Here is a 57,671-nt window from a genome sequence, read left to right as displayed (position 1 = left end):
TGGTGTTCCAATAACCCCTAGCTCAACTGCAAGCCTACCATTTGGATCACTGATCACCTCTGTGTATGGATTTCGTTTAGAGCTCAAATATTCACGAGCAGCTTGATCGTTGTCTCGATAATTCAGTCCAATAATAACGACACCAAGCTCAGCAAGTTGCAATAATTCTTCATGTTCACGCTTGCATATGCCGCACCAAGATGCCCAAACATTCAGTAATTTATACTGTTCCTTTTTAAAAACTTGCTGAGTGACGTCATTACCCGAAAGTAAAGACGTGGCGGTAAATTCAGGGATGGATAAATTGCGCTGCTGAGACAATTCGACATTCGGTCTATCTGATAACGCGATAGTCGCCACAACAGCAAATGCAATCACACTCGCGACTAACCCTGCTAGTTTAAGCGTATTTCTCGGTCGCATTGAATGCCTCTTTTCTTTTCGTCATTAATGTCGTGCACATACCTAGCACCGCTAGAATGCCGCCGATCCAGATCCACCAGATCCCAGCCCGATACTGCACTTTAATCGCATAAGCATGAATATCGACTTTATCACCTAACGTCACATAGTAATCCCCATACCACCGCGAGCGAATCGCTGGTTCGGTCATATTCATCACTCGCACAGGGTAATGGCGTTTCTCTGGCGTAAAGTTGAGACGGCTACCGTCTTCAAGGCGCAGATCGATCATTCCTTGCTCGGCGGTGTAGTTTGGACCTACTCGCCACTCTATCCCATGATAGTCGATGCTAATATCAGCTCTTTGAGACGTAGTACCCGGTTCTACACGCAGATTATATTCATATGAATAGTCACTATTAAACACAGCTCCGCAACATGCTACCGCAAAGCCAATATGCGCAAACACCATTGGTAACCGCAAACGTCTATTTTCTGTTTTAAATAGCATTAAGGCATGTGACACTCCGACCCACGTTGACAATACTAGCGTGATAAGGCTTGTCAGATGAATAACGTCGACAGTAAAGATAAAAGCACACCCGACAACAAACGAGATCGCGCCTGCAGTTCCGGTTTGGGAAGCCATCGTCTGATTGATGCCTTTACTCCATTTCAGTATGGGCATTAGCGCAAGAGCAACGAGCGCTAGCAGGCTTAAAGGGAACCCCCCCCCAAGAGTTGATAAAGCATAGGGTAAAAGGTGCCGAGAAAGACGATTGCTGTCGTCATAACGAGCAATCCAATTGCAAAATAAACGGTGTAGGCTCGGCTGGTTAATGTGCGAAGTTGAAAACGGGCGATATGTTCGCCTTTGGTGATAAGCAAGGCAAAAGTCACAATCACTAGCAGACACAGCACGCTAAGCAATACAAGACCTTTGGTTGGATCTACAGCAAATGCATGCACCGAAGTGAGCACACCAGAACGCACCACAAATGTGCCGAGAATACTTAAGCTGAATGTTGCAAAAGCTAACGCATAAGTGCTCCAAATTGCCCCCTTGTTTCTCGTCGCAATGACCCCACTATGAAGTAACGCACCACCAGTTAGCCAAGGAAGCAACGACGCATTTTCTACTGGGTCCCAGAACCACCAGCCACCCCATCCAAGTTCGTTATAAGCCCACCAAGACCCAACGATGATACCCAACGTGAGAGTGCCCCAAGCAAAAAGTACTGGACCACGTGCTGCGTTATACCATTCATGAATTGGTCGCGGACCTAACAGCGCCGCTAGAGCAAATGCCAAAATTGCCGCATAACCAACGTAGCCCAAATACAGCAAAGGTGGATGAATAATCAGCCCTACGTCTTGCAACATCGGATTCAAATCCCGCCCTTGTGTAGCCAACTCTTGCGCGTATTCAAATGGATTAGAAGTAAGGAGTGTAAACCACGCAAACACCGCAATCAGAATATTCATAATACCTAAACAATCAGCGGTGTATTGCCCACTAATAGGTAACTTGCGTGCTATGTAGGAAGCCCAAAGACTTAACGTGACCACCCAAAACAACATCGAGCCTTGGTGTCCTCCCCATGCGGCAGCAATTTTAAACGCCATGGGCAATTGGCTATTAGAATGAGTGACCACGTACTCTAAGGCGAAGTTGTCCTGAATAAAACTGATGATCAATAGGGTTAAACAAACTAAAGAGGCTAAGCTGATGATGTGTGACATCGCTATTTGATGGGGCAATACCACCTTCTTATTCATGGCGCGCCTCATCCAATGCAATAATGCCGTACAAGTCGATGCGACACCGACCAGTATCAATAAGAAAAATCCCAGCTCAGCCTCCATTTTTCCTCCTTTATACGATGGTCATTTGACCGGCATAGAGAATGAAGGTACGAAGCATCAATACCCCAACCAAACTCAAAGAAGTCACTACGAACACATAGCCACCTTTGTGACGAACTTCGGCAGGCGTCAACCAATTGAGCGTCAAAGGCATTAACATGCCGATGAGGATCACGCCTCCCCAGAACCATTGTGCCCAAAAACCCGTCGATATCGCATTCCAAGCCGCAACTTCGTTCTGACCACCGCTGAAGATCAGTCCGGTAAAGAAGGTAACTAGGACAAACAACTCAAACAATACGACTGGGCGTTCAAATCCGTGTACCCATGACACACTAGGACTGCTGGTTGGTTCTTTAAATACCAAGATACCAAACATCAAACTGGCCGCAGCACCGGAAGACAAACTTGAAAATAGGAACAAGATTGGTAGCACTGGATTGTTAAGCATTGGGTAAGTCTTGAGTGCAGACAATAAGAAGCCAGTGTATGCCGCGAGTACAATCGCCAAGAAACCTAAGAACAATTCTACGGCATTATTCGCTTTACCTGCTTTGATCAAGACAGTATCCGCCAAATCGAGCAATTTGCTCGGCAGTTTTCCTTCACAAAAACGGATGATTTGATGACGGAAAATAGTGCCAATCCACACGAACAAAACAATCATATAGACTTGGAACAGGATGACGCCCATCGACATAACTGACGTCGGGTTGTAGTAAATCATGATCTTCCAAAACTCGAGAGGTTTGGTTAAGTGGAAAATCAAAATCACTAATCCCGAGATAATGCCAAATGGTGCTAGCCAAGCCATTGCTTTCATGATGCCATTATTCGCCGGATCACCTTCAATGACTTTGCGCTTAAGATAGAGCGCGATCATCACAGCTCCAGCCGACATGCCCGCTAAGAATAAGTAAATCGCGATGATCCAATCCCAGACTAACGAGTCAAAATGGAAAGCACTTTCAAAGCCGTTCATGATGACACCTCCCCTTTACTATGCGGAATTTTGTACAGCTTAGGTTGCGTACCCAAATGTGATTTATCGCGGTACACCACATGGCTTTCTATCGCTTTACTCACGTCACTCGTTGGATCGTTCAGATCGCCAAATATCAGCGCTTTAGTTGGGCAAGATTCAACACAAGCTGGTTGTTTACCTTGCGCTAAATTGGTGTCTCTACAGAAGTTACATTTGTCCGCAGAATGGTCGACGGGATTAAAGAAACGCACTTGATAAGGACAAGCAGCAAGACAGTAACCACAACCGACACACTTTTCCTTGTGTACATCGACAATACCAGTCGCTTCATCTTTATAGGCAGCCCCTGTTGGGCATACATATACACAAGGAGGGTTATCACAATGCTGGCAGGACTCTCGAGTGAACTGATACTCCACGTCAGGAAATTCACCAATCGGTTCACCACGGTGAATTTTAAGGCGTGTCACGCCATCAGGCACCTTATTTACTTCTCTACAGGCATCAGTACAGGCGGTACACCCAATACAAGCGTTCTCATCATGCACCATACCTAAACGTTTACCTTGTTCACTGTCGCTGGCATAAAGAGAGGAGCTCACAACAGAGGTGCCTGCAACGCCCGTGGTCAATATCAATGCGCCGCTGCCGGCTAAAAAGTTTCTTCTCGAACATTTCATGCTATCTCTCCTCTTCTTTTGCGAGCTCAGGTTTGACGGCAAATTCAGAGTGACAATCCACACACTGTTTGATCAGTTGCTTTCTGTCGTACGACAGCGCTTTAGTTTTGGCGGCGTGTACATCATGACAATTTGAACAAGTGAGATTTTTAGCATGCACATCATGTGTCCAGTGGCTTTCTCTTAGCTTTGTTGGTGTATGACAATCCACACACTGGCTGTTCGCTTTGAGGATCAAGCTTGGGTCTAAGAACACTTTGTCGTACACCGCTTTCGATTGAGCCGCTGAAAACTTGATTACATCAGGCGCGCCTTCTCGATGGTCAGGACCGATATTACTATGGCAGTTGGTGCAATTAAGCTGTTTACCCTGACTGAGTAACGCTTGAGGATCATGCGAAAGGTTCAGAGTCTCTTTGGCATCCTTGTGACATTGCAGACATTTATAGTCTCTGTCACGGATCAACTCGACTTGATGACGCTCAGATTGAGCTCCATCAATTGGCTCTGAAGAAGTCGCATGGGCGGCGATGGTAAAACCATAGATGGCAAGGATGAAGAGAAATTTCAGCATTGTCTCTATGGTCAATTTTATATTGCCCATATTTTTCTTTCCTTAGCTCGATAATAATTGATAACTATTCTCAACTATTTATTTGAGCGACAATTAATTTCCTCTGAAGATATTTTCCAAATCTTCAAATGACATCAATTCTTATTTCGGAAAGCCACAACGCTAAACCTATATTTATAATACCTCTATTATTCATAAGGGGTAGAAACACCTGTTCAAAAAGCGAACTAAATCACCCTATTTTTAAAATGGTTAAAAAGCCAACCCCTTATCAAACAAGACATTAACCACTACCCCTTTAGAGGTATATAAATCTAAATATGATTGAGATCACTGGTGTAAATTGATCTAAAACAAGACAAGTTTCGCTCACTATTTCATCTCCTTAATTAACTAATAATATTAACTTTAGATCTCCGATTCTTATTTGGAATAGCTCCTCACAACGCTGCTAATAAAAACGAATATGGAGATAACACCGTGAGCATAAAACACTGGATGAGCGCACCAATCGCGGTTGCGACCTTATTCGCCAGCCAATTATTTTTGGCCGGCGCTCCGTTGGCAGCAGAAGAGAAAGGTCTCATGGACCCTCGCAATGATGCCTTTGAGCAACAACACCCTGACCAATACCACTCATGGAAAGCCACCTCTGAGAGCGAACATATTGAAGATGCCCTAGGCGAAGATCCGAACATGGTAATCTTATGGGCAGGCTATGGATTCGCGAAAGACTACAACAAGGCACGCGGTCACTTTTACGCACTCGATGATGTTCGCCAAACTCTACGTACCGGTGCACCTAGCGATGAGAAGTCCGGTCCCATGCCAATGGCGTGTTGGAGCTGTAAAAGCCCAGATGTGGCGCGTGTGATTGAAGAGCGAGGTGAAGACGGTTATTTCGAAGGGAAATGGGCACGTTTAGGCTCAGAAATCGTCAACCCGATCGGTTGTTCTGACTGTCATGACACACGCTCTGAAGAGTTTAAGAAAGGTGAGCCTGCTTTAGCATTGACCCGTCCATACGTAGAACGTGCATTCGATACAATAGGCAAAAACTTTGATCAGCAATCTCGCCTAGATAAACAAGCATCAGTATGTGCGCAATGTCACGTAGAGTACTACTTTACGGGTCCGACGAAAGCCGTCAAATTCCCATGGGACATGGGCACTACCGTTAATGACATGGAGAAATACTACGACGCGCTAAATTTCAAAGATTGGACGCATGCAGTCTCCAAGGCACCAATGTTGAAAGCACAGCACCCGGGTTACGAAACGTGGCGTGATGGTATCCATGGCAAAAACAAAGTGGTCTGCGTGGACTGTCACATGCCTAAAGTAACCAAAGAAGACGGCACAGTTTACACCGATCACAAAGTGGGTAACCCATTTGATCGTTTCGAAGACACGTGTGCGCAATGTCATACCCAAACCAAAGAACAGCTGCAAGGCATCGTTTCGACTCGCAAAGCGCAAGTACTGAACATGAAGCTCACTGCCGAGAAGCAAATCGTGGCAGCGCACTTTGAGGCAGGAGCTGCATGGAAAGCCGGGGCAACAGAAGAAGAGATGCAACCTATCCTTCAAGATATCCGCCATGCACAATGGCGTTGGGATTACGCAATTGCCTCTCATGGCGTTCATATGCACGCGCCTGAAGTGGCACTTGAAGTACTGGGTACTGCAGTCGACCGCGCAGCAGACGCCCGTACTAAGCTGGTTCGTTTACTAGCGACGAAAGGCATTACTGACCCAGTACAGATCCCTGATATTTCAACTAAGGCCAAAGCACAACAAGCTCTTGGGATGGATATGGAAAAAATGAACGCGGACAAGAAACACTTCTTAGAGACCGTGGTTCCAGATTGGGATAAAGCAGCAGCGGAGCGCGAAGCAACGTACTAATCAACTAAGATAACACCATGCAAAGTACAGGGCGCACAATGCGCCCTTTTTGTTTGATCGTAGGAAAAGACGAACTAAACCCAGCTCGCCTTATAATTAACGGCGAGGAAGTCTCGGTCTGGGCTGTATATTTGGACGTGTTTTAGGCATTTGAATGCTAGGTTTTGCCGCCGGGCGCTGAACTTTTGTCTCTGGTCGCGTTTCTCTTTGTTGCACTTTTTCTTTCAATGCTTTGTCTTGCATCAACGCTGGTTCGATGCGTTCCGGACGATTCTCCCATTTAGTTTGAATCTCCTGCTTTTGTTCTTCTGGTAGCGATTGCCAGTGATCGTCAAGCTGACGTTTCATGGTGTCGATGTTGGCGGACATATCATCGTCTTTCCAATCTTCAACTTTGTCTTTGATGGATTGTTGTTGTTCTTCATCCAAACCGTTCCACCACGTTTCCAACTTCTCTTTATACTCGTCATCGTTATCACAACAACCTGGGTAGTAGTAAATCCAATAATCATCATGATCGTACCACCATGGGTCGTAGTAACCAGAAGCGTAATAAGCCGAAGATGAGGAACCGGAATGATCGGAAGAGGTACAACCCGCCAACACGGAACCGCATAGCACCGCTAATATCCCTAACGCTTTATTGTTCATTCATCACCCACTTTCCTTTTACTGCTCCAGAGGCTGTTTATCTTTCGCGGTTAATTTTAGACGCCCCTTTGGGGTAGCGTTTATTGGTCACTTCTACTGCGTTTTTGGCTTCTCATAAAGACGAACTGCACATCAAAACCTCTGCTTTGTGTAAAGGCCCAACAATTCGCTGCAGAAATCAGCACGAAGGGTCAACAGCCCCCTAATTATATGCTTACAACAACTCTTTCGCTTTGTTGATTGAGTTTATGATTTGTACACGATCCAAATTAGGATCATTGGAATCTAATAATAGTACCCAGGTATCAATGGCTTCTTGAAAACGAAATGACAAAAAGTGGTCATTTGCAATCAAAGACAAAGCGGCTTCATTGTGCGGCTCGAGCTGTAAGGCTTGCTCAAGTAGCAGAGTGACTTCTTCCGTCATGGATTGTTGGTGGAGGTAATATAGTGTGGTGGCTTTCGCGGCAAGTTGGGTAGCACTAACAACGTCACTAAGCTGAATAGCATAATCAAAACAAATCAATGCTCCATCAAGCTCCCCTTCAACAAGATAGCCCTGCCCTAATTGAAACCACAATGCTGCATTATTTGGGTCTTCGCGCAACTGGTCTTGGATCTCTTGCATGATATCCCGTGCATTGGTCATACGTGACATCTCGGCTTGCATTGTTGGCGGTGGCGTTTGTCGCAAGAGTAAAAAGCTTGCACTAGTAACAACCAAAACTAAAGTACAAAGCCCAAACCATTGAGCCGGTTTGACCTTTGAAGCGCTGAGCGATAACACCACGACGAATAATCCCATCAGAGTGATGGCAACGAAGAACCAAGCAGACATAATGTACCCCACAAGCAAATATTGGTTTAGTTTACTGACTTCCTCTCAATATTGCGTTGATACAGATACAAAAAAGCCGAGCGTAATGCTCGGCTTTCAAACTTAGATGTAAAGGAAAAGATTACTCTTCTTCAGAACCTTCTGCTGCATCATCCGCTGCTGGTGCTTCAGGCGTTTGACCTTCTGCATTTGCTTCTGTTGCTTCCGCTTCTTCGCCTTCTGGCAGTTCTACTTCTTCAACTTCATCAATACGCTGCAAACCAACCACTGACTCATCTTCAGCTGTACGGATAAGTGTTACACCTTGAGTATTACGACCAACTTGGCTAACTTCCGCAACACGTGTACGAACTAGAGTACCAGCGTCGGTGATCATCATCATCTCGTCGCCTTCTTCTACTTGTACCGCGCCAACTACTGGACCGTTACGCTCAGAAACCTTGATAGACACAACGCCCTGAGTTGCACGACCTTTCGTTGGGTATTCCGCTAGTTCAGTACGTTTACCGTAACCGTTTTGAGTAACCGTTAGGATATCGCCTTCGTTTGATGGAACGATCAAAGAAACCACTTGATCATCATCTGCTAGCTTCATACCGCGAACACCTGCCGCTGTACGACCCATTGCACGTACTTTGTCTTCGCTAAAGCGAACCACTTTACCTGCTTTAGAGAACAGCATGATATCGCTTGAACCTGTAGTGATATCAACGCCGATCAAAGAGTCATCATCACGTAGGTTAACTGCGATCAGACCGTTTGAACGTACGTTAGCAAACTGGTTCAGAGGTGTCTTCTTAACCGTACCGTCACCCGTAGCCATGAAGATAAACTTCTCTGGAGAGAACTCATCTACCGGAAGGATTGCCGTGATACGTTCACCTTCCTCAAGTGGAAGGATGTTTACGATTGGCTTACCACGTGCAGTACGAGTTGCATGAGGTAATTGGTAAACTTTCAGACGGTAAGTCTTACCACGAGTTGAGAAACACAGAATGTTATCGTGAGTATTTGCAACAAGTAGACGCTCGATGAAGTCTTCATCTTTCATCTTCGTTGCACTCTTACCTTTACCACCACGACGCTGAGCTTCGTAGTCGCTTAGGATTTGGTACTTAACATAACCTTCGTGAGACAGAGTTACTACTACGTCTTCACGAGCGATCAGCTCTTCCATGTCAATGTCATGGCTAGCTGCTGTAATTTCTGTACGACGCTCATCGCCGTAACCATCGCGAACCGCTTCAAGTTCTTCACGGATCACTTCCATCAAACGCTCAGTGCTTGCAAGGATGTGCATTAGCTCTGCAATTTCGTCCAATAGCGCTTTGTATTCATCAAGAATCTTCTCATGCTCTAGACCAGTTAGACGGTGTAGGCGAAGTTCTAGAATCGCTTGAGCTTGAGTTTCTGTTAGGTAGTACAGACCATCACGGATACCGTATTGATCTTCTAGCCATTCAGGACGTGCAGCGTCAGTACCAGCACGCTCTAGCATTGATGCTACGTTACCAAGATCCCAACCACGCGATACCAAGCCAACTTTTGCTTCAGCTGGAGTTGGTGCGTTTTTGATGAGTTCGATAACTTCGTCAATGTTCGCAAGAGCAAGAGAAAGTGCTTCAAGGATATGCGCACGTTCACGCGCTTTACGCAATTCGAAAATAGTACGACGAGTCACAACTTCACGACGGTGATCAACGAAGCACTTCAACATGTCTTTTAGGTTGAATAGCTGAGGTTGGCCGTTGTTTAGCGCAACCATGTTGATACCGAAAGTGGTTTGAAGCTGAGTTTGTGCGTAAAGGTTGTTTAGAACAACTTCACCCACTGCATCGCGCTTACATTCAATTACGATACGCATACCATCTTTATCAGACTCGTCACGTAGCGCACTAATGCCTTCTACTTTCTTATCTTTTACTAGCTCAGCGATCTTCTCGATCAAACGAGCTTTGTTCACCTGGTAAGGGATTTCAGTGACGATGATGGTTTCTTTACCATTCTTCTCCACTTCGATTTCCGCTTTTGAACGCATGTAGATTTTGCCGCGACCTGTTTTGTACGCGTCTACAATACCTTTACGACCGCTGATAAGCGCCGCAGTTGGGAAATCAGGACCAGGAATGTAATCCATTAGCTCATCAATAGTGATTTCTTCATTATTGATGTATGCAAGACAGCCATCGATCACTTCGCCAAGGTTATGTGGCGGGATGTTGGTTGCCATACCTACCGCGATACCCGAAGAACCGTTTACCAGTAGGTTAGGAATTTTAGTAGGAAGAACTGCAGGAATTTGCTCCGTACCATCGTAGTTAGGTACGTAGTCCACAGTTTCTTTGTCTAGGTCAGCCAGAAGTTCGTGGGCCATTTTCGCCATACGTACTTCGGTATAACGCATTGCCGCAGCAGAGTCGCCATCGATCGAGCCAAAGTTACCTTGACCATCGACCAGCATGTAACGAAGTGAGAACGGCTGAGCCATACGTACGATTGTGTCGTACACAGCACTATCACCGTGTGGGTGATATTTACCGATTACGTCGCCGACAACACGGGCTGATTTTTTATATGGTTTGTTCCAATCGTTGCCTAGTACGTTCATCGCGAATAAAACGCGGCGGTGTACTGGTTTTAGGCCATCACGCACATCTGGAAGAGCACGACCCACGATGACAGACATCGCGTAGTCTAGATATGAACCTCTAAGCTCATCTTCAATGTTTACGGGCGTGATCTCTTTAGCTAAATCGCTCATAGAGCCATTATCCCTCTATTATCTGATCGTAATTACGATACGTGTAAGGTGCAAAAATATAACACACAATTCATCAACGGGGCATCACTTTCCCACTCGTTTTATCAGGTTGTGAGCTTGGTTATGGGTTAAATGAAGAGAATTTGCACATTCATCCCATATCTTTATGAAAACTGACTATATTTCCACCAACATCAGTCAAAAATCTCTCCTGTAGCGATTGTGAGAAAAGAACCAGTTTTAACGTATCGTACCATTGGAGTATAATCTCGCCTTCCAAAGGACTATTAGCGAAGCGATATAACAATCATGACTAAAGCACAAAACGTCGACCCAAGTGAAATTAAGAAATTCGAAGAGATGGCTTCTCGTTGGTGGGATTTAGAAGGCGAGTTCAAGCCACTTCATCAAATTAACCCGCTTCGCTTGAACTATGTCCTAGAGAAAGCAGACGGCTTATTTGGTAAAAAAGTGCTCGATGTTGGCTGTGGTGGTGGCATCCTAGCTGAGAGCATGGCTAAAGAAGGTGCAGTAGTTACTGGTTTGGATATGGGTAAAGAGCCTCTTGAGGTCGCTCGCCTGCATGCACTTGAGACTGGCACTAAGTTGACTTACATCCAAAGCACGATTGAAGACCACGCAGCAGAAAATGCAGGAATCTATGACGTTGTCACTTGCATGGAAATGCTTGAACACGTTCCAGATCCACTTTCAGTGATTCGTTCTTGTGCTGCATTGGTCAAACCTGGCGGTCACGTTTTCTTCTCTACCTTGAACCGTAATATCAAATCTTACCTATTTGCCATTGTGGGTGCAGAGAAGTTGCTTAAGATTGTGCCAGAAGGTACACACGATCATGAGAAGTTCATCAAACCTGGTGAAATGATGAAGATGATTGACCAGACAGACCTTACCGAGATGGGTATCACAGGCTTACATTACAACCCACTCAACGATAGCTACAAACTTGGTCGTAATGTGGATGTAAACTACATCGTTCATACTACAAAATATTGATGGTTCGATTGACGCTTAAGCAAAAAACGAGCATCAAGATTGAGAAAAAGCGGTAGCATAGATGCGCCGCTTTTTTTGTCAATTTCTGTCGAAAAAAAGTGCTCTAGATTCCATTTTGACCAAACTATTTTTAACAAACAAAAACTGTCAAAGATCAAGGAAAATATTTTTACATGCGGTTATTTATGAACCGATTTAAAAAACGTATTTTTCCCCATTCAAGTCAGCCCTTTTCTCATCGGTTAGTGTTCACTTACTGTTTTTTTTTATTTTGTTAGTTATCCACAAGTCATCCCAAACCTGTGCCTTGAAAAATTGGGGTAACAGCACTATCTTGTAACTCGCAAACAAATGAACCCCTATATCTTGTGTTTCGACTACAATATATAGATAGACTTTGATCACAAAGCCGCCGCAAATTTTACAAGTTTTGCACATAAACAAACAAAAATACGGCTTTTATCAGTTTTCTTAGGGAAATAAAGCAGAATGAACCAACAACTTACCGTCACTAAACGTGATGGCCGCAAAGAAACTATCGATCTGGAGAAAATCCATCGCGTTATTACTTGGGCTGCAGAAGGCCTGAACAACGTATCGGTATCACAAGTAGAACTACGTGCTCACATCCAGTTTTACGACGGCATTACGACGACAGATATCCACGAGACTATCATCAAGTCTGCTGCAGATTTGATTTCAGAAGAAACACCGGATTACCAATACCTAGCTGCTCGCCTAGCGGTATTCCACCTACGTAAGAAAGCATACGGTCAATATGAGCCGCCAACGCTTTACAACCACGTAGCTCGTCTTGTTGATATGGGTAAGTACGACCAACACATCCTAGAAGACTACACAAAAGCTGAATTGGACGAGCTTGATGCGTACATCGATCACAAGCGCGACCTTGATTTCTCTTACGCTGCTGTAAAACAACTAGAAGGTAAGTACTTCGTTCAAAACCGTGTATCGGGTGAAATCTACGAAAGTGCTCAGTTCCTTTACATTCTAGTGTCTGCTTGCTTGTTCGCTAACTACCCGAAAGAAACGCGTCTTGACTACATCAAACGTTTCTACGATGCGACATCGACATTTAAGATTTCTCTACCTACACCAATCATGTCTGGTGTACGTACCCCTACTCGTCAGTTCAGCTCATGTGTGCTGATCGAGTGTGGTGATAGCCTAGATTCTATCAACGCAACAGCAAGTTCAATCGTACGTTACGTTTCTCAACGTGCTGGTATCGGTATCAACGCTGGTCGTATCCGTGCACTAGGTTCTGAGATCCGTGGTGGTGAAGCATTCCATACAGGTTGTATCCCGTTCTACAAATACTTCCAAACAGCAGTTAAGTGCTGTTCTCAAGGTGGTGTTCGTGGTGGTGCAGCAACTGTGTTCTACCCACTATGGCACGGTGAAGCGCGCTCGCTAATGGTTCTTAAGAACAACCGTGGTGTTGAAGAGAACCGTGTTCGTCACATGGACTACGGTGTTCAGTTGAACAAACTGATGTATCAACGCCTAGTGGAAGGTGGCAACATCACGCTATTCTCGCCATCTGACGTACCAGGTCTGTACGACGCATTCTTTGAAAATCAAGAAGAATTCGAGCGTCTATACGTGAAATACGAAAACGATCCTTCAATCAAGAAAGAGACCGTTAAAGCGATTGAAATGTTCACTCTTCTAATGCAAGAGCGCGCATCAACTGGTCGTATTTACATTCAGAACGTAGACCACTGTAATACGCACAGCCCGTTCGATTCAGAAGTAGCACCAGTTCGTCAATCAAACCTATGTTTGGAAATCGCGCTGCCAACCAAGCCATTAACTAACGTTGAAGATGACTCGGGTGAAATCGCGCTATGTACACTGTCTGCGTTTAACCTTGGTGCAATCAAGTCTCTGGATGACTTCGAAGAACTGTCTGAGCTTGTTGTTCGTGCGCTAGATGCACTGCTTGATTACCAAGATTACCCACTACCAGCTGCATACAAATCGACAATGAACCGTCGTACGCTGGGTGTTGGTGTTATCAACTTCGCATACTACCTAGCGAAGAATGGCGTTAAGTACTCTGACGGCAGCGCAAACGGTCTAACTCACCGTACATTTGAAGCGATTCAATACTACCTATTGAAAGCCTCTGTTGCGCTTGCGAAAGAGCAAGGTAAGTGTCCTTCGTTTAACGAAACGAACTACGCGAAAGGTCTACTGCCTATCGACACTTACAAGAAAGACGTTGACCTAATTTGTGACGAAGAGCTGCACTACGATTGGGACAGCCTACGTCAAGAAATCATGGAACACGGTCTGCGTAACTCAACACTGACTGCGCTAATGCCTTCTGAGACATCTTCTCAGATCTCTAACGCAACAAACGGTATTGAGCCACCACGTGGTTTCGTGTCTGTTAAAGCGTCGAAAGACGGTATCCTGAAACAAGTTGTGCCAGATTTCGCTGAGCTTAAAGACAACTATGAACTGCTTTGGAACATCGGTTCTAACGACGGTTATCTACACCTTGTGGGCATTATGCAGAAGTTCGTTGACCAAGCGATCTCTGCAAACACAAACTACGATCCTTCTGGTTATGAGAGCGGTAAGGTGCCAATGAAGAAACTTCTTCAAGACCTTCTGACTGCGTACAAGTTTGGTGTGAAGACGCTTTACTACCATAACACTCGTGACGGTGCGAAAGACGACCAGAAAGACGCAGTTCAACCACAAGATGACGATTGTGCAGGCGGCGGTTGTAAGATTTAATCTCCCCCACTTAAACAATTCGTAGTAACAAACAATCGAACGCCTCCCCGCTTGGGGAGGTCTAAAAGGAATTGAGGCATTATGGCTTACAGTACTTTTAACCAGAACAAAAATGACCAACTGAAGGAACCAATGTTCCTTGGTCAATCAGTGAACGTAGCTCGTTACGACCAGCAAAAATTCGAGATCTTCGAAAAGCTTATCGAAAAGCAATTGTCTTTCTTCTGGCGCCCAGAAGAAGTTGACGTATCTAGCGACCGTATTGATTACAACAAGCTACCTGACCATGAGAAGCACATCTTCATCTCAAACCTGAAGTACCAAACGCTGCTTGACTCAATTCAAGGTCGTAGCCCGAACGTTGCGCTACTTCCTCTGGTTTCTCTACCTGAGCTAGAAACTTGGATCGAGACTTGGTCGTTCTCTGAGACGATCCACTCTCGTTCTTACACACACATCATCCGTAATATCGTGAATGATCCAAGTGTGGTATTCGATGACATCGTAGAAAACGAGCACATTCTTAAGCGTGCGAAAGACATCGCGCATTACTACGATGACCTGATCCAAGCGACAAACGACTATCACCGCTACGGTGAAGGCGAACACGTTCTTAACGGTGAAACGGTTAAAGTTAGCCTGTACGATCTGAAGAAGAAATTGTACGTCTGTTTGATGTCAGTGAACGCACTTGAAGCAATCCGCTTCTACGTAAGTTTCGCATGTTCATTTGCTTTCGCTGAACGTGAGCTTATGGAAGGTAACGCGAAAATCATCAAGCTTATCGCTCGTGATGAAGCGCTTCACTTGAACGGTACGCAGCATATGATCAACCTGCTACGTAACGGTCAAGATGACTTCTCTTTCATGCAAATCGCTGAAGAAGCAAAACAAGACTGTTTTGACCTATTCAAAGAAGCGGCAGAGCAAGAGAAAGAATGGGCTGAATACTTATTTAAAGATGGTTCAATGATTGGTCTAAATAAAGATATCCTTAGCCAATACGTTGAATACATTACGAACATTCGTATGCAAGCGGTAGGCCTACCAGCAGCATACCCTGAAGCAACTTCAAACCCTATCCCATGGATTAACGCTTGGTTGTCATCGGATAACGTTCAAGTTGCACCGCAGGAAGCAGAAATCTCTTCTTACCTTGTTGGTCAGATTGACAATGAAGTAAGTGCAGACGACTTCGAAGGATTTGAGCTGTAATGCCAAGCATCAAAATCAACGAACTCGTTAGCATTGAGTCTAATCCATCTAACACAATTTTGGAGACGATGGAGCAAGCGGGCTTACTGCCTGAATACAATTGCCGTGACGGACACTGTGGTGCATGTCGCTGTAAATTGGAATCAGGTGACGTGGAGTATGTTGGTTTTGCAATGGCGTATACTCAGCCAGACGAAATTCTGCCTTGTATTTGCAAAGCGAAATCCGAAATTTCGCTCAGTGGTGTGAATTACGCGATGAAAGAAAAACGCGCATAAACGCCACCAGCCAGTACAAAAAAGCCAAGGCAATCGCCTTGGCTTTTTACTATTTATTTTTACTGTCTACTTTTACTATCTAAACAGCTCGACATCCTTTTAAAGAGCACTGCTCGGAATGTGCATTTCTTTAATCTTTTCCAAGAATGCGTATTGAGCCGACATCGGCTTGCGTTCTAGATAACGGCGTAGCATATCCAGTGCCGCAGCACTGATGACTTTAACCTGATCATCTTGCTGATATTTTCTTGAAAGTTTGTATAGGGCGCCCCACTCTCCTGTTGACGTGGAAAGAGCAACAGAGAAAATGCCTTCTTCGATTTTTCCCGTAACTAAAGCCAAGTCGGTGGCGCACTTTTCACGTGTCGCACCAGCTAGAGCAAACGCCGCTGCTAGTGGGTCCCCTTCATCTGCAATGGTTTGATTGTTTCCTGATAGAACCCAACCGTGACCGAATTGCTCAGCGACTTTTTCATCACTATTTAGCCAATACGTTAAATACCCTGCACTGCTTTTCTCCGACACCGATAGTGTCAGCGCTTTATCTATTAGTAGCTGACCGACATGTTCAACCATAGGTACATCGACACTTACAGAATTGGTTTCAAGGTGCTTATGGATCATCTGCATCAACTTCATGCGTTGCTCAATATGCTGAGATGGACCAAACAGTTTCACTTCGATAAAGGGTAAGTAAGAGCGATAACCCAGCTCATAACCAGGCGGAAGCTTCATTTGGTCCAGCTTGTCCGATATACCAGATTCAGACAGACCAAACGTATAAATTCGGCTACAAGATGCACTTTCTACTTCAGGGAAGAGTTTTTTCAAATCTGGCAGAATTTGCGTCTCTGCCATTAACTTAAATTCACTTGGTACACCTGGGGTGAAATAGAACACCGCATCATTGATCAGCATTTTAAAGCCACAAGCCGTGCCAATCGGATTATCAACAATTTGTGCCGTTTCCGGTAGCATAGCTTGCTTGAGATTGCTATCCGGCATTGGGATACCACGACGGGCATACATCGCCTCTAGGTGTGCTAACCAGTCTTTAAATAACACTAATTTGCAATCTGCTGCTTTCGCTGCTGCCACTGCGCTCATGTCATCTGTGGTTGGTCCTAAACCACCATTCACGATCACCACGTCATTATTGAAGCTGAGCATCAAAAACTCTTCAATCAAACTCGATTGTTTATCACCAACGGTCGAGCGCTTCGTTAAGCCAAATCCATGTTGATAAAATAAGCTCGACAGCCAAGCTGCATTTGTATCAACAATATCACCGTGAAGGACCTCTTCACCGGTACTTAGCATAGCAATTTTCACAACTGACTCCTGAAAATAGGCAAAATCCACATTTTTTCGACATTGTGCCTATATCGTTTTCATTTTATTGGACTAATCTCATAGTTAATTTGTTGAGATTAAATGTAGGTCAAGTATTTAAATGGCTGTTCTTTTAAGGGATAATTGTGAGCCCGATCATCAAACCAACAACTCGGAGACCTTCGTGTCAAAATCATCCATGTTCAAGAAAACTCTAAGTGGTCTTGTTCTGACGGCATCTGCTACCGCAAATGCAAGCCAGTACGATATGAGTAACCATATTGAGTTCTCTTACACGCCTGATTGCCTGTCAGGTTACTGCGAAACGACCACTCTGTATAGCTTCGAGCCACAAAATCGTCGCTTTGCGATGGGACTTGATAACGATGATTCTTTAAATCTCGACGCAGGCCTTCAACCGAAGCATATGATCGTGCCAAAAGACAAAGATTGGGACTATCTCATGGGTCAAACTTACACCATTCTTGGTTTGAGTGTGGCTACGGTAGGTTTGATGACTTTATTGCCTGAGAGCATTACAAAATGGGACGAAGAAGATCGTGACATGAGTAAGCTAGGCAGCAAGTGGAAAGACAACGTTTCAAGCGGTCCAGTATGGGACCGAGATGAGCACTTTCTAAACTACGTAATGCACCCTTACTTCGGTGGTGTTTACTATACGGCTGCGCGCCACGCTGGCTATAACGAATTTGAATCCTTCTTGTATTCTGCGACCATGTCGACGTTCTTCTGGGAGTACGGTGTAGAAGCTTTTGCTGAAATCCCATCATGGCAGGACTTGTTTATTACTCCATTCTTTGGTGCTGTAGTGGGTGAAATGATGCTAACAGCGGAACAAGACATCGTTGCCAATGGTGGTGAAGTAATGGGCTCAGAAACCGTTGGGGACGTTTCTCTATTCTTCCTCAATCCAGTCGGACACATTCACTACTGGGTATCAGATGCATGGGGCGGTAGCGCAGAATTCCAATTCAGTTCATCACCTTGGTTTGGCAACCAAGACGCAGCGAAGTTTGCGATGGATTCCGGCGCAAGCTACGATAACGTCTTCTACGGTTTTGAAATGAAGGTCACCTTCTAAAACCAAACTGTTAAATAGCAGCCTGAGGGCTGCTTTTTTTGTGCCCCAAGCATAGTTTTTATTATTTGCATCACGAATTAGCGTCAAAAATTGACCTTTATCAAACCTAACCCTCCTCCAGCACCTACACTGAATTTAAGGACTAATTCCAATAACTTAAGTTTTAAACCTTAAGCTCAAATAACTATAGCGATACGTCTAACCGTGCCGCGTCCAAACCTTATTCCGGGAGGGGACCATTATGAACACTGTGTTTATCGTTAATTTCGTCGGTCAGGCATCACCAGCGACCATCAAACAGCTTGCAGCGGTTACCCATGAAAACGAAGGCAAATGGCTGATCAGTAAAGTGAACTTTATTGAGGATCAGGTTGCCGGCGTGATCAAAATCGAGCTACCAGAGGAAAATGCCAACACAGTGAAAGAGGCGTTCTCTGCTTGCCAAACCCTCATCGTTAAATTCGTTGATTCCGAGCCTCACTCTCACCGCGAAGATACGGTCTTTCAGCTTCGTCTGGACGCCAATGATCGTGCAGGCATCGTCAACGAAATCACCCACGTGCTCGATGGACAAGGCATTTCGATTTTAGACATGGACTGTCAACGAGTGTTTATCGCCGGTGGCGGAGGTGTAAGTTCAAGCTTGTTTAGCGCTAAGATGGCAATCAAGTTGCCGAGTGAACTGGAAATTGATGATGTAGCGAATGAGTTAGAATCGCTCAGCGAAGATACTCGTGTGATTGTCGAAAGCTGATCTTAAGCCCAAAGCACTCGGTAAACCGAAGCAATGCATAATAAAAAAGAGCAGCTCATCGCTGCTCTTTTTACGTTCAATCAAATGAAAAGGTGATTACTTCACTGTCCATTGAGACAGAGAACGTTTGAAGTCTGAATAATCAAATTCGTTCAGCTTTTGAATTTCACCATTTGAACGTTCGCAGTATACCGACGGCATACGTAGACCGTTAAACCAGTTCAGTTTCACCATGGTGTAACCCGCACTATCTAGAATGTGCAGACGCTGTCCGATCTCCAGTGGTTGCTCAAAGTTCGCCACACAGAACTGATCACCAGCTAAACAAGAGCACGAGCCAATGACGTATTCATGTGCACCATTTTCTGCTGCTTCAAGAATCGATGCTGGCTCGTTATAAATCAAAGTATCTAAGCGGTGTGCTTCAGTTGCTGAATCCACAATCGCAGTCTTCTTCACGTTCTCAACAATGTCTACCACAGTCACGACAAGATCCGTCGTTTTAGTGATGATTGCCTCACCCGGCTCTAGGTACATTTGTACGCCGTGCTTTTCAGAGAAAGCTTTCAGTGCAAGCCCCAGCTTTTCGATATCGTAGCCCGGCCACGTAAAGAACACGCCGCCGCCCATGCTAACCCAATCCAGCTTATCGAGATACTCGCCAAACTGCTCAGAGATCGAATCCAACAGACTGATGAATGCGTCCACATCTTTGTTCTCACAGTTCATGTGGAACATCACACCATCAATGCCATCGAAAATTTCCGGCTTGATGTGGTCAGCTTGTACGCCTAGACGAGAAAACTGACGTGCAGGGTTCGCCAAGTCTTGACCTGCATAGCTTACACCCGGGTTTAGACGCAAACCAATCGACGCTTTACCTTCAACAATATGGCGGTAAGCTGCTAACTGCGACTGAGAGTTAAAAATCATCTTGTCGCAGATATCTGCTACTTCACGTACGTCATCCTCGCTGTAGCCAACACTGTAAGCATGAGTCTCTCCACCAAAGGTTTCATAACCAAGCTTCACTTCAAAAGGACCAGAGCTGGTTGTACCGTCTAAGTAAGGCTTGATAATGTCGAATACGCCCCATGTCGAGAAACACTTCAGTGCCAACACTAACTTCACACCAGAGATATCTTTTAGCTGTTTTGCCTTCTCTAGATTCTCAATCAATTTGTCTTCATTGATCATGAAGTATGGGGTTTTAAGTTCGTTTTGTTGCATGTTAATACCTTAGATCCCCTCATAAAAATGAAGGAACTATAAAACCGAACAAAGCCGATGCGATCGCACCGGCTTAGATTGATGATTCAAATAAGCGCAGCTTGCACTGAAACTTCTAATCGAGTTTAGGATGCACGCGTTGTTTGTAACAATTAACGCGCACACCTCAAAACACGATAAAAAGAAATCGTTAGTGTAAGTGCCTTACTTGTTCAGTTCGTGGATAACTGGAAGCCCCTGACCTGCTTCTAATTCCTGAACATGCCAATCTAGACCAATTGTTGGCATTGTTTCTAGGAACGGATCTGGGTCTAGCTGTTCCATGTTGAACACGCCTTTGTCAGCCCATTTACCACGGAAGAATTGCAGCGCTGCTGTGATCGCAGGAACACCTGTCGTGTAAGAGATCGCTTGATGTTCAACGTCTTCGTACGCGACTTCATGATCTGCGTTGTTGTAGATAAACACGCTACGCTCTTTGCCATCTTTCTTACCTTGAACCCAAGTACCGATACACGTTAGACCTGTGTAGCCCGGTGCTAGAGATGTTGGGTCTGGCAATAGCGCTTTCAGTACATGCAGAGGTTGAACGACTGTACCATCGTGCAGCGTTAGTGGATCTGGGCTTAGTAGACCAATATCTCGCATTACATTGAAGTAGTTTAGGTAACGATCACCGAAACCCATCCAGAATTCAATGCGTTTTGCTGGGATGAATTCTTTCATCGAACGAACTTCATCGTGCGCCATTGAGTACACTTTGTGAGAACCACAGTTCGGGAAATCGAACTCTAGCATACGAGAGTGACAAGGTACTTGTTTCCACTCTTCGTTTTCCCAGTAGAATGAATCACCTTGGATCTCTAGCATGTTCGTTTCTGGGTCAAAGTTGGTCGCGAACTTCTTACCGTGGTCACCCGCGTTAACATCCATTACATCAATCGTATCGATTTCGTCAAACAGATGCTTTACAGCGTACGCTGCAAATACCGAGACTACACCTGGATCGAAACCAGCGCCCAGGATACCTGTGATGCCCGCTTCCTCGAACTTCTCACGGTAGCCCCATTGCCAATCGTAAGCTTGTGGTACTTGCTGACCTTCAGAACATAGGTCAACCGCTACTGATGTGTCTAGGTATGAAACTTTTGCTCGGTAACACGCTTCCATGATTGGCATGTTAACCCACGGAGGACCCGCGTTGATGACAAGATCCGGTTTTACTTCTTCAATAAGAGCAACCAGAGAATCTACGTCGTCAGCGTTCACTGCACGCGCTTCTAGTTTCTTAGCTGAATCTTTCAGGTTGTTTTTCTTCTGAATCGATTCGATGATCTTCTCACACTTACCAATAGTACGTGATGCGATTGTGATATCACCCAGAACGTCGTTATTTTGTGCTGCTTTATGTGCAACAACCCAGCCAACGCCGCCTGCACCAATCTGTAGAACTGCCATAGTTTTCCGTTACCTTTATTAAACTAGCTCAAATGCTAGCGTGTTGATTTTCAAGAGCAAAGATTCAAAGTCCGCTGTCGTCAGACAAGGATTCAAAATCGTAAATTTAAGAGCGGTCTTACCATCAACGATGGTTTCACCGAGAACTGCGATACCGCGAGTCAACGCTTCAAGACGCAACGCTTTGTTTAGTTCATCTAAATCTGCAGATGCGTTGTTTGTGCGTACATTGGTTGCGCGGAATAGAACCGTAGAAAGTGCCGGCTCAGCCAAAAGCTCGAACTGATCGTGTGCACGAATCATCTCGGCAACATCTTGAGTTTGTACCAACAGGTGATCGTACATATCGCCCAGCGCTTTAGGACCCACGTTTTGCATCGTCATGAACACTTTCAATGCATCAAAGCGCTTCGTGGTTGCAATAGATTTGTCCACCAAGTTTGGTAGCTCATCGTGTTCTCGGTTCAGATAGTCAGCATGATGAAGTAGGAACTTAAAGTTCGACTTGTCGTTCACCAGCAACGCACCACAACTGATTGTTTGGTAGAACAATTTGTGGAAATCGACACTAATAGAGTGCGCACGCTCTACACCTTTCAGGCGAGATTTGTGACTGCTTAGAATCAGTGCGCCACCGTAAGCGCCATCAACGTGCATCCACATCTCGTGCTTCGCTGCCATATCAGCAATGAAATCAAGGTCATCAATTGCGCCGTGGTCAGTCGTACCCGCCGTGCCAACAATGGCGAATGGGATCAGACCTTCTGACTTCGCCCGTGTTAGAACCAGATCTAACTGAGTAACGTCCATTGTACCGTCAGCGTTCGCATCGACGGTCATCACTGCTTTCTCACCCAGTCCCATCCAAGATGCTGACTTTTGAACCGTGAAGTGTGATTTCTTAGAACACACAATGCGCAGTTTGTCTGCGTAATCAGGAAGACCCAGCTTTTGAATTGAGTGACCGCTTAGCTTGTGTGCAATCCAGTCTCGCGCCAACATTAGCCCCATTTGGTTGCTTTGCGTACCACCACTGGTGAAGATGCCGTCGCCCTTCTCGCCCAACTCATACTTGTCACACAACCAATTAATCACTTTTTGCTCTACGTAAGTCGCAGAGGAAGCTTGATCCCATGAATCCATAGATTGGTTTAGCGCCGCAATCATGGCTTCTGCCGCAACCGCTGGCATGAGAGGAGGGGTATGTAGATGCGCAATACAATCTGGGTGCTGGGTGAAAATCGCATTCTTTGCAACAAGCTCAGCAGCTTCATCGATGACAGACTTTAACGACGCATTTTTGTTGTCTAGATCGACTGCATTAATCGCTGCTTCCAGCAACTTAGGGTTCATACCAGAGTATGGTGCGTTCACTTCTTCGAACACCGATTTCATTACAGCGGTAGTGTGATTCATAACCGACGCGAATTCGGCACCACCAAGTTCACCAGTTTGAATAAAGTGCTTTTTCCATTCTTCTTGTGGTGCAGTTTCAATATGACTGCCACCCGCTGCGATAATCGCTTCTTCGAGTACGCGAAGCGCAAAGTCGATTTGCTCAAAAGAGATAATAAGAGGTGGAAGGAAGCGAATTACAGAGCCTTCACGACCGCCCTTTTCAACCATCAAGCCGCGCTCAAGCGCCGCACGTTGAATAGCAAGTGTCAATTGACCATCAGCTAGAGGCTCACCAAATTTGTTCAGCTCGCCATTTGGATGCTTAATCTCAACACCAAGCATCAAACCTTTGCCACGAACATCCGCGATACAGTTAACGCGTTTTTGAATGCTCTCAAGACCAAAGCGTAAATACTGACCAGCGACGTTCGCATGTTCAACAAGGTTGTCGCGCTGGATGATTTCTAGTGCTTTTGCACCTGAGACCATTGCCAATTGGTTACCACGGAAAGTACCGGTGTGCTCACCTGGCTTCCATGTATCGTGTTGTTTGTTGATCACCAGTAGTGACATAGGTAAGCCACCACCGATTGCTTTAGACAAACATAAAATATCAGGAACAATGCCCGCTTCTTCGAATGCGAAGTTGTAACCTGACTTACCAACACCACATTGAATTTCATCGAAGATCAACAAGATACCGTGATCATCACAAATACGGCGTAGTTCACGTAGCCAGAATGCAGGCGCAGGAATAACACCACCCTCACCTTGGACTGGCTCCACAATGATCGCTGCCGGCTTCATGATACCCGCTTCATCGTCGTTCAAGAGACGCTCGATATAGCGGATGCTCGCTTTCGCACCCTCATCACCGCCAAGCCCAAATGGGCAGCGTAGGCTGTATGGGAATGGCATAAAGTGCACATCTGACATCAATCCAGTACGGCGAGCTTTGGTACCCAAGTTCCCCATCATACCCATGGTGCCATTTGTCATACCGTGGTAGGCTCCACGGAAAGCAAACATGGTGTTACGACCCGTGTTTTGCTTCGCTAATTTAATAGCCGCTTCAACGGCATCCGCACCCGAAGGACCACAGAACTGAATCACGCAGTTGTCGCTTAGCTCTTGAGGAAGGAAGCCTTTAACAGACTTAATGAAATGTGTTTTCGCAGACGTTGCGATATCCAGAGTCTGGTACGGCAAACCAGAATCTAACTGCTCTTTTAACGCTTGGTTGATTTCCGGGTGATTGTAACCCAGAGCCAACGTACCCGCCCCAGCAAGACAGTCTAGAAAGATTTGACCACGCGTATCTTCAACCAAACAGCCGTAAGCTTGTTTAATTGCGATTGGCAAGCGACGTGGGTAAGAACGTACTTCCGATTCATGCTCTGCTTGTTCGATAAGAACTTGATCAGGCGTTAAATCATACGTTCCTTCAACAACTGGAACCTGAGACGAAAAGTAATTTGCGATAGTGTTATCGACTTCAAAGGCAGTGCTCATACTACATAATCCCTTGAATTATAATGATTCTCTTTCCTGTATTTATTCTCGTTAGTATTAAATAACAGGATATACAGATACACCTCCGCATTCGTCATTTTCTAAACGACAAATACAGATAACCCGTCACGACAAGCGCGACTTTTTATTTTGATTGGAGAGTAATCAAGGTTCCGTAATGCACCCGTTTTGTAAAACAGGACATTTCGGCAGTATGAAGCTGATTAGTGTGTGTTTGTTTAAAGGTTTCAATGTTGGGTTTCCCATTAACATGCTGTTTCTTACAGCACTAGTATCCCGTCTATCGACAAATGGCTTTGCCGATACCTACCCTACGTAGTGTCACAATCAGCTTGAATGGTCACTACGCGTATCCCCCAGAGAATCAAAGTCGTAATAATACGCTCCGAGATTGCGCGCGAATTTATCACAAAATAAAATCTTCTGGCAATATCTTTTCACAGGTTGCATATTGACTGAGATCACAATCACAGCAAACGTTTACTGGACTAATTTACCTCAACATTGATGTGCATCGCAGAAGGTCTTCTTAACCTCGACAGAAAAGTAAACGCGTGAAGGTGATTAGTTGAGGCTGTATGTCGTGCGTAGAAAGAGCAAGGAAATTCAGGATAAATAAAGTACGTGGCAGAGGTATCTATGCCAGCATGGAAGGAAAGAAGAAGCTCAGAGAAAAGAAAACAACAGAAATGAAAAAGCCCAGCATAGATGCTGGGCTTTAAAATCTGGAGCGACACACGAGGTTCGAACTCGTGACCTCAACCTTGGCAAGGTTGCGCTCTACCAACTGAGCTAGTGTCGCAGATTTGATCGAGGGATTTTAAATCCCTTGTGTCTACCAATTCCACCACCAGGGCACACAAATATTCTTTGTGATGCCTTTACAGAAAAGTAAAACACCATCTGATACCGCTAATTGCCATATCATTTTAATCTGGAGCGACACACGAGGTTCGAACTCGTGACCTCAACCTTGGCAAGGTTGCGCTCTACCAACTGAGCTAGTGTCGCATTTATTCTCGAAAGTCATTCACTCTCAAAAGAATAATGGAGGCGCCTCCCGGAGTCGAACCGAGGTCCACGGATTTGCAATCCGCTGCATAGCCACTCTGCCAAGGCGCCTCATTTGTGAAGAAAGCTTAACTTTTCTCACCACCCTTTCAAGCTTTGCTCTCTTGGGTACGGGATGCATTCTACGGATTCGAGCGATCGAGTCAACACTATTTTTATTTTTTTAAATCGTTTGACCAGAATTTGTGCGAAAGACGGTAAATTGATTAGTTTTGATACTGAAACCACACCAAATACACTTGTTTATCATGAATATTGGGCTTCTCCACCGCCCTATCTCTTTGGGGGATTTTCTATTTCAAGTGTTGATAATCAAAGCCATAAACTATCGCCAAGTGCTGACAGAACAAAAACAAGACTTAGATCACATAAAATTCACTCATAAAATCGAGATAGAAAAAAAGCAGGCGATAGAGCCTGCTTTTTAAAATGCTATTTGTGATGGATTGTTTTAATGATGTTCTTCATTAAGGAGATCATCTTTCGCCGCAGCTAAGTACTGAACCATTGACCAGTACGTCAGGAAGGTTGCTACATATAAAGCACCAAAGCCAAGCCACACCATCCAATCATCGTAACGCCAAATCAGTACCCATAAAGCGAACATTTGCGATACCGTTTTTACTTTACCAACCCAAGAAACTGCGACGCTGGCTCGTTTCCCGATTTCTGCCATCCATTCACGCAATGCGGAGATAATGATTTCACGCGCTATCATTGTTACAGCTGGGATAGTCACCCAAATGGTGTGGTAATGCTCCGTGATCAAAATCAACGCTGTTGCTACCAGAACCTTATCTGCTACTGGGTCAATGAAAGCGCCAAAACGCGATGTTTGACCTAGCTTACGAGCCAACATGCCGTCGAGCCAATCAGTAAAACCTGCGACCCAGAAAACCATTGCTGCTGCAAACGGTGCCCAAGAGTAAGGTAGATAGAAAACAACCACGAAAACTGGGATTAGGAACAGTCTTAGTAGAGATAGAATGTTCGGGATATTCAAACGCATTTTATTATTCTCTTACACATTGCGGCTTAATGTTGCGGGATTTTCCTTATTGTTTCAATGCTTGGAAAATAATTTCTGCCAAAGAGTGACTAATTCCCGGTACTTTGGCGATTTCTTCGACACTTGCACGCTTTAATTCTTGTAAACCGCCCATGTATTTGAGCAAAGCTTGACGGCGTTTTGGTCCAACCCCTTCAATTCCCTCTAAAGCACTGGTACGACGCGTTTTTCCACGTTTCGCTCTGTGCCCTGCAATGGCATGGTTATGGCTCTCATCTCGGATGTGTTGAATGAGGTGCAATGCTGGTGCATCGCTTGGCAAGTTAAATTCATCACCATCTACGGTAATTAAGGTTTCAAGACCTGGCTTACGGGTTACCCCTTTCGCAATACCGATCATGGTCGGACGCTTAGGCCAATCACCCCAATATTGAGCAATGATTTCGTGCGCTCGATTCAACTGCCCTTTACCACCATCGATAAAGATAATGTCAGGAATCTTCTCTACATCGAGTTGCTTCGAATAACGACGCTCCAATGCTTGTCCCATCGCTGCGTAGTCATCGCCACCAGTAATTCCGGTGATGTTGTAACGACGATACTCTTGCTTAACTGGACCTTCACTGTTGAAAACCACACAAGAGGCAATGGTGCTTTCACCCATAGTATGCGAAATATCGAAACACTCCATTCGAGCAATAGTTTCCATCCCCAAAACTTCCCGCAGCGCTTTGAAGCGTTGGTTAATGGTCATCTTGTGATTAATTTTGGTCGTAATGGCAGTAAGCGCATTGGTATTGGAAAGTTTTAGATAACGACCCCGTGAACCCGTTGGAGAGGTATGGAACTGAACCTTACGACCTGCCACTTCACTTAGAGCTTGTTGGATAGGCTCTATATCGCCACCCAATTCTTGATTCAAAATAATACGAGAAGGAATGGTACGTGCCTCGTTATGGCTCAGATAATACTGAGTAAGGAAGCTATCAAACACTTCTTGTTGACTTGTATTTTGTGGAATCTTTGGGAAATGGCTGCGACTGCCTAGCACCTTACCCTGACGAATCATCAAGATATGGATACAAGCAATACCGTTTTCTTGGGCAAAGCCAAGTACATCCATATCATCCATGCTGTCTTCTGAAACGTACTGTTGTTCTTGTACACGTCTAATCGCTTGGATCTGGTCACGGAATTTGGCCGCGTCTTCAAAACGAAGCTGTTGGCTTGCCACTTCCATCTTTTCAATAAGCTGCTCAAGTACCTGTTTATCTTTACCCTGCAAAAACAAACGAACAAACCCCACCAGCTCGTCGTATTCTTCATCAGAAATAATCGTGCTCACGCACGGACCTGCACAGCGACCAATTTGATACATCAAACATGGACGCGTTCGGTTGGAATACACGGTGTCTTCACACTGTCGAACAGGAAGCGTTTTCTGCAATAAGTGCAAGGTTTCTCGTACTGCGCCCGAATCCGGATACGGTCCAAAGTATTCACCTTTGCGTTTTTTCGCACCACGATGCATAGACAGTCGCGGATGTTTGTGACCGCTGATAAAAATGTACGGGTACGATTTATCGTCACGCAGAAGTACGTTGTATTTCGGTAGATATTGCTTGATATAGTTGTGCTCAAGGATGAGCGCTTCCGTCTCGGTATGGGTCACCGTGACGTCAATCTTGGCAATATTACTGACGAGTGCACGTGTCTTCTCACTGTCGACTTTCTTGCGAAAATAACTGGAGAGACGCTTTTTGAGGTCTTTGGCTTTGCCGACATAAATAACAACAGCCTCGGCGTTGTACATTCTGTAAACGCCGGGCTGATGAGTTACTGTCTTGAGAAAGGAAGCCGAATCGAAGGGTTGATTCACACTAAAGGGTCTCGGTGTCCAGCATTCCGTGGCGGATCGCTAAGTGTGTTAACTCAACGTCACCATTGATGTCCAATTTGCTAAACAGACGGTAGCGGTAGCTGTTGACTGTTTTTGGACTTAAATTCAGTTGTTCAGAAATATCCGTAACTTTCTGCCCTTTGGTGATCATCATCATGATCTGCAGTTCGCGTTCAGATAGGTCTTTGAATGGGTTTTCTGAGGCTGGTGAGAATTGACTCAATGCCATCTGTTGCGCGATCTCAGGCGAGATGTAACGCTGCCCACTGTTAACCACACGAATTGCATTAACCATTTCATCAGGACCTGCACCTTTGGTTAGGTAACCAGAAGCACCCGCCTGCATCACTTTAGTTGGGAACGGATTTTCCGTATGAACGGTTAATACGATGATTTTTACATCAGGATTCACGCGAAGAATCTTTTTAGTGGCTTCCAAGCCGCCAATTCCTGGCATGTTCATATCCATTAAAACGACGTCTGCATGATTACTGCGACACCATTTTACTGCTTCTTCACCGCTGTCAGCTTCTCCTGCTACGTTCATTCCACGGACGTCTTCAATAATACGTCGTATCCCTGTGCGAACCAGCTCGTGATCATCTACAAGGAAAACATTTATCAAACTTGTATCTCCACACTTTTATTGGCTCTGCACCCACATAACTTTGGTCAATGTGGATATCAGTATGAGTGCCTATATACTAACGCATAAGACAAAAAATTGCTTTCTATGAATATGTGCTTAAACGCAAAGTTTGGCAAGAACTTATTCATAAACCACTCTATTATTTGAGTGTGCTCTGTGCAAAGCCGAATTTTAAGACAAGCTAATTAACAACATAAACTCCAATAAATCAAGCAACTAGATTTCACTTTGCTCAGCGAAACGCAATATCACCTATAAATGGTTATTCCATAAGCGGGTTATCTCTGCTTTTGTACTCCCGCAACACGTCCTTTTAACCTGCGAAATACAACCACTCTATTTCACTGGTTATTTTTACAGTTCTTAATGATAGAATACGTGCTTCATTGATTTACAAGGTTTCTCTATTGAATATCCAACAAGGCTTCCTTCTCACTCGACAAGCCCGAGACATCAAAGGTCAAACTCAAATTGAGCTTTGGCTTTCGACCGAGAATGGTCCGACCCAATTGTTGATTCAAGGAGAAAGACCGGTCTTCTTTATCGAGCAAGCACAAATCGAGCAAACCAAGCGATTTGCCACTTCTAAGCAAATTGCTGTCGACATACGCTCGCTTGAGTTAAAGAACTTCCAACTAACTCCTTTAGCCGCGTGTTATACCCAGACCACGAAAGACGCATTCGCTCTACAAGATGAACTGAAGCAAAACGACATCGTCCATTTCGAGGGCGATGTACGACTTGCCGATCGTTATCTGATGGAACGCTTTATCAAAGGCAGTATGGAGTTTACCGGTAACCAACAATCACTAAACGGCTTCCAACGCATTCAAAATGCAAAGTGTCGCACAGGTGAATACCAACCTAAGTTGCATGTGGTCTCTCTAGATTTGGAATGCTCAGAGAAAGGCATTCTCTACTCGATTGGTTTAGATAGCCCTGTTGATTCACGTGTGATTATGATTGGCGAACCGGAACAAGCAGAGACGCCAATTCAATGGGTAAAAGATGAGAAGGCTTTGCTCGATGCTTTAATTGCGTGGTTTAAGAAATTTGACCCAGATGTGATTGTTGGTTGGAACGTTATCGACTTCGATTTCCGTCTGCTGCATAAGCGCGCAGAGTGGCATAACATGAAGCTGATATTAGGTCGTGCAGACCAGCCAAGTTTCTTCCGCAGCTCAGCACAAAGCCAACAGGGCTTTATCTCTATTCCTGGTCGTGTTGTGCTGGATGGTATCGATACGCTCAAAACCGCGACCTACCATTTCCGTTCTTGGTCACTTGAGTCTGTTTCACAAGAACTCCTTGGCGAAGGTAAAGAAATTCATAACGTGCATGACAGAATGGATGAAATCAATCGCATGTACCGTTCAGACAAGCCGTCTCTCGCCAAATACAACTTGCAAGATTGTGTGTTGGTTAACAAGATTTTTGACCACACTCACCTACTCGACTTCGCGATAGAACGCTCCCGCCTAACAGGTGTGGAATTAGACCGCGTTGGGGGGTCAGTGGCCGCATTTACCAATTTGTATCTGCCTCAAATCCACCGAGCAGGCTATGTTGCCCCAAATCTGCATCCAGAAAACTGGATCGCCAGCCCAGGGGGCTATGTGATGGACTCTATCCCGAACCTTTACGATTCCGTATTGGTGCTCGATTTTAAGAGTCTTTACCCCTCTATTATTCGCTCATTCTTGATTGACCCTATGGGTTTGGTCGAGGGCTTACAGCTTGAAATCGGCAAAGCAGAAGATGAAGCGGTACCGGGATTTCGTGGTGGTCAGTTCCATCGCTCGAAACACTTTCTACCCGAGATGATCGAAGAGCTCTGGGCAGCCCGCGACGTCGCAAAGAAGAACAATGAGAAAGCCTTCTCGCAAGCTATCAAAATCATCATGAACTCTTTCTATGGCGTGCTTGGTTCTTCCGGTTGTCGTTTCTTTGATACCCGCCTTGCTTCAAGCATCACCATGCGTGGGCACGAAATTATGAAGCAAACCAAGGTGCTGATCGAAGCCAAAGGCTATCAAGTGATTTATGGCGATACCGATTCAACTTTTGTGTCGTTAAATGGCCCGTATAGCCAAGCAGATGCCGATAAGATTGGTATTGAACTGGTCGAATACATTAATCAATGGTGGGGTGATCACCTTTGCGATGAATACAATCTCAATTCGATTCTTGAGCTAGAATACGAAACCCATTATCGCAAGTTCTTGATGCCGACCATTCGAGGCGCAGAAACTGGCTCAAAGAAACGCTACGCTGGTCTAATTGGTGAAGGTGAAAAAGAACGTATCATCTTTAAAGGGTTAGAGAGCGCACGCACCGACTGGACACCGCTGGCGCAGCGTTTCCAAAACACCTTGTACCAAATGATTTTCCATGGTGAAGATCCGAGTGATTACGTACGAGAGATGGTTGAAAAAACCAATAGTGGCGAGTTTGATGATCAATTGGTTTATCAAAAGCGCTTACGTCGCAAGCTGCACGAATACCAAAAGAACATTCCGCCACAAGTACGCGCTGCGCGCTTAGCCGATGACATCAATGCTAAATTAGGCAGACCACTGCAGTATCAAAACCGTGGTCGAATTGAATATGTGATCACTGTTAACGGACCAGAACCGCATGAGTACCGTAATAGCCCTATCGACTATCAGCATTATATTGATAAACAGCTAAAACCGATCGCGGACGCTATTTTGCCGTTCATTGGCACAGACTTCGAGCAGTTATCTGCACCACAGATGGGGCTGTTCTAAATCAGATTCGAAATTGGAAAGGCGCTAACGCTGTTGGCGTTAACCAATGCGGAATTCGGTTTTCTGATATTGCTTTACTAACCAATCGCCAAAACCGTCCAATAACCCAACCACAGAGCGTTTAGGGATAGGACGTCCAGAGAGCAGAATACCAAGGCGTTCTATCTCAAGTTGCTTTTCTGGGTGATACTGCAAAAACACTTCGCCACATTTAAGCGGGTCGTCAAACCAACGTTTATCACGATACATGATTAAAGAATACGAAGCGCGAAGCAGTTTCTTGGCGATAACAACTTGAGCACTGACCAGCTCTTCAACACTTTGTGCTTGTACAATCTTGGTACGATACACCGATAGCCAATCTTCCACATCCATGTTCCAGTGCTTGGCAATCTCCCAACTTGGTACATAATCACCAAAGCAATCTGCCAGATCATCACCATAAACACACACACAGCAATGCTTGAGCATAAAACCCCAAGTAAAAATGCTATCGAGATTGGCTACTTCATTGACCAACGCCGTGCGAATCGACACCCCTTTCACGTGAGGATACCCTTGCTGTGCTCGCCATTTGATGGTGTTTAGTAACGTGGCGCGGTTGTTTTCAAAGTCCGCCTTTGTCACAACCACCATATCAAGATTCGATCTACCTGCGACCGCAGACTTACGGGCCACGCTACCGTAGACGTAAACACTGTGCAAGTTTGCGCCAAGCCCACCTTTTAGGCATGCGAGAACTTCTCTGAGCAGAGGTTCGAATTCAGGTTGGAAAGGATGTTTTGGATCGATAATAGGGAGAGACATTGAAGAAAACGCGATCTCAAGCTTTTAACGGACGAAGGGCTATATGATCCACCAGCATTACGTTTGGATCAAGCCTATTCATCTCCTTATTAATGTTCAAATTACTGAGTGGAATTTTAATGCCAGACAAAGAACTTAGCGCTATAATCACCAAGTTTTGCTTAATAAGTGTAATAGGAAAATACAATGCCAAAGGCAAGTGAAATCAAAAAAGGCTTCGCAATCGAGTCTAATGGTAAAACTCTTCTAGTTAAAGACATCGAAGTAACGACTCCTGGCGGTCGTGGCGGCGCTAAAATCTACAAAATGCGTTGTACAGATCTGAACACTGGTGCTCGTGTAGACGAGCGTTACAAGTCTGATGATGTTGTTGAAACAGTAGAAATGAACAAACGTGCAGTTGTGTACTCATACGCTGACGGCGATGAGCACATCTTCATGGACAACGAAGACTACTCACAATACACATTCAAGCACAATGAAGTTGAAGACGACATGCTGTTCATCAACGAAGACACACAAGGTATCCACATTATCCTTGTGAACGGTGCTGCTGTGGGTATCGAACTACCATCTTCTGTTGAGCTAGTGATTGAAGAAACTGACCCTTCAATCAAAGGTGCTTCTGCATCTGCACGTACTAAACCAGCACGCTTTGCTTCAGGTCTTGTAATCCAAGTTCCTGAATACATCGCAACTGGTGACCGTGTTATCATTAACACGACTGAACGTAAATACATGAGCCGAGCATAAGCATGTCTGATTTGATTTCTTACGACGACGTTATCGACGCTGCGTACGACATCTTCCTTGAGATGGCTCCAGATAACCTAGAGCCCGCTGATGTCATTCTGTTTACTGCGCAATTTGAAGATCGTGGTGCCGCAGAACTTGTTGAAACTGGTGATGACTGGGTTGAACACGTAGGCTTCGATATCGACAAAGAAGTGTATGCAGAAGTTCGAATCGGCTTAGTAAACGAGGAAAATGACGTGCTTGATGACGTTTTTGCTCGTATGCTAATCAGTCGAGACCCAGAACATAAGTTCTGTCATATGCTTTGGAAACGTGACTAACGCTTTCCCTATCATGATCAAAAACACCAGCCTCATGCTGGTGTTTTTTTATGTTTATTAATTGCACAAGCATGATTGAAAGACATGAAAGCTCATAAGCTCGAAAGGCTCGATAAGAAAAAGGCTCGATAAGAAAAAGGCTTGCCGATTTGGCAAGCCTTTCTGATTTTCTGCTATCGATTAACGATGCTTGTTACGTGCACCTTGGTCACCTGCAGTCTTCTTCGGCTTACGACGAGAAGGATTGTTGCTGCGACCTTTTGGTGTGTTAACACGCTCTTCGTGACGCTTAACTGCGCGACGGATTTTTTGGCTACGAGCACGTTCACGCTTACGTGATGTGTTGTCTTTGTTCAGATCAAGCATGGTTTCTTTCTCTGGACGAAGTTCTACAAGCTCACGCAGGTAGTTCACTTCTTTCAGGTCAAGTTCCATCCAACCACCACGAGGTAGTTTCTTGTCTAGGAAGATATCACCGTAACGAACACGTTTTAGACGGCTAACCGTACATTCTTGAGATTCCCACAAACGACGAACCTCACGGTTACGACCTTCGTTAATTACTACGTAGAACGTGTGGTTCATACCTTCACCACCCGCGTGTACTACGTCTTCAAAACGAGCCATACCATCTTCAAGTTCTACACCACTTACTAGGTTACGAACTTTTTTCTCGTTCACTTCACCAAACACACGCACTAGGTATTCACGCTCAACCTGACGGCTTGGGTGCATTAGGCGGTTTGCCAATTCACCATCAGTTGTGAAAAGCAGTAGGCCAGATGTGTTCGCATCAAGACGACCAACTGAAATCCAACGAGAGCCACGAATTTTTGGCAGACGATCGAAAACAGTGCGACGACCTTCAGGGTCGTGACGAGTACATAGTTCACCTTCTGGCTTGTAGTAAGCCAATACACGACAGATCACTTCTTCTTGTGCCTTTGCAGACACAATGTGACCATCGATACGAACTACGCTGTTCTCATCTTCTAGTCTTTCACCAAGTTTAGCTACGATTCCGTTCACGCTAACGCGACCAGATTTAATTAACGATTCGATCTCACGACGAGAACCGTGTCCAGCACGTGCTAATACTTTTTGTAACTTTTCGCTCATTTATCTACCTATGTGTCGTCTTCACAGACGTCGAGACCAGAATTGGTCTTCATTGTGCAAGTTACCCAACCTATTGGGATTTTTTCGGTCGGACATTATACGAGATTCTACGACTTAATGTAAGCGAAATCGTCGACATTGGCGTAGCAAAATATCGGCCATAAACTCACACTTCCCTCATCAATTTGTCCAACTTAGTACCAGACAAAGACCATCGAGAACCGCACTATTATAGGTCGCCTTTCACCTCTAAAAACCTGACCTACCTGATAAAATTATCAGAGTGGTAACAAAGAAAACCCAATAGCTTGCTAGCTCCCTCAAACAAAACAAAGGAATAATAAATGTCTCATACAAATCTTGACCTGAATTGGATATTTGGTACGGCAGCAGATGACGACCTAACGGGCACATTAGGTTCGAACACGACCGATATTTTTGTTGGCTTCGGCGGCGATGATAAGTTTGTTGGTTACGGCGGTAATGACTATGTCTATGGGGGTCGTGGTGACGATCACCTGTTAGGTGGCCGAGGTAATGATCTCATCTCAGGTGGCTCTGGTGATGATTTTCTGTCTGGCGGTCTAGGCAACGACCTGTTGTTTGGTGGTTGCGGCGACGATACGATTTTTGACTACTCAGGTAACAACTTCATCAACGCTGGTTGGGGCGATGATACCGTCGTGGTCGGTGACGGTCATTCGGTGATCGCTGGAGGTTGCGGTGATGACACTTTCGTAATGACCAATCGCCTTGCCATCGGTGTGCCAGACCAACCCGTCTCATCAAACGACATTGAAGTAAAAGCAGAAATTCTCGACTTTAATATTTGCCACGACAAGTTGGTCTTTGATATGGGTCTAGACACCAATGACGACGGCATTCGCGATACATTCTTGGATTCCGCCGACGATCTGACTCTGTCTTACAATGATTTCGGTTGGGCTGTATTCTCAAGCGATCAGTTCAATGTTGAAGTCACACTAAAAGGCATTGATGCGGGATACATGAACTACGTCGAACACCACGGCATTGATATCTTCGATTTCGCATAAGCTAAATGCTCAGCGATAGGCTTTATTAAAAATAAAAAGGGAGGCTTCTGTGCCTCCCTTTCTTATTTCATTACCAATAGAGCGAACTATTCAAATGGTGCAGGATCGCCCGAACCAACACGTGCTACAACAGCATCGCCTTCACTGAAATCAATCACTGTCGTTGGTTGCTCACCAAGATAACCGCCATTAAGGATCACATCTACCGCATGCTCAAGCTTATCGCGGATGTCTTCAGGATCTGACTCAGTAACATCACTACCCGGTAAGATCAGCGACGTCGACATCATTGGCTCGCCTAACGCTTCAAGCAGATCAAGTGCGATACGGTTATCTGGAACACGGATACCAATGGTCTTACGTTTCGCGTTCATCAAACGACGCGGCACTTCTTTTGTGCCTTTGAAGATAAAAGTGTAAGGACCAGGTGTGTTATTTTTCAGAAGTCGGAATGCGGCGTTATCAACACGCGCATACAGAGATAACTCCGACAAATCACGACATAACAAAGTAAAGTTATGCTTGTCATCCAGACGACGAATCTGACAGATGCGTTCTAACGCCTGCTTGTTCTCCAATTGACAGCCTAGTGCATAACCGGAATCGGTCGGATACACCACAACACCGCCGTTACGAATGATTGCTACTGCTTGATTGATCAAGCGAGCCTGTGGGTTTTCTGGATGAACGTAAAAAAACTGGCTCATTGTAATTCCTCATTATCGAACCTCTCGGCTCTATATTTTTTTATGGAGTCTAGACTCCGTCTTATTCAGCGCTTTCTAGAGAAGGGTCAATTCCCCAATCTTTCCAAACTGGCTCTACGCCCAAAGGTAACCAAAGGTTTCTTCCCAACTCCATCCACGGTGATGGATAGTGAAAATCACTGCCTTGAGACGCTAATAGTTTGTATTGTATAGCATAATCTGCCAAGTTGCGTCTTTCTTGTTGCGCTTGTTGGGGTTGCGCCACTTCCATAGCGTCTCCACCAGCATCAACAAACGCGGCTAATAAGCGTTTTACCCACTTTGCCGTCAGTTGGTAACGCCCCGGATGCGCGAGTACCGCTTGACCACCCGCGGCATGAATAGCATCTACCGCATCTTTCATTGAACACCAGTTTGGTGGGACATAACCCGGATTGGTGCGCGTCAGAAACTTCTTAAACACCATCTGCATGGTCTTGGCGTAACCGTTGTCGACCAACCACTTAGCAAAGTGCGCACGGGTAATAGGCGCATTACCAGCTATTTGCTGCACTTCTTCCAGCACACCTTCACGGGTCGCCTTCTGTAAACGTTCCGCAATAAGCTCTGCACGTGTAACGCGATGCTTTTTTTGTTGCTCGATTAACTCAACCAACGCTGGGCTGTCCGGGTCAATATTTAACCCAACAATATGAATATCTTTATTCTGCCAAACCGTGGAAATCTCGATACCGTTGATGATTTTTATCGGAAGATTATTTTCTTCAACGTATTGCTTGGCCGGAGCTAAGCCGTCAACCGTATCATGATCCGTGATCGCCAAAACCTCGATATCAAAACTCAATGCCCTGTCTACTAGATCATGTGGTGCAAAGCGACCATCTGATGCAGTGGTGTGGCTGTGTAAATCAATTCTCATTTTTTTGTCGTTTTAATGCTGTTTTGGGGTTGACTTTTTATCTCTGCACTAGTTAACTAGTACACAAATACGAAGTACCTAATTTAAGGCTCACCATGTTACAAGAATTTAACCAAAACCAGGAAGCGAAAGTTGCAGATCGTCTTAATAAGATGAATTCTGTTGATCTAGCTTGGTGGCGCACTTGGACAAGTTCTTGGTGGGCGAACGTGTACTTCTAGTTTAACGAATGAAATGTCACAAAGCCCGCTACTTCAGCGGGCTTTTTGTTTTGCCGTCTACCTCACAGTTAACTGCTCAAACATTCATCGGATATGACCAAAACTAGATTGGGTGAACGTTTGCTTTATGCGACTATGTACGGCAGGAAGATATAAAACAGCTATAAGGAGGTCTTGTGAACAAGGCCATTGAAATTAAGAAACTTGGACAGCTTGAAGTACTGACGGCTTCCGTCCCTTATACTCAAGACCCGACTCGCTTGTTCCACACATTATGTGAGAACAAAACTGACAGTCTGTTGCTGGAATCTGCTGAGATCGATTCAAAGCAAGATTTGAAGTCGCTGTTGATTGTTGATTCAGCCGTACGCATCGTTTGTTACGGTCACACTGTCAAGATGCAAGCGTTGACCAATAACGGTAAGAACCTACTAACTCACTTAAACCAAAACATCCGTGGTGATGTCGAGAGTGAGCTCGATGGCGAAACACTGACTTTAGATTTCACCCACCCGTGCGACACGCTAGATGAAGACTCTCGACTGCGTGAAGCCTCTTCATTTGATGCGCTGCGTTTGGTTCAGCACAGCTTCGATATCTCGGACCAAGACAAACACGCGATTTTCCTTGGTGGTTTGTTTGCCTACGATTTGGTCGCTAACTTCGAACCACTGGGCAATGCAGAAGCCACGAACCAATGCCCAGATTACGTTTTCTACGTCGCCGAAACACTGCTGGTTGTGGACCACCAAACAGAATCTTGTCAGCTGCAAGCAACTTTATTTGTTGATGATTCAGAAAAAACAGCGCTAGAAACTCGCATCTCAGAAATCAGTGCGCAATGCGCAGCACCAAAACTACTGCCGAGTGCAGAGCAAATCGCGGATGTGACAGTTAGACCAAGCGTGTCTGACGATGACTTCTGCCAAATCGTTCGTGACCTAAAAGAGTTCGTCGTAAAAGGGGATGTATTCCAAGTCGTACCGTCTCGCCGATTTACGCTACCTTGCCCTTCTCCATTGACAGCTTATAAAGAGCTAAAACAGAGCAACCCAAGCCCTTACATGTTCTACATGCAAGACGAGCTGTTCACTCTATTCGGAGCATCACCAGAGAGTGCGCTCAAGTACGAAACAGACACTAACCAAATTGAAATCTACCCAATCGCAGGGACTCGCCGCCGTGGCAAACGTCCAAACGGTGATATCGATTTTGACTTGGATAGCCGTATCGAACTCGAATTGCGCACTGACATGAAAGAAAACGCTGAGCACATGATGCTAGTCGACTTAGCACGAAATGACGTCGCACGTATTGCTCAAGCTGGAACTCGTCACGTCGCAGACTTACTCAAAGTCGACCGCTACAGCCACGTAATGCACTTGGTATCTCGTGTCGTTGGTCAACTACGTAACGATCTAGACGCCCTGCACGCTTACCAAGCTTGTATGAACATGGGCACGCTGACTGGCGCACCAAAGATTCGTGCAATGCAGTTGATTCGTGATGTAGAGGGCGCACGCCGCGGTAGCTACGGAGGCGCAGTAGGTTACCTTACCGGCGAAGGTACATTAGATACTTGTATCGTTATCCGCTCAGCTTATGTTGAGAACGGCATTGCTCAAGTTCAAGCAGGCGCAGGTGTGGTGTTTGATTCTGATCCACAAGCAGAAGCAGACGAAACACGCGGGAAAGCCCAAGCGGTAATTTCTGCTATTCAAGCAGCACATAAGTCACAATAAGGAATAGGGTTCAGAGATGGCTAATATCATTTTTATCGATAACTTTGACTCGTTCACCTACAACCTTGTGGATCAGTTCCGCTCGCTAGGTCACTCAGTCAAGATTTACCGAAACAACATTCCAGCAAAAACCATTGAACAAGCAGTGAATGAGCTTGAGAACCCTGTAGTACTGCTATCGCCAGGTCCTGGTGCGCCGTCTGAAGCAGGCTCAATGCCAGAGCTAATTCAATTGCTGAAAGGCAAAGTTCCTATGATTGGTATTTGTCTTGGTCACCAAGCAATTGTTGAAGCTTACGGCGGTACCGTTGCTGGTGCAGGCGAAATCATTCACGGTAAGGTCTCTATGATGGAGCACCAAAACCATGCGATTTACCAAAACCTACCATCACCACTTGCAATTGCACGTTACCACTCGTTAGTTGCAACCAAGGTTCCTGAGAGCCTAACCATCACAGCAGAAGTGGATGATTTGGTCATGTCTGTTGTACATGAAGAAGATAAAGTTTGCGGGTTCCAGTTCCACCCGGAATCTATTATGACGACCTACGGAGCGACACTGTTGGCCAATGCCATTGAATGGGCACTCGAAGCACAAACTTCAGTGAATCCCCTCACTGCTTAAAAAAGCGCTTGGCACATAAGAAATTTAGGAGAGGAAATATGGAAGCAATCATCAACCCTATTATTACCAAGTTGTACGAGCAAGAGTCACTGACTCAGGAAGAGAGCCAACAACTGTTCGACATCATCATCCGTGGTGAACTCGATCCGATTTTGATGGCATCAGCACTGACTGCACTAAAAATCAAAGGCGAAACACCGGATGAAATTGCGGGTGCGGCAAAAGCACTGCTGGCAAACGCAAACCCATTTCCTCGCCCAGATTACGATTTCGCAGATATCGTAGGTACTGGTGGAGACGGTCACAACACCATCAATATTTCAACCACCGCGGCATTTGTTGCTGCAGCATGTGGTCTAAAAGTGGCAAAGCACGGCAACCGCAGCGTTTCAAGCAAATCGGGTTCTTCTGACCTTCTTGATTCATTTGGTATCAACCTAGCCATGAGCGCAGAAGATACGCGCAAAGCGGTCGACAATATCGGTGTTGCTTTCCTATTTGCACCTCAATACCACGGTGGTGTGCGCCATGCGATGCCTGTGCGTCAAACTATGAAAACACGCACCATCTTTAACATTCTTGGTCCGCTGATTAACCCAGCTCGTCCAAACATCGAATTGATGGGTGTTTACAGTGAAGAACTGGTTCGTCCTATCGCGGAAACCATGCTACAAATGGGTATGAAGCGCGCCGCAGTGGTACACGGAAGTGGTTTGGACGAAGTCGCGATTCATGGCGAAACAACGGTTGCAGAAATCAAAGACGGCAAGATCACTGAGTACACGCTAACACCAGCAGACTTCGGTCTAGAAGCGCACCCGTTAGAAGCAATCAAAGGTGGCGATCCTGAAGAAAACAAGGCGATCATTACCAATATCCTGACGGGTAAAGGTACAGACGCACAATTGGGTGCAGTGGCGGTGAACGTTGCTCTGCTAATGCGTCTATTCGGTCACGAAGATTTAAAAGCCAACACGCAACAAGCGATTGAGGCAATGAATTCAGGCAAGGCGTACCAATTGGTACAACAACTTGCCGCACACGCTTAAGGAATTGAAGAACATGACTGACTTCAACACTCAGCAAGCTGACAACCTGTCTGAACACGTTTCTAAAAAAGAAGCAGAAATGGCAGAAGTACTGGCGAAAATTGTCCGCGACAAATATCAATGGGTAGCAGACCGTAAGGTGTCTCAACCGCTAAGCACATTTCAGTCTGATTTGCTGCCATCGGACCGCAGCTTCTACGATGCTCTGAGTGGCGAAAAGACGGCATTCATCACCGAATGTAAGAAAGCATCTCCTTCTAAAGGTTTGATTCGTGATCACTTCGACTTGGATTACATTGCATCGGTTTATAACAACCATGCTGATGCCATTTCGGTATTAACAGACGAAAAGTACTTCCAAGGTAACTTTGACTTTCTTCCTCAAGTGCGTGGTCAAGTCAAACAACCCGTTCTGTGCAAAGACTTTATGGTAGATGCCTACCAAGTTTACCTAGCGCGTCATTACAGCGCCGATGCCGTATTGCTGATGCTTTCAGTCCTGAATGACGAAGAGTACAAAGCGCTAGAAGAAGCGGCACACAGTTTAAACATGGGTATTCTGACTGAAGTTAGCAACGAAGAAGAGCTTCATCGCGCGGTTAAGTTAGGAGCGCGTGTTATCGGAATCAATAATCGTAACTTGCGCGACCTAAGTACTGATTTGAATCGTACTAAAGAACTGGCACCAACAATTCGCGAATTAGCACCGAACGCAACCGTGATTTCAGAGTCTGGCATTTATACGCATCAACAAGTTCGTGATTTAGTGGAATACGCAGACGGGTTCTTGATTGGTAGCTCGCTGATGGCAGAAGACAACCTAGAGCTTGCGGTTCGTAAAGTGACGTTGGGTGAAAACAAGGTGTGTGGCTTAACTCATCCTGATGATGCAGCAAAGGCATACCAAGCTGGCTCAGTGTTTGGCGGTCTAATTTTTGTTGAAAAGTCAAAGCGTGCTGTGGATCTGGAAAGTGCTCGTCTAACGATGAGTGGCGCACCTCTTCATTATGTAGGTGTATTCCAAAACCACGACATCGACTTTGTAGCTTCAATGGTGACCTCTCTGGGGTTAAAAGCAGTCCAACTGCACGGTCAAGAAGATCAAGCTTACGTCAACCAACTCAAAGCAGAGCTGCCATCAGGTGTTGAAATCTGGAAAGCTTACGGCGTTACTGATGCCAAGCCAGAACTGCTTGTAGATAACATAGACCGCCACCTTTTGGATGCTCAAGTTGGCACTCAAACAGGCGGAACAGGTCACGTGTTTGATTGGTCACTGATCGGCGACCCAAGTCAAATTATGCTGGCTGGCGGGTTGTCGCCAGAGAATGCAAGACAAGCAGCAAATTTGGGCTGCTTGGGACTAGATTTAAATTCTGGTGTAGAAAGCGCACCAGGTAAGAAAGATTCACAGAAGTTGCTCGCGGCATTCAATGCAATTCGCAACTACTAAAGCTGTTTGTAGCTAAAAATTTAAAGCTATTCGTAGCGAAAAAAATACGAGAAGGAATATCACGATGGCAAAACTGAATGCCTACTTTGGCGAATACGGCGGTCAGTACGTTCCGCAAATTCTAGTTCCAGCCTTAGAGCAACTAGAGCAAGCGTTTATCGACGCACAAGAAGATCCAGAATTCCGCAGTGAATTCATGACGCTTCTTCAAGAGTATGCGGGGCGTCCAACAGCTCTGACTCTAACTCGTAACCTAACTAAAGGTACGAAAACCAAACTGTACCTCAAGCGTGAAGATCTACTTCATGGTGGCGCACACAAAACTAACCAAGTGTTAGGTCAAGCGCTGCTTGCGAAACGCATGGGTAAAAACGAAATCATCGCAGAAACCGGCGCAGGTCAACACGGCGTAGCAACTGCACTAGCGTGTGCGCTACTTGGTCTGAAATGTCGTGTTTACATGGGTGCAAAAGACGTTGAACGTCAAAGCCCGAACGTATTCCGTATGAAACTCATGGGTGCTGAAGTAATTCCGGTTCACTCAGGTTCAGCAACACTTAAAGACGCATGTAACGAAGCGCTACGTGACTGGTCTGCAACTTACGAAGACGCGCACTACTTACTAGGTACAGCTGCAGGTCCTCACCCATTCCCAACGATCGTTCGTGATTTCCAGAGAATGATTGGTGAAGAAACGAAGAATCAGATTTTGGCACGTGAAGGTCGTCTTCCTGACGCCGTTATCGCGTGTGTCGGTGGCGGCTCAAACGCGATTGGTATGTTTGCTGACTTTATCGAAGAAGAAAGCGTTCGCCTAATTGGTGTAGAACCTGCGGGTAAAGGCATCGATACAGACCAACATGGTGCACCACTTAAGCACGGTAAAACGGGTATCTTCTTTGGTATGAAAGCACCTTTGATGCAAGATCCAAACGGTCAGGTAGAAGAGTCTTACTCTGTTTCTGCGGGTCTAGACTTCCCATCTGTAGGTCCACAGCATGCGCATCTCAACGCTATTGGTCGTGCCGAATATGACAACGTCACCGATGATGAAGCACTAGAAGCATTTCAAGAAATTGCGCGTCATGAAGGTATTATTCCTGCTCTCGAATCTTCTCATGCACTGGCACACGCCCTGCGTATGGCTCGAGAGAACCCAGAAAAAGAGCAATTGTTAGTTGTAAACCTATCAGGTCGTGGTGATAAAGATATCTTCACTGTGCACGCCATCCTAGAAGAAAAAGGAGCGATCTAATGAGCCGTTATGCAAAGATGTTTGAGCGCCTAAACGAGAAAAACCAAGGCGCGTTTGTACCGTTCGTAACGGTTTGCGATCCAAACGCTGAACAGTCCTACCAAATCATGGAAACGCTCGTGGAGTCCGGTGCAGATGCTTTAGAGCTGGGTATCCCATTCTCTGATCCACTGGCAGATGGTCCGACAATTCAAGGGGCGAACATTCGTGCTCTAGAATCTGGTGCTACGCCTGATATCTGCTTCGAGCAAATTGGTAAGATCCGAGCGAAATACCCCGAGCTACCAATTGGTCTTCTGATGTACGCAAACCTTGTTTACTCACGTGGTATCGAGAACTTCTATGAGCGTTGTGCAAAAGCGGGCATCGATTCTGTTCTGATTGCAGACGTACCAACCAACGAAAGTGCAGAGTTTGTCGCAGCCGCTGAGAAGTTTGGTATTCACCCAATCTTTATCGCGCCACCTACAGCCAGCGACGAAACGCTTAAGCAAGTATCAGAGCTTGGCGGTGGGTATACTTATCTACTCTCTCGTGCCGGCGTTACTGGTGCAGAAACCAAAGCAAACATGCCAGTTGGTCATATGCTAGATAAGCTGAACCAATTCAATGCGCCACCAGCGTTACTCGGTTTTGGTATCTCAGAGCCAGCTCAAGTAAAAGAAGCACTAGAATCAGGTGCTGCAGGTGCTATCTCTGGTTCGGCTGTTGTGAAGATCATTGAAGCAAACGTAGAGCAACCGCAAACCATGCTCAACAAGCTTGGCGAGTTTGTATCAGCAATGAAAGCTGCAACACAAAAATAACGTATTACTGATTTGTGGAATATGAGATCGATTCCTTATTAACCATTCGGAATCGATCTTTTTTTTAACATCCATTCTCTAAATTCTCCTCTTCCTTACCATCTATTTTATAAACATCACCCAGTAAAAATATCACTACGATCGATAGCAATCGTTTGCCTCTGATTAAAAAACTATCATTCATCAATAAATTCCCAGTTAGTTGGTCAGTTTGTACGGAAATTGTATTGCTAATTGTGAATGATAAGTGTAAAAAGCAAGGCGATATAATTATCCAAATAACAACTTTAGATTGGTGGGTAATTTTAGGATTTTACATATTATTAGCACAGAGGTTATGGAAGTGTTAAAACAAAAGAGTTTGCTAAACAACATTGGCGTGCAAGTCGTCATTGCAATGATCGTGGGTACTGCCGTTGGTGCCTTCATGGGTCAAAGTGCGACTGTATTCGCGCCGCTTGGTGCTATCTTTATCAACCTGATCAAAATGCTTGTGATCCCTTTGGTTGCAGTGGCGCTGATCTCAGGTGCGGCTGGTCTAGGTAACAGCCAATCTGCAGGTAAAGTGGGGTTAGTAACCCTAGGTTACTTCGGTCTAACGTCAGCGCTCGCTGTTGCACTAGCGCTGTTTATGGGTGAAGTATTCCAACCGGGCATGGGTATCGACGTTTCTGGCGTTGAAGGCATGTTTTCTGCTGAGTACGCTTCAAAAGGTGAACTACCTACTTTCTGGGCTACCATCACTGGTATGATTCCAACGAACGTTTTCCAATCACTAAACGAAGCGAACATCCTTCAGATCCTTGTGTTCTGTATGTTCTTCGGTATTGCGATTTCAAAACAAGAAAAAGCACGCCGTGAACCAATCATCAATGGCGTAAACTGCATCGTTGACGCAATGGTTTGGATGATCAACAAGGTCATGATTATTGCCCCTATTGGTGTATTCGGTCTTATGGCTGAAGCTGTGGGTACGTTCGGGTTTGGCGCTCTAATGGTAGTGTTCAAGCTTTTCGTTGTTTACGTTGCAGCAATCCTTGTCTTCGGTTTCGTTGTGTACCCAGCAATGGTGCACATCTTCACTAAGACATCGGCGAAAAAGTTCGTATCTGCAATGAAGAAGCCACAAGCGGTTGCCCTGTCTACAGCTTCATCGATGGCGACACTACCAGTTACAATGGATACGTGTGAGAAAGAGCTGGGCGTTAAAAACTCAACAGCATCCTTTGTTCTTCCTCTTGGTGCAACCATCAACATGTCCGGTAACGCAATTTACTATGGTCTGGTTGCAATTTTCTTCGCGCAACTGTTCAACATCGACTTAGGCATGGGTGCGTACATCGCTATCATCGTGACTTCAACGTTAGGTGCAGTAGGTCAAGCTGGTGTTCCAGGCCCGTCATTCCTAGTCGTTGCAGTACTGCTTGCTGCAGGTATTCCAATCGAAGGTCTGCCACTATTGTTCGCTCTAGACCGTATCTTCGATATGATTCGTACCGCACTAAACATCACCGGTGACGCTGCATGTGCAGTTATCGTAGATGCTTTAGTTGAAGAAGAAGCGGCACAAGTTGAGCTTCAAAAGCAAGAAGCATAAGCCTGAACGCATTTTAAACAAGCCGCTCAAAAGAGCGGCTTTTTTTGTACTTAACATTGCAGTAAGTAACCATTTAAATAGAAACCAATGGCATATTTTTTCTCAAGTGATATAAGGGAGCCATAAACATAAAAAATCAATAAACCTAGGCTAGGTTGAACCATGAAATTTACGTCGTCTTTAGGCTCGCTGTCGACGAGCTGTCTGCCTATCGAAACAAAACAGCAAGCATTGCTTGAACTCGTCATCAACGCATATCAACCGCATGAGCGCGCTGCTCTATTTCAGACTATTACTGATTATCGCAGAAACCAATTAGTCTCTATCTTCCCTGAACATCAGGACAACAGCTTTTCTGTGCTGTTCGAATTGATGGACTATCGAGATCTTGTGCAACGTTACCCAAGCACACTTTCAGCCGATATTGCTTTGCTAGAAAAAGTCGTCGGTCAATGTTACATGCATTGGCTCGAGTTTTGGTGCGCGTGCGAAATTGCCGCGATCAAAGCCAAAGCTCCATTCACAACGTCTGCCCCTACTTCGCCCTCCTTGCCATTTAAGGACAGCGCGTACTACGGCGTATTGATTGAGCGAATAGAAGATGCGCAACTTGCGGTACAAATCCCCAGCCATCCGCATGCAATGTCAATCAGTGATGCAATTACATTGAGTAATCTTGAGCTTTTTATACAAGGTGAAAAGTGGTACGAAATGTTGCCTTTACTCTTTCTATCTCAAGTCGGTAAGCACTTCATCTTACTCAAGCACCCTGATGAAGAATCGTGTCCAACGCTCGTTGCTTCAGCTTTGATTCAGGATTGGCAGATACACAATACATGGCTAAGTTATGCGCCGCAGTTTAGCAATGCAAAGTGGCATTATTGCTTACCAGAGCACGCAGAAGAGACCCTAGCTCGCTTACAGCTGTTTACATCGCCAACACTGTCAAAGTGTTACTCTCTCCAAGAATTTGATAACGAATTCAAGTTACAATTATCTGATAAAAAATCGGTATGCGAAGTATTGCGACTGACGGTAAGTGGAAATGCTCAACAAAAGCTCTACTATCTCTATCTTGCTCAAAAAGAATTAATGAGTGTTTTGCACCAAGCAGGTTACAAAGTCGGCTTCACAATCATTGAGCAACCTTTCATGCTCAACTTTTATAAAGCAATTGATGAGAAAGCGTATTTCCATTCGGGATATTGCGACCTAAACAATGACGGTAAACAGACTTACCGTGGATTTTGGAATTTTGAAATGATGGTCAAAGCCTTCAATAACATCGATTTTCGCCACTACAAACGCACCGTAAGTGCGATAAGAAAAGGCAAATCGGTCGAAAGGGACGAACATGTTTGATCTCAGCTTAGAGGCAATCGTTTACACCAAAGCCATCACGTTACTTGCGACAGTGGCGGTGGTGATGATCTGGTTAAGCTATTACTGCTATCGACTCAAACAAAAGAACGAAGTGATCTTTGGTACACACCATGCGCCCTACATTGCGTATTCAGTGTGTATCATTGCGTGGATCAGCAGTAACGCTTACTTCCATACCAATCTCTTGCCTGAGCTTGGTGCTTCGGCGGGTATCTTTATGGCGAAGTTTGCTAACTTAGCATCCTTTTTTGCTTTCTCCTTTGCTTACTATTTTTCTTGCCAGCTTGCGGCAGAGCAACGCAAAGGCAAAGTGCATTTGTGGCAGCAAGGTATCTTTGTCACCTTGACGGTGTATTCACTGTTTATCAATTTGCGTCCAGATTTGACAGTCGAACACGTCGATATTGAAGGTCCTAGCCAGTTTGTTATCGAATTTGGCTCACACACGTCCTATTTCTTTATTGGTTTGGTCAGTTTCGTTGTGCTCACTTTGGTCAACCTCGTCGCCATGCGAGCAAACAGCAGCAAACTTACGCTAGCAAAAACCAACTACATGATCGCGGGCATTTTAGTATTCATGCTCTCTACCGCGACCATTCATCTTGGTATGACCTACTTCTTGGGTGATTTCTCTCTGACATGGTTGCCACCCGCGCTGTCGATCAGTGAGATGCTCTTTGTCGGGTATGCACTGCTGACCTCGCGCTTCTACAGCGTGAAGTACCTAGCGTACATGACGTTAAGTGCCTTATTAGTATGTGCTATTTTCGTGCTTCCATTGGGGGCTATCTTTATCCCGATGACTGACAATAACCAATGGTTAATTGCCACGCCGATCTGCGCTTTAATCGGGATCACCTGGGGCTTGCTATACAAACGCGTAAGCCGTTACGCCTCTTTCCTGATTTACGGTGATAAAAAGACACCTGTCCAACAAATATTGGCGCTAGAAGAGGACTTTAAACTCTCAATTGATGATGCAATGCGCCGCTTAGGGACACTGCTGCAGATTCCTAATGACAAGCTGCGCCTGGTCACCAGTAACTACAATGAAACATTCTACGAAGATTACCTTTCATCAAACAATTCAGTGCTTGTCTTTGATGAGCTTTCTGAAGAACTTGAATACAAAGTTCCAGCTAAGCGTTCAATGAAAGCGCTTTACGATAAGATGAGTTCGAACAATACAGCATTGGTGATGCCGCTGTTTGGTCAGGGTAAATCTGTCACGCACCTATTGGTCTCGCCGCATAAAATCAACAATCAGATGTTCTCTAACGAGGAAATCTCCGCCTTGCAGACGCTGCTTACTCGAGTACAAAGCACGATCGAAGCAGATCGCCGTATTCGCCAAAGCCGAGCACTTGCCAATTCGATTGCTCACGAGATGCGCAACCCACTCGCCCAAGTGCAGTTGCAATTTGAAGCCTTAAAGCAGCACATCGAATCTCAAGCACCGACCGAACAGATCTTGGTTGATATTGAGAATGGACAAACAGCGATCCAACGCGGCCGCCAATTAATCGATATCATTTTGCGCGAGGTCAGTGATAGCTCACCTGAGCACGAGCCGATTGCCATGACCTCTATCCATAAGGCTGTAGACCAAGCCGTAAGTCGCTACGGTTTTGAAAATGAGAAGATTATTGAACGAATCCGCTTACCGCAACACGCTGACTTTGTGGCAAAACTTAATGAAACCTTATTCAACTTTGTCATTTTCAATCTCATTCGCAACGCAATTTACTATTTTGACTCTTATCCAGACAGTCAAATTGAGATCAGCACCAAAACCGGTTCTTACGAGAACGTACTGATCTTTCGAGATACAGGTCCAGGCATAGACGAAACCATTTCTCATAAAATTTTTGATGACTTTTTCTCACATCAAAAGAGTGGCGGCAGTGGCTTAGGGTTGGGCTACTGTCAACGCGTCATGCGATCGTTTGGTGGACGAATTGAATGTGTATCGAAGCGCGGTGAGTTTACTGAATTCCATCTGTATTTCCCTGTTGTGCCCAACGCACCGAAAGCAGAAACACTGCGGACTCCGTATTTCAATGACTGGAAACAAAACCAGCCACGCACTGAACAAAACGTCGTTGACAACGTATCAATAGATAAAGATGCACCAACAGTACTCATTGTTGATGACAAAGAGGTGCAACGTGCGTTGGTGAAGATGTATTTAAACCAACTCGGCGTGAATAGTCTGCAAGCCAACAACGGTGAGAATGCCGTTGAAATGTTTAAAAACCACTCCGTGGATTTGGTTCTAATGGATGTGCAGATGCCTGTGATGAATGGCTTTGAAGCGAGTAAGCACATCAAAGCAATGTCCGCTTATACCCCTATCATCGCTTTATCTGGAGAGTCCGGAGAACGTGAACTGGAGATGATTAGTAAGCTCATGGATGGACGGTTAGAGAAGCCCACCACCTTGGCTGCTCTACGTCATGTTCTCAAAGAGTGGCTAGATAAGGACGCGGCTTCGCACACTTTTGAAACACAGAGCGAATAGTTGGCACCTGATATGCATTACTGAAGTACAAATCGAATTATCCATTGATTCAAGCCCTCAACAACAAGGAAGAGTCGCTTGATAAGGAGTGAACATGATGCTTCATAGACACACATATTACGGCTTGATACACCACGGCATCAAAACCTTATTGCTTGACCGTGTTGGACATTACACCGAAGAAGAGTATCACCAGTACCTGAATTTAATGACCGGCAAATCAACATGTTTCACCATGAGTCATGACGAGCTTGAAGCGACCGTCGACAACCTACTACGCGAAGGTTATCTAGAGGACGTGAAAACGCTCATTACTCGATATCAAGAGGTCGCCTAACCTACTTGTTACCTCAAATTGCCGCTTCTTGAGCGGCAATTTTATTTTCCTTTCGACCTATACCCAAGTAACCTCGAGATGCTAGGTTCAGCGAGAATGACTTGGTTTGTAGACGCGGCGGCGATTTAAAGGTCTAGTGGGCCTAAATCAAGAATCGGCAACAAAGTATACAAGCCAAGACAACTCGCCCTTTGGGAGCGTGTCATTGACCCGATTACTGCGTCAAACAACTTGGAAAGAGGTGGCTATTACACTGCGTTGTTTTCCTTGTTCTCGAATCAATGACAACGCTCTGAATCCTGCATCTTGAAGTCACTTGGGTATATAGATGTTCACTTTGCCTCAGATTTCGCTAGACTGTCCTCAACTCAACAACTAGGTAGTATTTGCCATATGAAGCAAATCCTTGATTTTATCCCTCTGATTATCTTTTTTGCCCTATACAAGATGTACGACATTTATGTGGCGACAGGCGCATTGATTGTCGCAACGGCAATCCAGTTGGTTGTGACATTTGCCTTGTACAAAAAAGTGGAAAAGATGCAACTGGTCACTTTCATTATGGTGGCGGTCTTCGGTGGTATGACCATCTTCCTGCATGACGACAACTTTATTAAATGGAAAGTAACCATCGTTTACGTCATGTTTGCCGTTGGCTTAACGGTAAGTCACGCCATGGGGAAATCCGCTATAAAAGGCATGTTAGGCAAAGAATTAACGCTACCTGACGCCGTCTGGAACAAAATAAACTGGGCTTGGGTTGGCTTTTTCTCCTTCTTCGCCGTATTCAATCTCTACATCGCGTATACCTTACCGCTTGATGTATGGGTTAACTTTAAGGTGTTTGGCTTATTGATTGCGACAGTGGTTTATATGATTGCAACAGGCTTTTATATCTACAAACATCTACCAAAAGACGACAAAGAGCAGAAAGAAAACTCATCCGATGTATCGGTTGATGATTAAAAACTCAGTTTTGCTATAATCCGCGCACATTGATTATTCGCAGCGACCCAAGGGTCGCTGTTTTGTTGTTTGCTCCATTTTTTGCATATTAGAAATATTAGGATGTCATCATGAGTGAAGAAGGTCATTCACCTAAAGGGCAATTACTGCTTCGTACTTTGGCAATGCCGGCCGACACCAATGCCAACGGCGATATCTTCGGCGGTTGGATCATGTCTCAGTTGGACTTAGCTGGCGCAATCTTGGCCAAAGAAATATCTTCAGGTCGCGTTGTTACTGTGTCAGTTTCCAGCATTACCTTTAAAAAGCCTGTTAGCGTTGGGGACGTTGTATGTTGCTACGGCGTATGCAGTAAAATTGGTCGCACTTCGATGAGCGTTGATCTAGAGGTTTGGGTAAAACCAGTCAAAGTCGATGGTGTTGAAGACCGCTTCATGGTTTGTGATGCCACCTTTAACTATGTCGCTATCGACAGTGATGGTAAGCCTCGCCCAATTCTGAAGTAACAAAGCCCCCGAAAGGGACCAAATGCTAGGAAGAAGCTCACAATTTCTTATGTTGACTTGTGAGAGGCACAAAAAAGGCGTTAAATTAAGGCTTTACCCCACCGATTAAGGAACTATGCTATGTGGTACGTCATCTTTTCTCAGGACGTCGAGAATTCATTGGAAAAGCGTCTGAGTGTTCGCCCTCAACATCTTGAGCGCTTGCAACAGCTTCATGACGAAGGTCGCTTGTTGACCGCCGGTCCAATGCCAGCTATCGATTCTGACAATCCAGGTGAAGCGGGCTTTACTGGCTCGACCGTAATCGCCGAGTTCGCATCTTTGGAAGATGCGCAAGCTTGGGCTGATGCGGATCCTTATATTGCGACGGGTGTTTACGAAAACGTGATCGTAAAACCGTTCAAAAAAGTGTTTTAAGTTATGAAAAAATTACTGTGTCTCTTCCTCGCATTAGGTGCCTTGGCGGGTTGTTCATCGAATGATGATAAGCAGCGTCAACTTGAATTGATGGCATCTAATCGTGCAGGCGTTCTCTCTGCGGGTTTACCGCTCGAATACGGTCCACTCAAGATCCTACGCGTATCATCCAACAAAAATGTGGTTGAGATGATGATGATCTATAACGACGATGCACTCGGTGCAAAACCACTAAATCAAGTACTGAACACCAGTATCTATACTTACTGCAACACACCAACAGTGCGTGAACAGATCGATATGGGCTTGATGTACCGCATTAAAATTAGAAATTCTCGTGGTCAGTTGATGGCAGACGAGTTGGTTTCAGAACAAACCTGTACGGCGAGTCAAAAGCCACAGTAAAGGTTGGAATGATTAGCTTAATCCAATCACAAACAAGCAAAAGCGAGGGGCTATCCCCTCGCTTTTTCGTTTCTACTCAATCTTCACGACTAAACCAGCTCCGCTCGTAGCTTTTTCGCCGCGGAGACTAGATTCGCTAACGCAGCTTCTGTTTCTGACCAGTTACGCGTCTTTAATCCACAATCAGGATTTACCCACAGACGCTGTACAGGAATCTTCTCTGCCGCTTTCTTGATTAGCTCTTCGATCCATTCTTCCGATGGAATGTTCGGCGAGTGAATATCGTAAACGCCCGGACCGATTTCGTTAGGGTAATTGAAGTCTTCGAACGCTTTGAGCAATTCCATGTTCGAGCGCGAAGTTTCAATGGTAATCACATCTGCATCTAACGCGGCAACAGAATCAATGATTTCATTAAACTCGCTATAACACATGTGCGTATGAATTTGCGTTTCTGGGTTAGCGCTTGCCGCCGCGATCTTGAATGCATCGACAGCCCATTGCAGATACGCTTTATGGTCACGTTTTTTCAGTGGCAAACCTTCACGGATAGCAGGTTCATCAATTTGAATGATATTGATGCCAGCCTGTTGTAAATCAGACACTTCATCGCGCAGTGCCAAAGCAAGTTGGTCAGCAATTGCTTTACGGGTGATATCTTCACGAGGGAAAGTCCAACATAAAATTGTCACTGGTCCTGTCAGCATCCCTTTCATTTGCTTATTCGTTAAAGACTGAGCATAAGTTGACCATTCAACCGTGATTGGTTTTTCACGTTCAATATCTGCGACAACAATAGCAGGCTTAACGCAACGAGAACCGTAGCTTTGAACCCAGCCAAACTTCGTCGTCTGGAACCCTGCTAAGTTTTCTGCAAAGTACTCCACCATATCGTTACGCTCTGCTTCACCGTGCACTAATACATCAAGATCGAGGGCTTCTTGACGTCTAACCGCATCTGCAATGTGCCCTTTTAGCGCTTGGTGATAGTCATCCGTCGAAAGTTGACCACTACGAAACGCACTGCGCTGAACACGAATCTCACTGGTTTGAGGGAAGGAACCAATCGTCGTCGTTGGTAGTAGAGGTAACCCTAACACTTCCGCTTGATGCGCAGCTCGCTCTGTATAGGGTGCGCTGCGCTCAGTTAAGGATGCTGAGATGCTATTCAAGCGGGCTTGTACATGTGGCTTGTTGACATGAGCAGCCGTTTTGCGATCTTTAATTGGTTGGCTATATGTATCACACGCCAATATCGCGTTGTGGTCACCATCGAGCGCACGACCAAGTAACGCAACTTCCGTGACTTTTTGTTTGGCAAACGCAAACCAACTTTTAACTTCATCACTGAGCGCTGGCTCAAGATCCAAATCCACAGGGCTGTGTAACAGTGAGCAAGAGCTGGCTACCCATAGATTGTCACCAAGTTTATCCTTAACGGGTTGCAAACGTTCACGCTGCGCACTCAAGTCAGAGCGCCATACATTACGACCATTCACCACACCCGCAGAAAGTACCCAGCCTTGTGGCAGTTTTTCCACCACCTCATCAAGCTGCTCAGGTGACGCGGATAAATCGATATGAAGGCCATCAACTGGCAATTCGACAATCTTATCTAACGTGTCACTCACCGAATCAAAATAGGTAGTAAGTAGAACTTTGACATCGCTACGAATGACTTGATATGCCAATTTGAATGCGTCGCCCCACTTCTCTTCAAGCTCCAGAGAAAGAATCGGCTCATCGATTTGGACCCATTCGACGCCTTGATTTGCTAATTTGGACAGAATCGCTTGATAAGCGGTTAGTAATCTTGGCAATAAGGTGAGGCGATCAAAATCTTCTTCGATTTCTTTTCCTAAATACAGGTAACTCAATGGCCCCAACAAAACGGGTTTCACGTTATGACCCAGTTTTATGGCATCGTTCACCTCTTCGAACAATTGAGGCCAACTGACTTCAAAACTATCGTCTTTGCTGAACTCCGGCACAATGTAGTGATAGTTGGTATTAAACCACTTGGTCATATCAGACGCAGCCGCCCCAGAACAATCGCAACCCGCTTGAGATTGCCCACGCCCGACTTTGAATAGTGTGTCTAAATCCGGAAAGCCATTAGCGTGGCGCTTTGGTGTGTGCCCTAGCAGCAGAGTGGTGGTCAATACATGATCATACCAAGCAAAATCGCCAGCCGTCGCGAAGCTCAATCCTGCTTCAGCTTGAGTAGCCCAGTTCTTTTCACGAAGTGTCGCCCCTACTTGTTTAAGCTCAGTTTGTTCAATTTCTCCTCGCCAGTATTTCTCCTGTGCAAACTTCAGCTCGCGCTTTTCGCCAATGCGTGGGTATCCAAGAATATGCGTTGTCGTTGTCATGTCCGTATTCCTTTTTCAGTGTCTGATGTTTGAGTCAGTACATCGAGATTAAATTTCACCAAGATGTCTGGATGGCTAAAACTATCTCTCTGAGGGGCTAATTGAACAACATCCAATTATTCAACTTGTTTATTAGGAAAATTCATAATGAGAGCGCTCACTCGTAATCTCCCAAAACAAATAGACGTCTAGACGTTTACATATCCAATTTTTATCGGTAAGTTAATAAAGCTCATGGTAGAAACACAAGGATGAATGGGATTCATGATAGAGTTGAAACACTTACGCACTCTGACCTCGTTACGAGACACAGGGTCACTCACGGCCACCGCGACAGCACTGCACCTGACGCAATCCGCTCTTTCTCACCAAATCAAAGATCTTGAATCTCGCATCGGTGGTCAGTTGTTTTTGCGTAAAACACGACCAGTGAAGTTCACATCCGAAGGTGAAATATTACTTCGTCTTGCCGATGACGTTTTACCCAAACTCGCCCGAGCAGAGAATGAACTCGCGAGCTTGAAAGAAGATGTCAATGGACGTTTACATATGGCTATCGAGTGCCATTCTTGCTTTCAATGGCTGATGCCTGCGTTGAAGGAATACCAAGTTACCTGGCCAAGTGTCACGCTCGACTTCTCTTCCGGTTTTGGTTTTGAACCTCTCCCTGCGTTACTTGCCGGAGAGCTTGACTTGGTGATCACATCCGACATTCAACCACGCTCAGAAGTACACTATGAGCCGCTGTTTGATTTCGAAATGCGTTTGATCACGTCCACCAGCCATCCGCTTGCCAATAAAGACATCATTGAACCAGAAGATCTTGCCGATCAAACCATGCTCTCCTACCCGGTTCAGAAACAGAGATTAGATGTCGTGAAACACTTTTTGCAGCCAGCGGGGGTTGAACCTGCGAAGTGGAAGCAAGCAGATAATACTTTGATGTTAGTGCAAATGGTGTCTGCAGGGTTAGGTGTTGCCGCGCTGCCTAATTGGGCGATTTCAGAGTTTTCGCGCCAAGGGCTCATCACCAGTAAGCCTTTTGGTAATGGGTTATGGCGTCGTTTGTTTGCCGCAACACGAAATTCAGAAAAGGAGAAGCGCTACCTACAAGCATTCTTTGCCACGGCACGCCAACAATGCAAAAGCCACCTTGATGGCATCAAGATGGCTTAATGATTCAGATATAGAGACAAGATTAGCGTTCGTAAGATTTGAACTGATTGGTAAGTGGGTCATATTGATAGCCGAGCATATCAAGCTTGCCCACGACCGATTCAACATCCATCTCGTACATAGAAACCAGCTCTTCGAAACTGTCGCATTCTAAGCGCAGCTTTTCATTGACGATACCCAGCAAAATAATGCTGTCCCAGTTACTCACATTGCTTAAGTCCATAGCGACACTCCTCTAAGACAAGGTATTCAGCCTCAGGGTTTTGTTGAGCACATGCGTCTAGGCGCGCTCTAAACAAATAGAGGCTATAACTAAAGCGTAGACTTAATCGAATGATTTGAAAGTGAGCTCGGTCTAAATCCCGAGCTCATTTGTGAAATTGTATGGGGAAAGGATAACCCAGCAGCTTACGCGCCAAGTAGAAACAGGCCTTGGAGACTTGTCATGGATGCCAAGGCAAGCAGCAGCGCAGCAGCAAGCTGAGCCTTATTCGGTGCTTTGTGCGTAAAGATGTGCCAACACCAAACCACAATCGCTATGATCAACATGGCTAGCGACGCCAAGATGTGCTGTGTGACTGAGTTCAGTGTTGCTTCATCAAGTTGATATGCGGAAAACAAGGTCAGCACGACTAGCAACATACCCGATACCACACCAGCCACAGGTAGAATGCGGTGGAAAGCTTGCAAACGACTGCGCGCGATAACGAGAAGCAACTGAGCAAATACTGCCCCCAAAAAGAAAATCATGACAGCCATTGACGCAGAAGCCGCCCAATGCGCTTGCTCGAATACTTGGATACTCACATACGCAAACGCTAAGCCATTCGCTAGATGCAACGCCCATAGCGGACCTTTCTCACGTGTCTTCTTAGTTTGAACTTGAGAGTAGAAGTAGAAAATCGCGAATACGATCATGAATGCTTCAATACGAAGCGACGCTACTGCCAACCAAAGAATACCTATAGATGGCAGCATCTTGTGCAGACGACCACGTTGACCA

At 45.3% G+C, this 57,671-nt stretch carries 48 protein-coding genes, 3 tRNA genes, 1 pseudogene and 1 other annotated feature (2 of these 53 only partly in view); of the genes and pseudogenes, 27 read left to right on the top strand and 25 right to left on the bottom strand.

Translation table 11 applies throughout. From position 1 onward, the window contains the following. The 5 genes and pseudogenes from AACR11_RS24125 to nrfB all read right to left on the bottom strand — a co-directional run. Positions 1-423 carry the 5' portion of a DsbE family thiol:disulfide interchange protein gene (locus AACR11_RS24125; protein WP_005445115.1) on the bottom strand. 111 nt of this gene lie to the left of the window's left edge, so the window shows 423 of its 534 coding nt (coding positions 1-423); the start codon lies at positions 421-423; its stop codon lies beyond the left edge, outside the window. Continuing rightward, positions 401-2,268: pseudogene (locus tag AACR11_RS24120) on the bottom strand (heme lyase CcmF/NrfE family subunit). Before AACR11_RS24120 ends, AACR11_RS24125 begins: the two are co-directional and overlap by 23 nt. A gap of 10 nt (positions 2,269-2,278) precedes the next feature. Further along, complete coding sequence (nrfD, locus tag AACR11_RS24115; RefSeq protein WP_005445111.1) at positions 2,279-3,250, bottom strand: cytochrome c nitrite reductase subunit NrfD; 972 nt, start codon at positions 3,248-3,250, stop codon at positions 2,279-2,281. Beyond that, the gene (gene nrfC, locus AACR11_RS24110; RefSeq protein WP_017189460.1) at positions 3,247-3,933 is read right to left on the bottom strand and encodes a cytochrome c nitrite reductase Fe-S protein; all 687 of its coding nucleotides are present in this window, start codon (positions 3,931-3,933) and stop codon (positions 3,247-3,249) included. Before nrfC ends, nrfD begins: the two co-directional genes overlap by 4 nt. Before the next feature lies 1 nt (position 3,934). Beyond that, entirely contained in the window at positions 3,935-4,537 is a 603-nt protein-coding gene (nrfB, locus tag AACR11_RS24105; protein WP_029790966.1) for a cytochrome c nitrite reductase pentaheme subunit, read from the bottom strand. 450 nt (positions 4,538-4,987) lie between these two features. Here nrfB and nrfA point away from each other — a divergent pair, with 450 nt between their 5' ends. After that, positions 4,988-6,415, top strand: a complete 1,428-nt coding sequence (gene nrfA / locus AACR11_RS24100; protein WP_005445107.1) for an ammonia-forming nitrite reductase cytochrome c552 subunit — start codon at positions 4,988-4,990, stop codon at positions 6,413-6,415. A 96-nt stretch (positions 6,416-6,511) separates the two neighbouring features. Here nrfA and AACR11_RS24095 read toward each other — a convergent pair whose 3' ends face one another. The 3 genes from AACR11_RS24095 to gyrA form a co-directional block, all read right to left on the bottom strand. Further along, positions 6,512-7,066, bottom strand: a complete 555-nt coding sequence (locus tag AACR11_RS24095) for a hypothetical protein (RefSeq protein WP_029790964.1) — start codon at positions 7,064-7,066, stop codon at positions 6,512-6,514. Positions 7,067-7,280: 214 nt separating this feature from the next. Beyond that, positions 7,281-7,904 carry a TPR domain-containing protein gene (locus AACR11_RS24090; RefSeq protein WP_005445105.1) on the bottom strand — a complete coding sequence of 208 codons (624 nt, stop codon included), beginning with the start codon at positions 7,902-7,904 and terminating at the stop codon, positions 7,281-7,283. Positions 7,905-8,025: 121 nt separating this feature from the next. Next, positions 8,026-10,665, bottom strand: a complete 2,640-nt coding sequence (gene gyrA / locus AACR11_RS24085) for a DNA gyrase subunit A (protein ID WP_005445103.1) — start codon at positions 10,663-10,665, stop codon at positions 8,026-8,028. 309 nt (positions 10,666-10,974) lie between these two features. Between gyrA and ubiG the strand changes: the two genes are divergently transcribed. The 4 genes from ubiG to yfaE all read left to right on the top strand — a co-directional run bounded on the left by ubiG (position 10,975) and on the right by yfaE (position 15,947). Beyond that, positions 10,975-11,682 (top strand): bifunctional 2-polyprenyl-6-hydroxyphenol methylase/3-demethylubiquinol 3-O-methyltransferase UbiG, encoded by a 708-nt coding sequence (gene ubiG, locus AACR11_RS24080; RefSeq protein ID WP_005445102.1) that lies wholly within the window; start codon positions 10,975-10,977, stop codon positions 11,680-11,682. 489 nt (positions 11,683-12,171) lie between these two features. Next, on the top strand, positions 12,172-14,454 hold the full coding sequence (gene nrdA / locus AACR11_RS24075; protein WP_005445098.1) for a class 1a ribonucleoside-diphosphate reductase subunit alpha: 2,283 nt from the start codon (positions 12,172-12,174) through the stop codon (positions 14,452-14,454). Positions 14,455-14,535: 81 nt separating this feature from the next. After that, positions 14,536-15,669, top strand: a complete 1,134-nt coding sequence (nrdB, locus tag AACR11_RS24070; RefSeq protein ID WP_005445097.1) for a class Ia ribonucleoside-diphosphate reductase subunit beta — start codon at positions 14,536-14,538, stop codon at positions 15,667-15,669. After that, positions 15,669-15,947: a class I ribonucleotide reductase maintenance protein YfaE gene (gene yfaE, locus AACR11_RS24065; RefSeq protein WP_029790959.1), complete on the top strand. Its 279-nt coding sequence runs from the start codon at positions 15,669-15,671 to the stop codon at positions 15,945-15,947. Before nrdB ends, yfaE begins: the two co-directional genes overlap by 1 nt. A gap of 99 nt (positions 15,948-16,046) precedes the next feature. Here the strand turns inward: yfaE and AACR11_RS24060 are convergent, their stop codons facing one another. Beyond that, positions 16,047-17,279, bottom strand: coding sequence for a CinA family nicotinamide mononucleotide deamidase-related protein (locus tag AACR11_RS24060; RefSeq protein WP_029790957.1), 1,233 nt, complete (start codon positions 17,277-17,279; stop codon positions 16,047-16,049). A 199-nt stretch (positions 17,280-17,478) separates the two neighbouring features. On the opposite strand from AACR11_RS24060, the gene AACR11_RS24055 reads away from it, so the two are divergent. Beyond that, positions 17,479-18,381: a DUF3943 domain-containing protein gene (locus AACR11_RS24055; protein ID WP_005445090.1), complete on the top strand. Its 903-nt coding sequence runs from the start codon at positions 17,479-17,481 to the stop codon at positions 18,379-18,381. 241 nt (positions 18,382-18,622) lie between these two features. After that, the gene (locus tag AACR11_RS24050; RefSeq protein ID WP_005445081.1) at positions 18,623-19,135 is read left to right on the top strand and encodes a glycine cleavage system protein R; all 513 of its coding nucleotides are present in this window, start codon (positions 18,623-18,625) and stop codon (positions 19,133-19,135) included. Positions 19,136-19,231: 96 nt separating this feature from the next. Here the strand turns inward: AACR11_RS24050 and nspC are convergent, their stop codons facing one another. The 9 genes from nspC to uvrY form a co-directional block, all read right to left on the bottom strand. Beyond that, the gene (gene nspC / locus AACR11_RS24045; protein WP_005445080.1) at positions 19,232-20,365 is read right to left on the bottom strand and encodes a carboxynorspermidine decarboxylase; all 1,134 of its coding nucleotides are present in this window, start codon (positions 20,363-20,365) and stop codon (positions 19,232-19,234) included. Positions 20,366-20,569: 204 nt separating this feature from the next. Further along, a complete protein-coding gene (locus AACR11_RS24040; protein WP_005445078.1) occupies positions 20,570-21,823 on the bottom strand; it encodes a carboxynorspermidine synthase in 1,254 nt (417 codons plus the stop codon). 18 nt (positions 21,824-21,841) lie between these two features. Then, positions 21,842-24,733 (bottom strand): pyridoxal phosphate-dependent class III aminotransferase, encoded by a 2,892-nt coding sequence (locus tag AACR11_RS24035; protein WP_029790954.1) that lies wholly within the window; start codon positions 24,731-24,733, stop codon positions 21,842-21,844. A gap of 747 nt (positions 24,734-25,480) precedes the next feature. Beyond that, positions 25,481-25,556 (bottom strand) — tRNA-Gly (locus tag AACR11_RS24030). A gap of 133 nt (positions 25,557-25,689) precedes the next feature. Then, positions 25,690-25,765 (bottom strand) — tRNA-Gly (locus tag AACR11_RS24025). A 37-nt stretch (positions 25,766-25,802) separates the two neighbouring features. After that, positions 25,803-25,876 (bottom strand) — tRNA-Cys (locus AACR11_RS24020). 400 nt (positions 25,877-26,276) lie between these two features. After that, a complete protein-coding gene (gene pgsA / locus AACR11_RS24015) occupies positions 26,277-26,834 on the bottom strand; it encodes a CDP-diacylglycerol--glycerol-3-phosphate 3-phosphatidyltransferase (RefSeq protein ID WP_005445072.1) in 558 nt (185 codons plus the stop codon). A gap of 46 nt (positions 26,835-26,880) precedes the next feature. After that, positions 26,881-28,713: an excinuclease ABC subunit UvrC gene (gene uvrC / locus AACR11_RS24010; RefSeq protein ID WP_026138235.1), complete on the bottom strand. Its 1,833-nt coding sequence runs from the start codon at positions 28,711-28,713 to the stop codon at positions 26,881-26,883. A 1-nt stretch (position 28,714) separates the two neighbouring features. Then, a complete protein-coding gene (gene uvrY / locus AACR11_RS24005; protein WP_005434947.1) occupies positions 28,715-29,359 on the bottom strand; it encodes a UvrY/SirA/GacA family response regulator transcription factor in 645 nt (214 codons plus the stop codon). Between the two features lie 431 nt (positions 29,360-29,790). On the opposite strand from uvrY, the gene AACR11_RS24000 reads away from it, so the two are divergent. Next, a complete protein-coding gene (locus AACR11_RS24000) occupies positions 29,791-32,154 on the top strand; it encodes a DNA polymerase II (protein WP_029790950.1) in 2,364 nt (787 codons plus the stop codon). A 39-nt stretch (positions 32,155-32,193) separates the two neighbouring features. Here the strand turns inward: AACR11_RS24000 and AACR11_RS23995 are convergent, their stop codons facing one another. Next, complete coding sequence (locus tag AACR11_RS23995; protein WP_029790949.1) at positions 32,194-32,961, bottom strand: nucleotidyltransferase; 768 nt, start codon at positions 32,959-32,961, stop codon at positions 32,194-32,196. A 186-nt stretch (positions 32,962-33,147) separates the two neighbouring features. Between AACR11_RS23995 and efpL the strand changes: the two genes are divergently transcribed. Then, on the top strand, positions 33,148-33,714 hold the full coding sequence (gene efpL / locus AACR11_RS23990) for an elongation factor P-like protein EfpL (RefSeq protein WP_005445063.1): 567 nt from the start codon (positions 33,148-33,150) through the stop codon (positions 33,712-33,714). A gap of 2 nt (positions 33,715-33,716) precedes the next feature. Continuing rightward, a complete protein-coding gene (locus tag AACR11_RS23985) occupies positions 33,717-34,037 on the top strand; it encodes an HI1450 family dsDNA-mimic protein (RefSeq protein ID WP_005431208.1) in 321 nt (106 codons plus the stop codon). A gap of 180 nt (positions 34,038-34,217) precedes the next feature. Here the strand turns inward: AACR11_RS23985 and rluB are convergent, their stop codons facing one another. After that, positions 34,218-35,156 (bottom strand): 23S rRNA pseudouridine(2605) synthase RluB, encoded by a 939-nt coding sequence (gene rluB, locus AACR11_RS23980; protein ID WP_005445061.1) that lies wholly within the window; start codon positions 35,154-35,156, stop codon positions 34,218-34,220. Between the two features lie 344 nt (positions 35,157-35,500). On the opposite strand from rluB, the gene AACR11_RS23975 reads away from it, so the two are divergent. Next, the gene (locus tag AACR11_RS23975; RefSeq protein WP_009698409.1) at positions 35,501-36,211 is read left to right on the top strand and encodes a calcium-binding protein; all 711 of its coding nucleotides are present in this window, start codon (positions 35,501-35,503) and stop codon (positions 36,209-36,211) included. A gap of 86 nt (positions 36,212-36,297) precedes the next feature. On the opposite strand, the gene AACR11_RS23970 is transcribed toward AACR11_RS23975, so the two are convergent. After that, the gene (locus AACR11_RS23970; RefSeq protein ID WP_005445057.1) at positions 36,298-36,918 is read right to left on the bottom strand and encodes an L-threonylcarbamoyladenylate synthase; all 621 of its coding nucleotides are present in this window, start codon (positions 36,916-36,918) and stop codon (positions 36,298-36,300) included. 61 nt (positions 36,919-36,979) lie between these two features. Next, a complete protein-coding gene (gene rnm / locus AACR11_RS23965; RefSeq protein ID WP_029790945.1) occupies positions 36,980-37,837 on the bottom strand; it encodes an RNase RNM in 858 nt (285 codons plus the stop codon). 95 nt (positions 37,838-37,932) lie between these two features. On the opposite strand from rnm, the gene AACR11_RS23960 reads away from it, so the two are divergent. The 15 genes from AACR11_RS23960 (at position 37,933) to AACR11_RS23890 (ending at position 53,120) form a co-directional block, all read left to right on the top strand. Continuing rightward, positions 37,933-38,058: a hypothetical protein gene (locus tag AACR11_RS23960; RefSeq protein ID WP_005445052.1), complete on the top strand. Its 126-nt coding sequence runs from the start codon at positions 37,933-37,935 to the stop codon at positions 38,056-38,058. Next, positions 38,005-38,108, top strand: a sequence feature (Trp leader region). It overlaps the preceding gene by 54 nt. A gap of 126 nt (positions 38,109-38,234) precedes the next feature. Next, positions 38,235-39,800, top strand: coding sequence for an anthranilate synthase component 1 (locus AACR11_RS23955; protein ID WP_005445049.1), 1,566 nt, complete (start codon positions 38,235-38,237; stop codon positions 39,798-39,800). Positions 39,801-39,816: 16 nt separating this feature from the next. Next, positions 39,817-40,425 (top strand): aminodeoxychorismate/anthranilate synthase component II, encoded by a 609-nt coding sequence (locus tag AACR11_RS23950; protein WP_029790941.1) that lies wholly within the window; start codon positions 39,817-39,819, stop codon positions 40,423-40,425. A gap of 38 nt (positions 40,426-40,463) precedes the next feature. Further along, positions 40,464-41,474: an anthranilate phosphoribosyltransferase gene (gene trpD / locus AACR11_RS23945; protein ID WP_029790940.1), complete on the top strand. Its 1,011-nt coding sequence runs from the start codon at positions 40,464-40,466 to the stop codon at positions 41,472-41,474. A gap of 13 nt (positions 41,475-41,487) precedes the next feature. Further along, positions 41,488-42,927, top strand: coding sequence for a bifunctional indole-3-glycerol-phosphate synthase TrpC/phosphoribosylanthranilate isomerase TrpF (trpCF, locus tag AACR11_RS23940; RefSeq protein WP_029790939.1), 1,440 nt, complete (start codon positions 41,488-41,490; stop codon positions 42,925-42,927). Between the two features lie 64 nt (positions 42,928-42,991). Further along, positions 42,992-44,182: a tryptophan synthase subunit beta gene (trpB, locus tag AACR11_RS23935; RefSeq protein WP_005445041.1), complete on the top strand. Its 1,191-nt coding sequence runs from the start codon at positions 42,992-42,994 to the stop codon at positions 44,180-44,182. Beyond that, a complete protein-coding gene (gene trpA, locus AACR11_RS23930) occupies positions 44,182-44,988 on the top strand; it encodes a tryptophan synthase subunit alpha (protein ID WP_009698413.1) in 807 nt (268 codons plus the stop codon). Before trpB ends, trpA begins: the two co-directional genes overlap by 1 nt. Before the next feature lie 337 nt (positions 44,989-45,325). Next, positions 45,326-46,585, top strand: coding sequence for a dicarboxylate/amino acid:cation symporter (locus AACR11_RS23925; RefSeq protein ID WP_005445037.1), 1,260 nt, complete (start codon positions 45,326-45,328; stop codon positions 46,583-46,585). 162 nt (positions 46,586-46,747) lie between these two features. Further along, a complete protein-coding gene (locus AACR11_RS23920; protein ID WP_029790938.1) occupies positions 46,748-47,947 on the top strand; it encodes an acyl-homoserine-lactone synthase in 1,200 nt (399 codons plus the stop codon). After that, a complete protein-coding gene (gene luxN, locus AACR11_RS23915) occupies positions 47,940-50,489 on the top strand; it encodes a quorum-sensing autoinducer 1 sensor kinase/phosphatase LuxN (protein ID WP_079325150.1) in 2,550 nt (849 codons plus the stop codon). The genes AACR11_RS23920 and luxN overlap by 8 nt, the downstream gene beginning before the upstream one ends. A 94-nt stretch (positions 50,490-50,583) precedes the next feature. Continuing rightward, positions 50,584-50,826: a hypothetical protein gene (locus tag AACR11_RS23910; protein ID WP_009698417.1), complete on the top strand. Its 243-nt coding sequence runs from the start codon at positions 50,584-50,586 to the stop codon at positions 50,824-50,826. 393 nt (positions 50,827-51,219) lie between these two features. Beyond that, positions 51,220-51,792: a septation protein A gene (locus AACR11_RS23905; RefSeq protein WP_005445030.1), complete on the top strand. Its 573-nt coding sequence runs from the start codon at positions 51,220-51,222 to the stop codon at positions 51,790-51,792. 110 nt (positions 51,793-51,902) lie between these two features. Further along, complete coding sequence (gene yciA / locus AACR11_RS23900) at positions 51,903-52,298, top strand: acyl-CoA thioester hydrolase YciA (RefSeq protein ID WP_005445028.1); 396 nt, start codon at positions 51,903-51,905, stop codon at positions 52,296-52,298. Positions 52,299-52,418: 120 nt separating this feature from the next. Continuing rightward, entirely contained in the window at positions 52,419-52,715 is a 297-nt protein-coding gene (locus AACR11_RS23895) for a YciI family protein (RefSeq protein ID WP_029790937.1), read from the top strand. A gap of 3 nt (positions 52,716-52,718) precedes the next feature. Beyond that, positions 52,719-53,120, top strand: a complete 402-nt coding sequence (locus tag AACR11_RS23890; RefSeq protein WP_005445026.1) for a GspS/AspS pilotin family protein — start codon at positions 52,719-52,721, stop codon at positions 53,118-53,120. 89 nt (positions 53,121-53,209) lie between these two features. On the opposite strand, the gene metE is transcribed toward AACR11_RS23890, so the two are convergent. Continuing rightward, a complete protein-coding gene (gene metE / locus AACR11_RS23885; protein ID WP_079325148.1) occupies positions 53,210-55,492 on the bottom strand; it encodes a 5-methyltetrahydropteroyltriglutamate--homocysteine S-methyltransferase in 2,283 nt (760 codons plus the stop codon). A 264-nt stretch (positions 55,493-55,756) separates the two neighbouring features. Here metE and metR point away from each other — a divergent pair, with 264 nt between their 5' ends. After that, complete coding sequence (metR, locus tag AACR11_RS23880) at positions 55,757-56,668, top strand: HTH-type transcriptional regulator MetR (RefSeq protein WP_009699336.1); 912 nt, start codon at positions 55,757-55,759, stop codon at positions 56,666-56,668. 22 nt (positions 56,669-56,690) lie between these two features. Here the strand turns inward: metR and AACR11_RS23875 are convergent, their stop codons facing one another. Further along, the gene (locus AACR11_RS23875) at positions 56,691-56,891 is read right to left on the bottom strand and encodes a DUF4250 domain-containing protein (RefSeq protein ID WP_005445023.1); all 201 of its coding nucleotides are present in this window, start codon (positions 56,889-56,891) and stop codon (positions 56,691-56,693) included. 185 nt (positions 56,892-57,076) lie between these two features. Further along, positions 57,077-57,671, bottom strand: partial view of a hypothetical protein gene (locus AACR11_RS23870; protein ID WP_017189428.1) — the 3' portion only. The gene runs 116 nt beyond the window's last position; only the last 595 of its 711 coding nucleotides appear in the window; the start codon falls outside the window, past its right edge; it ends in the stop codon at positions 57,077-57,079.

It is taken from the genome of Vibrio sp. L85 (genome assembly GCF_963871815.1).
Classification (GTDB): Bacteria; Pseudomonadota; Gammaproteobacteria; order Enterobacterales; family Vibrionaceae; genus Vibrio; species Vibrio harveyi.
Note: the sequence above shows the minus strand (reverse complement) of the source record. Positions and strands in the feature narration are given on the sequence as shown.

Excerpts from the sequence above, each read along its gene's own strand:
- nrfD (WP_005445111.1), bottom strand. The coding sequence starts at position 3,250 with ATGAACGGCTTTGAAAGTGCTTTCCATTTTGACTCGTTAGTCTGGGAT.
- nrfC (WP_017189460.1), bottom strand. The coding sequence starts at position 3,933 with ATGAAATGTTCGAGAAGAAACTTTTTAGCCGGCAGCGGCGCATTGATA.
- nrfB (WP_029790966.1), bottom strand. The coding sequence starts at position 4,537 with ATGGGCAATATAAAATTGACCATAGAGACAATGCTGAAATTTCTCTTC.
- AACR11_RS24095 (WP_029790964.1), bottom strand. The coding sequence starts at position 7,066 with ATGAACAATAAAGCGTTAGGGATATTAGCGGTGCTATGCGGTTCCGTG.
- AACR11_RS24090 (WP_005445105.1), bottom strand. The coding sequence starts at position 7,904 with ATGTCTGCTTGGTTCTTCGTTGCCATCACTCTGATGGGATTATTCGTC.
- gyrA (WP_005445103.1), bottom strand. The coding sequence starts at position 10,665 with ATGAGCGATTTAGCTAAAGAGATCACGCCCGTAAACATTGAAGATGAG.
- ubiG (WP_005445102.1), top strand. The coding sequence starts at position 10,975 with ATGACTAAAGCACAAAACGTCGACCCAAGTGAAATTAAGAAATTCGAA.
- nrdA (WP_005445098.1), top strand. The coding sequence starts at position 12,172 with ATGAACCAACAACTTACCGTCACTAAACGTGATGGCCGCAAAGAAACT.
- nrdB (WP_005445097.1), top strand. The coding sequence starts at position 14,536 with ATGGCTTACAGTACTTTTAACCAGAACAAAAATGACCAACTGAAGGAA.
- yfaE (WP_029790959.1), top strand. The coding sequence starts at position 15,669 with ATGCCAAGCATCAAAATCAACGAACTCGTTAGCATTGAGTCTAATCCA.
- AACR11_RS24055 (WP_005445090.1), top strand. The coding sequence starts at position 17,479 with ATGTTCAAGAAAACTCTAAGTGGTCTTGTTCTGACGGCATCTGCTACC.
- AACR11_RS24050 (WP_005445081.1), top strand. The coding sequence starts at position 18,623 with ATGAACACTGTGTTTATCGTTAATTTCGTCGGTCAGGCATCACCAGCG.
- nspC (WP_005445080.1), bottom strand. The coding sequence starts at position 20,365 with ATGCAACAAAACGAACTTAAAACCCCATACTTCATGATCAATGAAGAC.
- AACR11_RS24040 (WP_005445078.1), bottom strand. The coding sequence starts at position 21,823 with ATGGCAGTTCTACAGATTGGTGCAGGCGGCGTTGGCTGGGTTGTTGCA.
- AACR11_RS24035 (WP_029790954.1), bottom strand. The coding sequence starts at position 24,733 with ATGAGCACTGCCTTTGAAGTCGATAACACTATCGCAAATTACTTTTCG.
- pgsA (WP_005445072.1), bottom strand. The coding sequence starts at position 26,834 with ATGCGTTTGAATATCCCGAACATTCTATCTCTACTAAGACTGTTCCTA.
- AACR11_RS23995 (WP_029790949.1), bottom strand. The coding sequence starts at position 32,961 with ATGTCTCTCCCTATTATCGATCCAAAACATCCTTTCCAACCTGAATTC.
- efpL (WP_005445063.1), top strand. The coding sequence starts at position 33,148 with ATGCCAAAGGCAAGTGAAATCAAAAAAGGCTTCGCAATCGAGTCTAAT.
- AACR11_RS23985 (WP_005431208.1), top strand. The coding sequence starts at position 33,717 with ATGTCTGATTTGATTTCTTACGACGACGTTATCGACGCTGCGTACGAC.
- rluB (WP_005445061.1), bottom strand. The coding sequence starts at position 35,156 with ATGAGCGAAAAGTTACAAAAAGTATTAGCACGTGCTGGACACGGTTCT.
- AACR11_RS23975 (WP_009698409.1), top strand. The coding sequence starts at position 35,501 with ATGTCTCATACAAATCTTGACCTGAATTGGATATTTGGTACGGCAGCA.
- AACR11_RS23970 (WP_005445057.1), bottom strand. The coding sequence starts at position 36,918 with ATGAGCCAGTTTTTTTACGTTCATCCAGAAAACCCACAGGCTCGCTTG.
- rnm (WP_029790945.1), bottom strand. The coding sequence starts at position 37,837 with ATGAGAATTGATTTACACAGCCACACCACTGCATCAGATGGTCGCTTT.
- AACR11_RS23960 (WP_005445052.1), top strand. The coding sequence starts at position 37,933 with ATGTTACAAGAATTTAACCAAAACCAGGAAGCGAAAGTTGCAGATCGT.
- AACR11_RS23950 (WP_029790941.1), top strand. The coding sequence starts at position 39,817 with ATGGCTAATATCATTTTTATCGATAACTTTGACTCGTTCACCTACAAC.
- trpD (WP_029790940.1), top strand. The coding sequence starts at position 40,464 with ATGGAAGCAATCATCAACCCTATTATTACCAAGTTGTACGAGCAAGAG.
- trpCF (WP_029790939.1), top strand. The coding sequence starts at position 41,488 with ATGACTGACTTCAACACTCAGCAAGCTGACAACCTGTCTGAACACGTT.
- trpB (WP_005445041.1), top strand. The coding sequence starts at position 42,992 with ATGGCAAAACTGAATGCCTACTTTGGCGAATACGGCGGTCAGTACGTT.
- trpA (WP_009698413.1), top strand. The coding sequence starts at position 44,182 with ATGAGCCGTTATGCAAAGATGTTTGAGCGCCTAAACGAGAAAAACCAA.
- AACR11_RS23925 (WP_005445037.1), top strand. The coding sequence starts at position 45,326 with ATGGAAGTGTTAAAACAAAAGAGTTTGCTAAACAACATTGGCGTGCAA.
- AACR11_RS23920 (WP_029790938.1), top strand. The coding sequence starts at position 46,748 with ATGAAATTTACGTCGTCTTTAGGCTCGCTGTCGACGAGCTGTCTGCCT.
- luxN (WP_079325150.1), top strand. The coding sequence starts at position 47,940 with ATGTTTGATCTCAGCTTAGAGGCAATCGTTTACACCAAAGCCATCACG.
- AACR11_RS23910 (WP_009698417.1), top strand. The coding sequence starts at position 50,584 with ATGATGCTTCATAGACACACATATTACGGCTTGATACACCACGGCATC.
- AACR11_RS23905 (WP_005445030.1), top strand. The coding sequence starts at position 51,220 with ATGAAGCAAATCCTTGATTTTATCCCTCTGATTATCTTTTTTGCCCTA.
- yciA (WP_005445028.1), top strand. The coding sequence starts at position 51,903 with ATGAGTGAAGAAGGTCATTCACCTAAAGGGCAATTACTGCTTCGTACT.
- AACR11_RS23895 (WP_029790937.1), top strand. The coding sequence starts at position 52,419 with ATGTGGTACGTCATCTTTTCTCAGGACGTCGAGAATTCATTGGAAAAG.
- AACR11_RS23890 (WP_005445026.1), top strand. The coding sequence starts at position 52,719 with ATGAAAAAATTACTGTGTCTCTTCCTCGCATTAGGTGCCTTGGCGGGT.
- metE (WP_079325148.1), bottom strand. The coding sequence starts at position 55,492 with ATGACAACGACAACGCATATTCTTGGATACCCACGCATTGGCGAAAAG.
- metR (WP_009699336.1), top strand. The coding sequence starts at position 55,757 with ATGATAGAGTTGAAACACTTACGCACTCTGACCTCGTTACGAGACACA.
- AACR11_RS23875 (WP_005445023.1), bottom strand. The coding sequence starts at position 56,891 with ATGGACTTAAGCAATGTGAGTAACTGGGACAGCATTATTTTGCTGGGT.